The 56,175-nt window shown below is 71.1% G+C and carries 56 protein-coding genes, 2 pseudogenes and 1 riboswitch (2 of these 59 only partly in view); of the genes and pseudogenes, 30 read left to right on the top strand and 28 right to left on the bottom strand.

Translation table 11 applies throughout. The features are described from left to right. Positions 1-2,275 carry the 3' end of a carboxyl transferase domain-containing protein gene (locus ABZ794_RS04040; RefSeq protein ID WP_357514099.1) on the top strand. The gene continues 3,188 nt to the left of window position 1, outside the view, so only the last 2,275 of its 5,463 coding nucleotides appear in the window; its start codon lies off the left edge, out of view; it ends in the stop codon at positions 2,273-2,275. A 150-nt stretch (positions 2,276-2,425) separates the two neighbouring features. Here the strand turns inward: ABZ794_RS04040 and ABZ794_RS04035 are convergent, their stop codons facing one another. From ABZ794_RS04035 to ABZ794_RS03990, 10 genes are all read right to left on the bottom strand, one after another. Further along, complete coding sequence (locus ABZ794_RS04035; protein ID WP_357514097.1) at positions 2,426-3,484, bottom strand: beta-eliminating lyase-related protein; 1,059 nt, start codon at positions 3,482-3,484, stop codon at positions 2,426-2,428. A 17-nt stretch (positions 3,485-3,501) separates the two neighbouring features. Further along, on the bottom strand, positions 3,502-4,080 hold the full coding sequence (locus tag ABZ794_RS04030) for a sigma-70 family RNA polymerase sigma factor (RefSeq protein WP_238689976.1): 579 nt from the start codon (positions 4,078-4,080) through the stop codon (positions 3,502-3,504). A 170-nt stretch (positions 4,081-4,250) separates the two neighbouring features. Further along, positions 4,251-6,077, bottom strand: a complete 1,827-nt coding sequence (locus ABZ794_RS04025) for an ABC transporter ATP-binding protein (protein WP_238689975.1) — start codon at positions 6,075-6,077, stop codon at positions 4,251-4,253. After that, complete coding sequence (locus ABZ794_RS04020) at positions 6,074-7,780, bottom strand: ABC transporter ATP-binding protein (protein ID WP_357514094.1); 1,707 nt, start codon at positions 7,778-7,780, stop codon at positions 6,074-6,076. Before ABZ794_RS04020 ends, ABZ794_RS04025 begins: the two co-directional genes overlap by 4 nt. Before the next feature lie 54 nt (positions 7,781-7,834). Continuing rightward, positions 7,835-8,425 carry a gluconokinase gene (locus ABZ794_RS04015; RefSeq protein WP_210781455.1) on the bottom strand — a complete coding sequence of 197 codons (591 nt, stop codon included), beginning with the start codon at positions 8,423-8,425 and terminating at the stop codon, positions 7,835-7,837. Then, positions 8,415-9,644 carry a D-mannonate dehydratase ManD gene (gene manD, locus ABZ794_RS04010; RefSeq protein ID WP_210781456.1) on the bottom strand — a complete coding sequence of 410 codons (1,230 nt, stop codon included), beginning with the start codon at positions 9,642-9,644 and terminating at the stop codon, positions 8,415-8,417. The genes ABZ794_RS04015 and manD overlap by 11 nt, the downstream gene beginning before the upstream one ends. A 31-nt stretch (positions 9,645-9,675) precedes the next feature. Next, positions 9,676-10,824, bottom strand: a complete 1,149-nt coding sequence (gene dgoD, locus ABZ794_RS04005; RefSeq protein WP_210781457.1) for a galactonate dehydratase — start codon at positions 10,822-10,824, stop codon at positions 9,676-9,678. A 7-nt stretch (positions 10,825-10,831) separates the two neighbouring features. After that, on the bottom strand, positions 10,832-11,647 hold the full coding sequence (locus ABZ794_RS04000) for a carbohydrate ABC transporter permease (protein WP_238683956.1): 816 nt from the start codon (positions 11,645-11,647) through the stop codon (positions 10,832-10,834). Next, positions 11,644-12,597 (bottom strand): sugar ABC transporter permease, encoded by a 954-nt coding sequence (locus tag ABZ794_RS03995; protein ID WP_357514091.1) that lies wholly within the window; start codon positions 12,595-12,597, stop codon positions 11,644-11,646. Before ABZ794_RS03995 ends, ABZ794_RS04000 begins: the two co-directional genes overlap by 4 nt. A 75-nt stretch (positions 12,598-12,672) precedes the next feature. Beyond that, positions 12,673-13,911 carry a sugar ABC transporter substrate-binding protein gene (locus tag ABZ794_RS03990; RefSeq protein ID WP_357514089.1) on the bottom strand — a complete coding sequence of 413 codons (1,239 nt, stop codon included), beginning with the start codon at positions 13,909-13,911 and terminating at the stop codon, positions 12,673-12,675. A gap of 183 nt (positions 13,912-14,094) precedes the next feature. Here ABZ794_RS03990 and ABZ794_RS03985 point away from each other — a divergent pair, with 183 nt between their 5' ends. Further along, on the top strand, positions 14,095-14,883 hold the full coding sequence (locus ABZ794_RS03985; protein WP_357514087.1) for an FCD domain-containing protein: 789 nt from the start codon (positions 14,095-14,097) through the stop codon (positions 14,881-14,883). A 123-nt stretch (positions 14,884-15,006) separates the two neighbouring features. Here ABZ794_RS03985 and ABZ794_RS03980 read toward each other — a convergent pair whose 3' ends face one another. The 5 genes from ABZ794_RS03980 to ABZ794_RS03960 form a co-directional block, all read right to left on the bottom strand. Next, positions 15,007-15,453, bottom strand: a complete 447-nt coding sequence (locus ABZ794_RS03980) for a hypothetical protein (RefSeq protein ID WP_357514085.1) — start codon at positions 15,451-15,453, stop codon at positions 15,007-15,009. Positions 15,454-15,457: 4 nt separating this feature from the next. Then, positions 15,458-16,456 (bottom strand): RNA polymerase subunit sigma-70, encoded by a 999-nt coding sequence (locus ABZ794_RS03975; protein ID WP_210781461.1) that lies wholly within the window; start codon positions 16,454-16,456, stop codon positions 15,458-15,460. Between the two features lie 126 nt (positions 16,457-16,582). Next, positions 16,583-17,491 (bottom strand): hypothetical protein, encoded by a 909-nt coding sequence (locus tag ABZ794_RS03970; protein WP_210781462.1) that lies wholly within the window; start codon positions 17,489-17,491, stop codon positions 16,583-16,585. Between the two features lie 12 nt (positions 17,492-17,503). Further along, a complete protein-coding gene (locus ABZ794_RS03965) occupies positions 17,504-18,265 on the bottom strand; it encodes an SDR family oxidoreductase (RefSeq protein ID WP_307850453.1) in 762 nt (253 codons plus the stop codon). A 26-nt stretch (positions 18,266-18,291) separates the two neighbouring features. Continuing rightward, positions 18,292-19,131, bottom strand: a complete 840-nt coding sequence (locus ABZ794_RS03960; RefSeq protein ID WP_210781464.1) for a fumarylacetoacetate hydrolase family protein — start codon at positions 19,129-19,131, stop codon at positions 18,292-18,294. A 111-nt stretch (positions 19,132-19,242) separates the two neighbouring features. On the opposite strand from ABZ794_RS03960, the gene ABZ794_RS03955 reads away from it, so the two are divergent. The 4 genes from ABZ794_RS03955 to ABZ794_RS03940 are packed head-to-tail and all read left to right on the top strand — an operon-like array spanning position 19,243 to position 22,808. After that, the gene (locus ABZ794_RS03955; protein ID WP_210781465.1) at positions 19,243-19,962 is read left to right on the top strand and encodes a GntR family transcriptional regulator; all 720 of its coding nucleotides are present in this window, start codon (positions 19,243-19,245) and stop codon (positions 19,960-19,962) included. A 28-nt stretch (positions 19,963-19,990) separates the two neighbouring features. Further along, on the top strand, positions 19,991-20,701 hold the full coding sequence (locus ABZ794_RS03950; RefSeq protein WP_357514082.1) for a (Fe-S)-binding protein: 711 nt from the start codon (positions 19,991-19,993) through the stop codon (positions 20,699-20,701). Beyond that, positions 20,698-22,143 (top strand): lactate utilization protein B, encoded by a 1,446-nt coding sequence (locus ABZ794_RS03945; protein WP_357514080.1) that lies wholly within the window; start codon positions 20,698-20,700, stop codon positions 22,141-22,143. The genes ABZ794_RS03950 and ABZ794_RS03945 overlap by 4 nt, the downstream gene beginning before the upstream one ends. Continuing rightward, positions 22,140-22,808 carry an LUD domain-containing protein gene (locus ABZ794_RS03940; protein WP_357514078.1) on the top strand — a complete coding sequence of 223 codons (669 nt, stop codon included), beginning with the start codon at positions 22,140-22,142 and terminating at the stop codon, positions 22,806-22,808. The genes ABZ794_RS03945 and ABZ794_RS03940 overlap by 4 nt, the downstream gene beginning before the upstream one ends. On the opposite strand, the gene ABZ794_RS03935 is transcribed toward ABZ794_RS03940, so the two are convergent. Further along, entirely contained in the window at positions 22,797-23,306 is a 510-nt protein-coding gene (locus ABZ794_RS03935) for a signal peptidase II (RefSeq protein WP_238689965.1), read from the bottom strand. The genes ABZ794_RS03940 and ABZ794_RS03935 overlap by 12 nt on opposite strands. A 187-nt stretch (positions 23,307-23,493) precedes the next feature. On the opposite strand from ABZ794_RS03935, the gene ABZ794_RS03930 reads away from it, so the two are divergent. The 11 genes and pseudogenes from ABZ794_RS03930 to ABZ794_RS03880 all read left to right on the top strand — a co-directional run bounded on the left by ABZ794_RS03930 (position 23,494) and on the right by ABZ794_RS03880 (position 32,077). Further along, a complete protein-coding gene (locus tag ABZ794_RS03930; protein WP_357514207.1) occupies positions 23,494-25,083 on the top strand; it encodes an ABC transporter substrate-binding protein in 1,590 nt (529 codons plus the stop codon). Continuing rightward, entirely contained in the window at positions 25,053-26,072 is a 1,020-nt protein-coding gene (locus tag ABZ794_RS03925; protein WP_238689964.1) for an ABC transporter permease, read from the top strand. Before ABZ794_RS03930 ends, ABZ794_RS03925 begins: the two co-directional genes overlap by 31 nt. After that, complete coding sequence (locus ABZ794_RS03920) at positions 26,065-26,949, top strand: ABC transporter permease (protein ID WP_238689963.1); 885 nt, start codon at positions 26,065-26,067, stop codon at positions 26,947-26,949. The genes ABZ794_RS03925 and ABZ794_RS03920 overlap by 8 nt, the downstream gene beginning before the upstream one ends. Continuing rightward, the gene (locus ABZ794_RS03915) at positions 26,946-27,950 is read left to right on the top strand and encodes an ABC transporter ATP-binding protein (RefSeq protein WP_357514075.1); all 1,005 of its coding nucleotides are present in this window, start codon (positions 26,946-26,948) and stop codon (positions 27,948-27,950) included. Before ABZ794_RS03920 ends, ABZ794_RS03915 begins: the two co-directional genes overlap by 4 nt. After that, positions 27,947-28,627, top strand: coding sequence for an ATP-binding cassette domain-containing protein (locus ABZ794_RS03910; RefSeq protein ID WP_357514073.1), 681 nt, complete (start codon positions 27,947-27,949; stop codon positions 28,625-28,627). Before ABZ794_RS03915 ends, ABZ794_RS03910 begins: the two co-directional genes overlap by 4 nt. Then, positions 28,614-28,763 (top strand): annotated as a pseudogene (locus ABZ794_RS03905) (transcriptional regulator); the annotation flags it as partial. The gene ABZ794_RS03910 and the pseudogene ABZ794_RS03905, both read left to right, overlap by 14 nt. Further along, a complete protein-coding gene (locus tag ABZ794_RS03900; protein ID WP_210781471.1) occupies positions 28,760-29,338 on the top strand; it encodes an HD domain-containing protein in 579 nt (192 codons plus the stop codon). The pseudogene ABZ794_RS03905 and the gene ABZ794_RS03900, both read left to right, overlap by 4 nt. A 287-nt stretch (positions 29,339-29,625) precedes the next feature. After that, positions 29,626-30,156: an AAA family ATPase gene (locus tag ABZ794_RS03895; RefSeq protein WP_210781472.1), complete on the top strand. Its 531-nt coding sequence runs from the start codon at positions 29,626-29,628 to the stop codon at positions 30,154-30,156. A 218-nt stretch (positions 30,157-30,374) separates the two neighbouring features. After that, positions 30,375-30,802 (top strand): annotated as a pseudogene (locus tag ABZ794_RS03890) (aspartyl/asparaginyl beta-hydroxylase domain-containing protein). Positions 30,803-30,958: 156 nt separating this feature from the next. Further along, positions 30,959-31,327 (top strand): cyclic-phosphate processing receiver domain-containing protein, encoded by a 369-nt coding sequence (locus ABZ794_RS03885; protein WP_210781473.1) that lies wholly within the window; start codon positions 30,959-30,961, stop codon positions 31,325-31,327. Between the two features lie 180 nt (positions 31,328-31,507). Beyond that, the gene (locus ABZ794_RS03880; RefSeq protein WP_238689958.1) at positions 31,508-32,077 is read left to right on the top strand and encodes a CbrC family protein; all 570 of its coding nucleotides are present in this window, start codon (positions 31,508-31,510) and stop codon (positions 32,075-32,077) included. 469 nt (positions 32,078-32,546) lie between these two features. On the opposite strand, the gene ABZ794_RS03875 is transcribed toward ABZ794_RS03880, so the two are convergent. Further along, the gene (locus ABZ794_RS03875; RefSeq protein WP_210781475.1) at positions 32,547-32,960 is read right to left on the bottom strand and encodes a hypothetical protein; all 414 of its coding nucleotides are present in this window, start codon (positions 32,958-32,960) and stop codon (positions 32,547-32,549) included. A 255-nt stretch (positions 32,961-33,215) separates the two neighbouring features. On the opposite strand from ABZ794_RS03875, the gene ABZ794_RS03870 reads away from it, so the two are divergent. Together ABZ794_RS03870 and ABZ794_RS03865 are read left to right on the top strand one after the other, a co-directional pair. After that, positions 33,216-33,464 carry a hypothetical protein gene (locus ABZ794_RS03870; RefSeq protein ID WP_247668930.1) on the top strand — a complete coding sequence of 83 codons (249 nt, stop codon included), beginning with the start codon at positions 33,216-33,218 and terminating at the stop codon, positions 33,462-33,464. Positions 33,465-33,590: 126 nt separating this feature from the next. Beyond that, on the top strand, positions 33,591-33,983 hold the full coding sequence (locus ABZ794_RS03865; RefSeq protein ID WP_210781476.1) for a PPOX class F420-dependent oxidoreductase: 393 nt from the start codon (positions 33,591-33,593) through the stop codon (positions 33,981-33,983). A gap of 249 nt (positions 33,984-34,232) precedes the next feature. On the opposite strand, the gene ABZ794_RS03860 is transcribed toward ABZ794_RS03865, so the two are convergent. After that, the gene (locus ABZ794_RS03860; protein ID WP_210781477.1) at positions 34,233-36,572 is read right to left on the bottom strand and encodes a heavy metal translocating P-type ATPase; all 2,340 of its coding nucleotides are present in this window, start codon (positions 36,570-36,572) and stop codon (positions 34,233-34,235) included. A gap of 183 nt (positions 36,573-36,755) precedes the next feature. On the opposite strand from ABZ794_RS03860, the gene ABZ794_RS03855 reads away from it, so the two are divergent. Then, entirely contained in the window at positions 36,756-37,766 is a 1,011-nt protein-coding gene (locus tag ABZ794_RS03855) for a nitroreductase family protein (protein ID WP_210781478.1), read from the top strand. 380 nt (positions 37,767-38,146) lie between these two features. On the opposite strand, the gene ABZ794_RS03850 is transcribed toward ABZ794_RS03855, so the two are convergent. Both ABZ794_RS03850 and ABZ794_RS03845 read right to left on the bottom strand, forming a co-directional pair. Beyond that, the gene (locus ABZ794_RS03850) at positions 38,147-39,139 is read right to left on the bottom strand and encodes a zinc-dependent alcohol dehydrogenase family protein (protein ID WP_210781479.1); all 993 of its coding nucleotides are present in this window, start codon (positions 39,137-39,139) and stop codon (positions 38,147-38,149) included. 108 nt (positions 39,140-39,247) lie between these two features. Further along, positions 39,248-39,724 (bottom strand): acyl-CoA thioesterase, encoded by a 477-nt coding sequence (locus ABZ794_RS03845; protein WP_307850457.1) that lies wholly within the window; start codon positions 39,722-39,724, stop codon positions 39,248-39,250. Positions 39,725-39,803: 79 nt separating this feature from the next. Beyond that, positions 39,804-40,018: riboswitch (cobalamin riboswitch) on the bottom strand. Between the two features lie 130 nt (positions 40,019-40,148). Between ABZ794_RS03845 and ABZ794_RS03840 the strand changes: the two genes are divergently transcribed. The 6 genes from ABZ794_RS03840 to ABZ794_RS03815 all read left to right on the top strand — a co-directional run bounded on the left by ABZ794_RS03840 (position 40,149) and on the right by ABZ794_RS03815 (position 46,488). Continuing rightward, positions 40,149-42,212 carry a copper resistance protein CopC gene (locus ABZ794_RS03840; protein ID WP_357514068.1) on the top strand — a complete coding sequence of 688 codons (2,064 nt, stop codon included), beginning with the start codon at positions 40,149-40,151 and terminating at the stop codon, positions 42,210-42,212. A gap of 65 nt (positions 42,213-42,277) precedes the next feature. After that, positions 42,278-42,880, top strand: coding sequence for a copper chaperone PCu(A)C (locus ABZ794_RS03835; protein ID WP_210781481.1), 603 nt, complete (start codon positions 42,278-42,280; stop codon positions 42,878-42,880). 23 nt (positions 42,881-42,903) lie between these two features. Continuing rightward, a complete protein-coding gene (locus ABZ794_RS03830) occupies positions 42,904-44,118 on the top strand; it encodes a Dyp-type peroxidase (RefSeq protein WP_357514065.1) in 1,215 nt (404 codons plus the stop codon). After that, the gene (locus tag ABZ794_RS03825) at positions 44,115-44,696 is read left to right on the top strand and encodes a copper resistance CopC family protein (protein ID WP_247668931.1); all 582 of its coding nucleotides are present in this window, start codon (positions 44,115-44,117) and stop codon (positions 44,694-44,696) included. The genes ABZ794_RS03830 and ABZ794_RS03825 overlap by 4 nt, the downstream gene beginning before the upstream one ends. A 14-nt stretch (positions 44,697-44,710) precedes the next feature. Continuing rightward, a complete protein-coding gene (locus ABZ794_RS03820; protein ID WP_210781551.1) occupies positions 44,711-44,875 on the top strand; it encodes a hypothetical protein in 165 nt (54 codons plus the stop codon). Positions 44,876-45,012: 137 nt separating this feature from the next. Next, positions 45,013-46,488, top strand: a complete 1,476-nt coding sequence (locus ABZ794_RS03815) for a PepSY domain-containing protein (RefSeq protein WP_210781483.1) — start codon at positions 45,013-45,015, stop codon at positions 46,486-46,488. A 48-nt stretch (positions 46,489-46,536) separates the two neighbouring features. Here the strand turns inward: ABZ794_RS03815 and ABZ794_RS03810 are convergent, their stop codons facing one another. Continuing rightward, the gene (locus tag ABZ794_RS03810; RefSeq protein WP_210781484.1) at positions 46,537-47,670 is read right to left on the bottom strand and encodes an oxalate decarboxylase family bicupin; all 1,134 of its coding nucleotides are present in this window, start codon (positions 47,668-47,670) and stop codon (positions 46,537-46,539) included. A gap of 13 nt (positions 47,671-47,683) precedes the next feature. Next, the gene (locus ABZ794_RS03805) at positions 47,684-47,944 is read right to left on the bottom strand and encodes a hypothetical protein (RefSeq protein ID WP_210781485.1); all 261 of its coding nucleotides are present in this window, start codon (positions 47,942-47,944) and stop codon (positions 47,684-47,686) included. A 198-nt stretch (positions 47,945-48,142) separates the two neighbouring features. Between ABZ794_RS03805 and ABZ794_RS03800 the strand changes: the two genes are divergently transcribed. Continuing rightward, positions 48,143-49,723 (top strand): helix-turn-helix transcriptional regulator, encoded by a 1,581-nt coding sequence (locus tag ABZ794_RS03800; protein WP_210781486.1) that lies wholly within the window; start codon positions 48,143-48,145, stop codon positions 49,721-49,723. A 7-nt stretch (positions 49,724-49,730) separates the two neighbouring features. Then, on the top strand, positions 49,731-50,558 hold the full coding sequence (locus ABZ794_RS03795) for a GNAT family N-acetyltransferase (protein ID WP_210781487.1): 828 nt from the start codon (positions 49,731-49,733) through the stop codon (positions 50,556-50,558). A gap of 15 nt (positions 50,559-50,573) precedes the next feature. Here ABZ794_RS03795 and ABZ794_RS03790 read toward each other — a convergent pair whose 3' ends face one another. After that, positions 50,574-51,584, bottom strand: a complete 1,011-nt coding sequence (locus ABZ794_RS03790; RefSeq protein ID WP_238689947.1) for an aldo/keto reductase — start codon at positions 51,582-51,584, stop codon at positions 50,574-50,576. Between the two features lie 116 nt (positions 51,585-51,700). On the opposite strand from ABZ794_RS03790, the gene ABZ794_RS03785 reads away from it, so the two are divergent. Continuing rightward, entirely contained in the window at positions 51,701-52,309 is a 609-nt protein-coding gene (locus tag ABZ794_RS03785) for a TetR/AcrR family transcriptional regulator (protein ID WP_307850458.1), read from the top strand. A gap of 5 nt (positions 52,310-52,314) precedes the next feature. On the opposite strand, the gene ABZ794_RS03780 is transcribed toward ABZ794_RS03785, so the two are convergent. The 4 genes from ABZ794_RS03780 to ABZ794_RS03765 form a co-directional block, all read right to left on the bottom strand. Further along, entirely contained in the window at positions 52,315-52,944 is a 630-nt protein-coding gene (locus ABZ794_RS03780; RefSeq protein WP_210781488.1) for a VOC family protein, read from the bottom strand. 258 nt (positions 52,945-53,202) lie between these two features. After that, positions 53,203-53,523, bottom strand: a complete 321-nt coding sequence (locus ABZ794_RS03775) for a hypothetical protein (RefSeq protein ID WP_210781489.1) — start codon at positions 53,521-53,523, stop codon at positions 53,203-53,205. 160 nt (positions 53,524-53,683) lie between these two features. Then, positions 53,684-54,217, bottom strand: coding sequence for a hypothetical protein (locus ABZ794_RS03770; protein ID WP_357514060.1), 534 nt, complete (start codon positions 54,215-54,217; stop codon positions 53,684-53,686). A gap of 123 nt (positions 54,218-54,340) precedes the next feature. Further along, the gene (locus ABZ794_RS03765; RefSeq protein WP_357514058.1) at positions 54,341-55,054 is read right to left on the bottom strand and encodes a GAF and ANTAR domain-containing protein; all 714 of its coding nucleotides are present in this window, start codon (positions 55,052-55,054) and stop codon (positions 54,341-54,343) included. Positions 55,055-55,147: 93 nt separating this feature from the next. Here ABZ794_RS03765 and ABZ794_RS03760 point away from each other — a divergent pair, with 93 nt between their 5' ends. After that, on the top strand, positions 55,148-55,858 hold the full coding sequence (locus ABZ794_RS03760) for a DNA alkylation repair protein (protein WP_357514056.1): 711 nt from the start codon (positions 55,148-55,150) through the stop codon (positions 55,856-55,858). Here ABZ794_RS03760 and ABZ794_RS03755 read toward each other — a convergent pair. Further along, positions 55,855-56,175, bottom strand: the 3' portion of a protein-coding gene (locus ABZ794_RS03755) for an LLM class flavin-dependent oxidoreductase (protein ID WP_357514054.1). The gene runs 1,959 nt beyond the window's last position; only the last 321 of its 2,280 coding nucleotides appear in the window; the start codon falls outside the window, past its right edge; its stop codon occupies positions 55,855-55,857. The genes ABZ794_RS03760 and ABZ794_RS03755 overlap by 4 nt on opposite strands.

The raw sequence follows: 56,175 nt of genomic DNA, 5'->3' as shown, positions 1-56,175 counted from the left end.
CCACTTCACCTTCCGCCCGTCGGGCGCCCAGTTGACCGAGGACCGGCTGATCCGTGGGCTGCACCCGTACATCGCGCAGCGCATGCAGCTGGAGCGGCTGCACAAGTTCGACCTGACCCGGCTGCCGTCGTCGGACGAGGAGGTCTACCTCTTCCAGTGCGTGGCCCGGGAGAACCGGGCCGACGAGCGCCTCGTCGCGTTCGCCCAGGTGCGTGACCTGACCGAGCTTCGCGAGCAGGACGGCCGCCTGGTCGCGCTGCCGACGACCGAGGACGCCATCGCCGCCTGCCTCGACTCGATCCGCCGCGCCCAGTCGCGGCGGCCGTCGAAGACGCGCTTCAACACCAACCGCATCGTGGTCTACGTGTGGCCGCCGAGCGAGCTGACCCGCGAGGAGATGGAGATGATCGCCGGGCGGGTCCGCCCGACGACCGCGGGCGCCGGCCTGGAGGAGATCCTGTTCATCGCGCGCCAGCGCGACCGCCGGACCGGCGAGCTGACCAGGATCGCCGTACGGATCTCGTTCGACGCCGCGGGCGGCGCCGAACTGGCCGTCGGGGAGCCGCCGGTCGAGCCGCTCGAGCCGCTCGACGAGTACCGGCTCAAGGTGCTGCGGGCCAGCAGCCGCAACACCGTGTACCCGTACGAGCTGACCGGCCGCCTCGGCGCCTTCGTCGAGCACGACCTCGACGACGACCACGTGTTGGTGCCGGTGGACCGGCCGAAGGGCCGCAACAGCGCCGCCATCGTCGCCGGAGTCGTCACGACGCCGACCGAGCGCTACCCCCAGGGTGTCACCCGGGTGGTGCTGCTCGGCGACCCGACGAAGTCGCTGGGTGCCCTGTCGGAGCCGGAGTGCCGGCGCGTGATCGCCGCACTGGACCTGGCCGAGCGGATGCAGGTGCCGCTGGAGTGGTGGGCGCTGTCCGCCGGGGCCCGGATCTCGATGACCTCCGGTACGGAGAACATGGACTGGGTGGCAGCGGCGCTCAAGCGGATCGTCGAGTTCACCCAGGCCGGCGGTGAGATCAACATCGTGGTCGCGGGCATCAACGTCGGCGCGCAGCCGTACTGGAACGCCGAGGCGACGATGCTCATGCACACCAAGGGCATCCTGGTGATGACGCCCGACTCGGCGATGGTGCTCACCGGCAAGCAGTCGCTCGACTTCTCCGGTGGTGTGTCGGCTGAGGACAACTTCGGCATCGGCGGCTACGACCGGGTGATGGGGCCGAACGGGCAGGCGCAGTACTGGGCGCCGAACCTGACGGCCGCGCGGGACGTGGTGATGGCGCACTACGACCACACGTACGTCGCGCCCGGCGAGGACGCGCCCCGGCGGGCGGTCACCACCGACCCGGTCGACCGCGACATCTCCGGCTTCCCGCACGACGTGGCGGGCAGCTCCTTCGCCACCGTCGGGGAGATCTTCTCCGTCGAGTCCAACCCGGACCGCAAGAAGCCGTTCGACATCCGTACGGTGATGCGGGCCCTCTCCGACCAGGACCACCCGGTGCTGGAGCGCTGGGCCGGCATGGCGGACGCGGACACCGCTGTCGTGCAGGACGTCCACCTCGGTGGCATCCCGGTCTGCCTGCTCGGCATCGAGTCCCGGTCGGTGCCCCGGCACGGCTTCCCGCCCACCGACGGCCCGGACACCTACACGGCGGGCACGCTGTTCCCCCGCTCGTCGAAGAAGGCCGCGCGGGCGATCAACGCGGCCAGCGGCAACCGGCCGCTCGTCGTGCTGGCGAACCTGTCCGGCTTCGACGGCTCACCGGAGTCGATGCGCAAGCTGCAACTGGAGTACGGCGCCGAGATCGGCCGGGCGATCGTGAACTTCCGGGGGCCCATCGTCTTCTGCGTCATCTCGCGCTACCACGGCGGTGCGTTCGTGGTGTTCTCGAAGGCGCTGAACCCGAACATGACGGTGCTGGCGCTGGAGGGCTCGTTCGCCTCGGTGCTCGGTGGCGCACCCGCCGCCGCTGTGGTGTTCTCCGCCGACGTCAACGCTCGTACGGCTGCCGACCCGCGGGTGCGGGACCTGGAGACCCGCACGGCCGCCTCGGCCGGCACCGAACGCGCGGCGCTGACCGCGGAGCTCGACGAGCTGCGCTCGTCGGTGCGCGCGGAGAAACTCAGCGAGGTGGCCGCGGAGTTCGACAGGGTGCACAACATCCACCGCGCCGTCGAGGTCGGCTCGGTTGACGCCGTCATCCGCGCCGCCGAGCTGCGTCCGCGCATCATCGAGACCATCGAGGCCCGCCTGGGGTAGAGCGGTCGATACGCCCGCACCACGTCAGCGCCACCGGTCTGCGGCCGGTGGCGCTGACCGTTCGGGTGGCGCCCTGCTGCGAGGTCCGGCTGAGCGCTGCGTTCAGCGCGACGGCGGTGTCCGAGCCGGGGTGCCGCTGCAGCCCTCGGGTCAGGTGGCGTGTCGAAGCAGTTCGTGAAGGAGCGTGACGACCTCGTCGGGGGCGAGGTCCATGGCGTTCTCACCGACGCTCACCTCGAACGAGCACCGGTCCGGATCCGGCGCGGAGCGTACGCGGCCGAACAGCTCCACCCCGTCGGCGGCGAGCAGGGCGTCGGCGGCCCGCGCCGCGGCGTCCGGACCGATCGGAAGGTGGACGTGGAACAGGGGCGTCTGCGGCGGGTCCGGGAAGGCGCGGGCAGTCCCGTCGGCGTTGATGGCCGCCGCGATCGCCACCGCGTGCTCCCGGTGCGCCGGCAGCCGGGGCAGCAGGGTGTCCAGGCCGTGCATCGCGGTGAGCGCCAACGGCCAGGCGTCGTAGACGTCGCCGCCGAGCCGTCGGCGCCACACCCGGGCCTCGGCCACCAGGGCGGCGTCTCCGGCGAGCGCGGCACCGCCGACGCCTTGCAGTCCCTTGTAGAACGAGACGTACCCGCTGTCGAACAGCGCGACGATCTCGGCGAACGGACGCGCGTAGTACGTCTGCGCCTCCCACAGGCGCGCACCGTCGAGGTGGATGGCCGCGCCGCGCTCACGCATCGCTGCGGTCTGGGCGACGAGGTCGTCCCACTCCGGCAGCAGCCCCCCGATGTCGCGTTGCGGCAGCTCCCAGACCACCGCCGCGAGCGGTTCGGCGACGGCGGCGAGATCGGTCAGGGTCATCAACCGGTGGCGGTCGCCGACGGGCTGGAAGCGCAGCCCGTGCACCACGGCGTACCCCTGTTGCTCCCAGACCTCCAGGTGACACTGCGGATGGGCGGCGAAGGCCCGCCGGCCGCGCCGGTCGGCGTGGATGCGCACTGCCACCTGCTGCGCCATCGTCCCGGTCGGGAAGAACAGGGCTTCGTCAGTGCCGAGCAGGGATGCCACGCGGCGTTCGAGTGCGGCCACCGGCCCGTCCGGTCCGTTCGGCGGCGTGGCCGGGTCGACCTGGGCCAGCATCGACCGCAGCAGGTCGTACGGCCGACGGCGCAGCTCCGAGTGCAGAAAGAGGGAACGCCGCACACTCATGGCGGCAGTATCCACCCTCAGCCGGTTCGTCGCCCGTGGCTCGGGTCGGTGTCGGCCTGCCAGGCGGCGACGAGATCCTCGCGCGCCCGGGCGACCCGGGAACGGATCGTGCCGACGGGGCACTGGCAGACGTCCGCCGCCTCGGCGTAGGACAGGCCGAGCACCTGGGTGGCGACGAACGCCTCGCGGCGCTCCGGGGTCAGTCCGGCGATCAACCGGTGCAGGGTCACACCCTCGTCGGCACCGGCGGTGATCGCACCGGCGGCCTCGGCAGCCGCCTGCCAGTCCGGCACCGACGCCAGCCTCGGCCGGGCCACCGCCGTCCGGACGTGATCCACGGCAACGCGCCGGGCGATGGTGAACACCCAGGTACGGGCCGACGATCGCCCGGCGAAGCCGGGCAGGTTCCGAATCGCCCGCAGGAACGTCTCCTGGGTCAGGTCGTCGGCCTCTCCCGGCCCGGCCAGGTGCGACAGGAACCGCCAGACCTGGTCCTGCAGTGCCCGGATGAACGCCGTGGCGGCCTGCCGGTCACCCTGGCCCGCCTCCCGCGCCCACCGGGTCACCTGGTCGTCGTCAGCGACGCCGTTCCGCACAGACCACCGTCCTGTGTGCCACGGGCGCTCCTTCATGCCGAGAGGTCGTCGTCGGAACGCCGCCGGTCGGCCGCGCACTCTGGTGGTCGCCGGCCGGTCCGGAAAAGTTCCCGAGGTTCCACGTTTCGACTGATCTCGCGGATGTCCGAGGTGACGGGAACCGGTGCCGCTCAGCTCGCGACGGGCTGGTCCGCGCTCTCGCGTTCTCGCGGGACCACGGGGTCGGGCATGCTCCACGAGCGCCACAGCGTGCTGTACCCGCCCCCGGCCCTGAGCAGTTCGGCGTGCGTGCCGTGCTCGGCGACGCGCCCCTGGTCGAGGACGACGATGCGGTCCGCGGTGGCCGCCTGGCTGAGTCGGTGGGCGACGATCAGCGTGGTACGGCCCTCGGTGGCCGCCACTGCGGCGCGGTCGAGGTCGCGCGCGCCCGCGCTGCCCGCCTCGGCGGTGGCCTCGTCGAGGACCGCGACGGCCGGATCGGCGAGGACGAGGCGGGCCAGGGCGAGCTGCTGGGCCTGGGCCGAGGTGAGCTGCCGCCCACCCTCCCCCACCGCCGTGGTGAGGCCGTCCGGCAGGGTCCGCACCCACTCGGTGGCGCCGACGAGGTCGAGGGCGGCGGCGATCTCGGCGTCGGTGGCATCCGGGTCGGCGAGGCGCAGGTCGTCGGCGAGCGGCCCGGCGAAGACGTGCACCTCCTGGCTGATCAGGGCGATCTCGCGACGGAGGCGGTGCTCGCCGAGCTGTGTCAGCGGCACGCCGCGCAGGGTAACCGCGCCGTCGGTGGGCACGATGATGCCCGCGATGATGCCGGCGAGGGTGCTCTTGCCCGCGCCGCTCGCGCCGACCAGGGCGACGCGCTCCCCGGGTGCGAGACGCAGGCCGATGTCCCGCAGCACCACCGGCCCGTCGTCGTAACGGTGCTGCCCGACGGTCACCTCCAGGGCCGCCGGTGCGCCCCGATCATGGCGGGTGGGCTCGGTGCCGGCGGGGGCCGCGGTGTCGGGCAGGGTGGTGACCCCGACGAGTCGGGCCAGGCTGGCCCCGGCCTGCAACACCGAGTCCGACTCGAACAGCAGCAGGCCGATGGGGTTGAAGAGGCGGTGGAAGTAGAGGGCGGCAGTGGTGGCGGCGCCGACGGTGGCCAGGTCACCGCGGACCAGCAGGAAGCCGGCGAGCAGCACGGCGGCGAGCCCCACGAACTCGGAGCGGTTGATGCGCAGCCCGAAGCGGGTGTAGAGACCGAAGATCTCCAGCGACAGGTCGCGGGCGACGCCGGAGCGCTCCGCGATCCGCGCGACGTGGGCGTCCTCCATCCGGTAGGCGCGCACTGTGGCCGCGCCCCGCAGCGCCTCGGCCGTCGCCTGCGCGCGCTCGCCCGTCGCCACCCGCTCGCGGGCGTAGTACGGCACCGAACGCTTCAGGTACCAGCGCAGCGCCACCGCGTACGCCGGGGCCGCGACCAACCCGGCGATGCCGAGCCGCCAGTCGAGGGCGAACAGCCCCGCCGCGGTCAGCACGACAGACAGCAGCGCGCCGAGGAAGGCAGGACCGCTGGTGGCGATCACGTTCGTCACCACTGCCACGTCGTCGCCGGCACGGGCCACCAGGTCCCCGGTCCCGGCCCGTTCCAGGGTGGCCGAGGGCAGGTGCAGCGCCCGGTCGAGGACCCGCTCCCGGAGTCGGGCCAGCACGGTCTCGCCGAGACGCGCGGCGACCGCCGCTCCGACCGCGGTGAGGAGCCCCGCGAGCACGGCGGCGCCGGCGATCACGCCGGCCCAGGCGATCACCCGGGGCGTGTCGGTCCCGGCGATGACGTCGTCGACGAGGCGCCCGAGGACCCAGGGCGCGACCAGCCCGGTCGCGGCGGCGGCGATCAGCAACGTGCCGGCGACGGCGCTGAGCCCCGGCAGGAGCGCCAGCTCGGTACGGAGGGCGGCCCAGGTCTGCCGGCCGGTGGCCGTCGGCAGCAGGTGCCGGGTGATCGGCTCGGACGTCATCGCAGGGTTTCCTCCCGGTAGCGGGCGTCGCTGGCGAGCAACAGCTCGTGCGGACCCTCGGCGACGATCCGTCCCCGGTCGATCACCGCGACCCGGTCGGTGATCCGCAGCAGCGCCGGGCTGGTGGTGATCAGCACCGTGCCGCGGGTGCCCGCCCCGCGCGCCTCGGCCAGCCTGGTGGCGAGCAACCCCTCGGTCACCGCGTCGACAGCGGTGGTGGGGTTGTGCAGCACCAGCACCGGCGGGTCGGCGACCAGTGCCCTCGCCAGCCCGATCCGCTGCCGCTGCCCACCGGAGAGGTTCGCCCCGCGTTCGGTGAGCAGGCGGTCGAACCCGTGCGGGTGCGCGGCGAGCACGTCCTCGGCCGCGGCGGCCCGCACTGCGGCACGCAGCACCTCGTCGTCGACGGAGGCGCCGGCGCTGATGTTGGCGCGCAGCGTCCCCTCGAAGAGCGCCACGTCATGCTGCTCGACCAGGACCACGGCGCGCGCGGCGTCGATGTGCAGCTCGTCGGCGGCCACGCCGTCGACGCGGACGGTGCCCTGGTGGTCCGCGCGGGGCACCAGGCCGGCCAGCAGAGCGACCAGCGCCTCGGCCTCGCTCGGGTCGTAGGCGAGCACACCCAGGATCTCACCGGCGCGGACGTGCAGGCTGACGTCGTCGAGGCCCGCGTACGAGACCCCGTCGAGGACGAGCCGGGACGGGCTCGGGGCGGGCGGCCCGGCGTCACCCGGCTGGACGACCGGCGCGGCGCCGAGGACCCGGGCGACCCGCCCCGCGGAGGCTCGGGCCATGGCGAACAACTGGACGCAGTACCCGAGCGTCTGCACCGGCTCGGCGATGAACTGGGCCAGCCCGACCACGGCGACGAGCTCGCCGATGGTGAGCCGGCCCTGAAGGGCGAGCCAGCCGGCGACTCCGGCGACCGTCGCGAGGAAGAGGCCGTTGACAGTGGTGGTGAGCCCGAGGTGCAGGCCCTTTGTGGTGGCGGCGCGCAGGGTGACGTCGAGCGCGTGCCGGCTGGCTCCCGCGTACCGGCGGGCGGCGTGGTCCTGTGCGCCGATGCCGCGCAGCACGCGCAGGCCGCTGACGAGGTCGACGGCGAGGGCGGTCGTGGCGGCGAGCGCCTCCTGTTGCGACGTGCTGCGCCGGGTGAGCAGCGGCGCCATCCGCTGGAGGGCGACGACCAGCAGGGGTACGCCGATGAGCACCCCGAGGCCGAGAGGGATGTCGACGACGAGCAGCGCGACGGCCGCGACCACGATGGCGGTGAGCGCCGCGGCGGTGAGTCCCGCGACCCGCACGACGAGCGCGGACAGCTCGGCGTCGGAGGCCGTCACGGACAGCAGTTCGCCGTCGCGCATGCCCGACCGCCGTCCGCGCGGGTCGAGGGCGCTGCTGACGATCTCGACCCGGGTGGCGTGCGCCTCGTGTTCGACGGCGGCGAACGCCAGTCGTGCGCCGGCCCGGTAGGCGAAGGCGAGCACTGTGAACAGGGCGGCCAGGCCGGCCAGCGAGAGCAGCAGGGCGCTGACGTCCCCGGTGGCCACCGCACGGTCGATGATCACGCCGATGGCGACCGGGACGAGGGCTTCGGTGGCCTGGTGGGTGCAGAGCAGCGCGATGCCGGCGGCCACCCGGGCGCGCTGTCGACGCAGCGCGCGACGGAGCACCACGCCACCGGTGGTCTCGGCGACTGTCATGCTCGGATCGATGAGGGCACGGCGACAGACTCCACTACATTAGGGCAGGCTAACCTAACATGCCCCCGAAGTGGGATCGGACGCGCGGTCCCGGCGCTCCCCCACCGGCACCGAAGCGGGCAGACCGAGACCCTTGACGGCCGCCGCGACCAGGGCTTCCGGGGGCAGCGAGACATCGAGGACGAGCACCGACTCGTCCGGCTCGGCCGGTTCCAGCGTGGCGAGCTGCGACTCCAGCAGACTGGCCGGCATGTAGTGCCCCTCGCGCCGGGCCAATCGGGCTCGGATGACCTCCGCCGGCCCGTCCAGGTGCACGAAGTCCACCCGGAGCGGGCCCTGACGCAGCACGTCCCGGTACGACCGCTTCAACGCCGAGCAGGCCAGCACCGTCGAGCGGCCCTCCGCGCCGCGATCGGCGATCCACCCTGCGATGTCCCGCAGCCACGGCCACCGGGTGGTGTCGTCCAGCGGTACGCCCGAGCGCATCCGCGCCACGTTCTGCGGGGAGTGGAACTCGTCCGCCTCGGCGAACGTCAGCCCCGTCGCCGCGCCGATCCCACGCGCCACAGTGGTCTTGCCGGCCCCGGAGACGCCCATCACCACGACATGCCGGGTGGGCCGGGCGCCGCGCCGTTCACCAGTCATGAACCGTGCCGTCCTTGAGCCGGTTGAACGGCAGGTACGCCGGCTCGTACGGGAACCGGGCCGCCGCCTCCTCGTCGAGTTCCACCCCGAGCCCCGGTTGGTCGCCCGGGTGCAGGTAGCCGTCAGTGAAGGTGAACGACTGCCGGAACACCTCGTTGGCCAGCGGGGTGTGCTTCATGTACTCCTGGATCCCGAAGTTGTGGATGGCCAGGTCCAGGTGCAGCGCCGCGGCCATGCCCACCGGGGAGATGTCGGTGGGACCGTGAATGCCGGACTTGATCTGGTACTGGGCGGCGAAGTCGAGCAGCTTGCGCATGGCGGTGATGCCGCCGGTGTGGGTGACCGCGGACCGGACGTAGTCGATCAACTGCTCCCGGATCAGGGTCTGGTAGTCCCAGACGGTGTTGAAGACCTCACCGATGGCCAGCGGGGTGATGGTGTGCTGGCGGACCAGCCGCAGCGCCTCCTGGTTCTCGGCCGGGGTGCAGTCCTCCAGCCAGAACAGGTCGTACGGTTCGAGAGCCTTGCCGAGCTTGGCGGCCTGGATCGGGGTCATTCGGTGGTGACCGTCGTGCAGCAGCGGCAACTCCGGGCCGAACTCGCCGCGTACCGCCTCGAAGACCGACGGCAGGTGGCGCAGGTACGCGCGGGTGTCCCAGTCCTCCTCGGCGGGCAGCGGGGTGCGCTGCGCGGGCTCGTAGTCGTAGCGCTGGCCGGTGGCGCTGGGTTGCGCGGCCACACCGTAGACCGCGTTGATCCCCGGCACCGCGGTCTGCACCCGGATCGACCGGAAGCCCTCGTCGAGGTGGCGGCGGATCGAGTCGAACAGCTCGGGGATGTCCCGCCCCGACGCGTGCCCGTACGCCATGATGCCGGTGCGCGACGCGCCGCCCAGCAGTTGGTAGAGCGGCATGCCGGCGGCCTTGGCCAAGATGTCCCAGAGCGCGACGTCCACCGCGGCGATGGCCGCCATGGTGACCGGGCCCCGCCGCCAGTACGCCGAGCGGTACAGGAACTGCCAGGTGTCCTCGATCCGGTGCGGGTCCCGTCCCATCAGCAGCGGGGCGACGTGGTCGCGCAGGTACGAGGCGACGGAGAGCTCGCGGCCGTTGAGCGTGGCGTCGCCCAGACCGGTGATGCCCTCATCAGTGGTGATCTTGAGGGTGACGAAGTTCCGGTCGGGGCTGGTCACGATGATGTCTGCTGCGACGATCTTCACGGGGTGCCTTTCGTTCTCGCCGGTCGGGGTCTCACCACTCCGCGTAGGAGCCGTCGGGGTGCCGCCAGGTCGGGCTGCGCCAGGCGTGCCCACGCTTGTCAGCGGTCCGCACTGCGTGTTCGTCGATCTCGATGCCGAGACCGGGCGCTGTCAACCGCTGCACGTACCCGTCGACAAAGGTCAGCGGGGTCTGGTCGAGGCAGTAGTCGAGCACCTCGGCGCCCTGGTTGTAGTGGATGCCGATGCTCTGCTCCTGGATCAGGAAGTTGGGTGTGGCGAAGCCGACCTGGAGGCAGGCGGCGAGGGCGATCGGCCCGAGCGGGCAGTGCGGGGCGAGCTGCACGTCGTACACCTCGGCCAACGTCGCGATCTTGCGAACCTCGGTGATGCCGCCGGCGTGCGCGAGATCCGGCTGGGCCACGGCGATGCCGGCCTGCAACACGGGCAGGAACTCCTGCCGGCTGTAGAGCCGCTCCCCCGTCGAGACCGGGGTGGTGGTGCAGCGGACGACCTCACCGATCAGGTGAGAGTTCTCCGGCACCACCGGTTCTTCCAGGAAGAACGGCCGGTACGGCTCCAGCAGCGGGGCGACCCTCCGGACGTTGGCGAGGGTGAACCGACCGTGGAAGTCGACAGCGACGTCGCGATCGTCGCCGAGGACCTCACGGGCGACTGCCACCCGCTGCACCACCGCGTCGAGGTCGGCGACCGAGGCGAGCGCGCCCATCGGCCCGGACGCGTTCATCTTCACAGCGGTCAGGCCCGCCTCGATCCGGGCGCTGATCTGGTCGCGGATCTCGGCGGGCTCGTCACCACCGATCCAGCCGTAGACCCGGATCCGGTCCCGGACCGGCCCACCGAGGAGCTGGTGCACGGGGGCGCCGTAGTGCTTGCCGGCGATGTCCCAGAGCGCCTGGTCCAGACCGGACACCGCGCTGGCCAGGATCGGGCCGCCCCGGTAGAAGGAACCCTTGGTCAGCACCTGCCAGTGGTCCTCGATACGCAGCGCGTCCCGGCCGGTGAGCAGCTCGCTGAGTTGGTGGACGGCCGTGCGCACGGTCTCGGACCGGCCCTCGCAGGTCGCCTCGCCCCAGCCGACGATGCCGGACTCCGTCTCGATCCGGACGAACAGCCAGCGCGGTGCGACCAGGAACGTCTCCACCTTCGCGATCGTCGTCATGTGCCGGTCAGCCCTTCGTGGCACCGGCGGTGAGGCCGGAGACGACGTACTTCTGCACGAACAGGGCGATCAGCATGATCGGCAGGGTGACCACTGTCGCCGCGGCCATCAGGCCGCCCCAGTCGATGCTGGCGTAGCCGACGAAGTCGAAGATCGCGACCGGGAGCGTCTTGGTGTCGGATCCGGAGAGCACCAGGGCGAACATGAAGTTGTTCCAGGAGAAGATGAAGGAGAGGATGCCGGCGGTCGCGACGCCGGGCACCGACAGCGGCAGGGTGATCCGCCGGAACGCGCCGATGTGGGTCAGCCCGTCGACCAGCGCGGCCTCCTCCAACTCGGTCGGCAGGCCGTCGAAGTAACCCATCATGATGTAGACGATCAGCGGCAGCGACACGAACATGTGACTCAGGATCAGCACTGTGAAGCCGCCGACCATCTTCAGGTTCGAGAAGACGTAGTACCAGGGCACCAGGAGCGAGACGCCGGGGATGACCCGGGCCATGAGCACGACGAGCGCGGACTTCTTCATGCTGAACCGGCTCATCGAGTACGCGGCGGGCACCCCGAGCAGGAGCGAGAGCGTGGTGGCCGCGAACGCCACCCAGAGGCTGTTGCCGATGAACTCGAGGTAGTTCGCCTGCTGGAGAACGGTCTCGTAGTTCTTCAGGCTGGGCGAGAAGACAAACGCCTTGGCCGTGTCGTAGATGTCCACGTTGGTCTTGAAAGACGCGGCGATCATCCAGAGCAGCGGCGCCATCAGCGCGAACACCACGACGACGAGAGCCGAGTTGCGGAACACCCGGTACGGCTTGCTCGGCTTCATCGGCCCAGCCCCTTCTTGCGATAGGTGAGGGCCCACATCACCCCGATGATGATCAGGAAGAAGATGATGAGGACTGTCGACGAGACGCCGTAGTCGTTGTAGTCGAAGCTGAGCCCGTACGCGTACACGTTGAGGGTCTCGACCTCGTGGAAGGAACCGCCGCCGCGCCCCTTGGTGGCGTAGAGGATGTCGAACGTCTTCAGCGCGTCGATGCCGCGCAGCAGGATGGCGACGATCACCGTGGGCATCAGCAGCGGGAGGGTCACGTGCCGGAACCGCTGCCAGCTGCTGGCGCCGTCGATCCGAGCCGCCTCCTGGGGTTCGTCGGAGAGCGAGGTCAGCCCGGCGAGCAGGATCAGCACGACCATCGGCGTCCACTGCCAGATGTCGATGAACATCGTCGTCGGCAGGGCCGAGTTCTGGCCGGCCAGCCAGGGCTGGGGGCCGATGCCGATCCAGCCGAGCAGCTGGTTCGCCATCCCGATGTTGGGGTCGAAGATGAGGCGCCACATCATGCCGACCGCCACCGGAGTGGCCACCAGCGGCAGGAGGATCGCGACGCGGACCCACTTCTCAGCACGGAAGGGCCGCCACAGCAGCAGGGCGATCGCCATGCCGAGAATGACCTCGAAGAACAGCACGACGCCGGTGAAGAGGACCGTGCGCCAGACCGCCGGCCAGAACCGGTCGGTGTCGGTGAGCACGTCGAGGTAGTTCTGGAAGCCGATGAACTCGGACTCGGCGCGTACCGAACCCTCGGCGTCGGTCAGGCTCAGGTACCCGGTCCACGCCACCGGAAAGATGATGAGCACGGCGACGAACGCCATGGCGGGTGCCGCGAAGAGCCACTTGCGGTGTTCGTTGGCCCAACGCGACCAGGCCGACGTCGTGTCCACTGACGCCGCGGGGACCTCGGGCGAATCGGTACGGGGGGTGAGAACGGCTGACATTGAGATCTCCGGGTTGGAGGGGTCAGGTCCCGGCGAGGCGGCGGAGCCGGTCGGCCCCGCCGCCCGGCGCGTGGGTTACTTCGCCTCGTCGTCGAGGAACTTCTGGAACGCCGCGTTCGCCGCGTCCGCCGAACTGGCGGCGTCCTTGCCGGTGATCGCGTCCACGATCGGCTGGCCGACGATCTCCCGCGCCTGGGCCACCTTGACCACCAGCGGACGGTCGTGCCCGACGCCATTGGCGGTGCTGACCGTGTTGGCCTCGGCCAGGTCCTTCGGCAGGGTCGCGGTGCTCGCGGGGTTCGCCCAGACCGAGGTACGGGCACCGGGTACGCCGGCCGTCTGCTGCGCCAGCGCCTGCTCCTTGCCGGCGGCCCACTGGATGAACTTCCAGGCGTTGTCCTTGTTCTCCGAGCTGTCGTTCACACCCAGCGCCCAGGACGGGATGTTGTACGGCTTCGATCCGGCCGGGCCGGCCGGGAAGGGTGCGAAGCCGACGGAGTCGACGACCTTGGACTTGGTCGGGTCGGTGGCGTTCTTGTAGAGCGAGTTGGCCTCGGTGTAGAAGGCGGCCTTGCCCTGCGTGAAGATCGCCATCGCCTCCGACCAGCTCATGTCGGTGCTGATGTTCTCCGGGCCGTGGTCCCTGAGCAGTCCGCCGTAGTAGGCGTACGCCTGCTTGGCCTGCTCGGTGTTGACGGTGGCCTTCCCGCTGGCGTCCACGAAGTCGCCGCCGAAGCTGAAGAGAAAGCTGGAGAACTGGGTGACGGCGGCGGCCTTGCCGGTACGAGCGACGAAGCCGGCGACGCCCGGGTTGTCGGCCTCGATCTTCGCGGCCTGCGCCTTGAGCTCGTCGAGGGTCTTGGGCGGCGCTGTGAAGCCGGACTTCGTCAGCAGGTCCTTGCGGTAGTAGAGGACCTCCTGCTCGGTGATGATCGGCAGCCCGACGACCTTGTCCTCATAGGTCGTCGCCTGCACGGGCTCGGCCTGGAAGTCAGCGAACTCGAAGGCGCTGTCGGACTTGACCTTCTCGCTCAGGTCGGCGAGGTACTTGTTCTTGCCGAACAGCTTTCCCTCCTGAAGGGGCCGGTACATCATCACGTCGAGGTCGTCGGACCCGGCGTTCAGCTTGACGTTGTACTGGTCGGAGAGCTGGTCCTCACCGAGCTGGGTGACTTCGACAGTGAGGCCGGACTGCTTCTCGAACTCCGGCAGGACCTTCTTGATGTTCTCTGTCCACACGTGGTTGACCAGTGTCACGCGAACGGTCTTCGAGCCCTCGCCGCCGTCGTCGCCGCCGCAGGCGGTCAGGCTCATGGCGGCGACCACAGCCAGAGAAGTGCCGATTATCGATCGACGTCGCACGCTTGTCTCTCCTTCTGTCGTGGCCGCCGCCCCCGAGAGAGCCGCTACCTCGGCGTTACATCCGCTTAACATCCGGATGCTAGGCCGAAAAAGCTGATTACCTCAAGAGGTAGATGCAAATGATATGATCTTTGAGTGGAACCGTCCTCACCAGAGGTTGCAGCCGCTCCGGCCCGCCCCGCCGACTCCGGGCTGCACGCGCGCGTCCTCGAACACCTCGGCACCGCCATCTGTGGCGGCGAGCTGGCACCCGGATCGGTCCTCAACATCGACGAGCTGGTCGACCGGTACGCCGTGTCCCGCTCGGTCGTCCGCGAGGTGCTACGGGTGCTGGCCTCGATCGGATTCATCGAGGCGCGCCGACGGGTAGGGGTGATGATCCGACCCGCGAGCGCGTGGAACGTCTTCGACCCGCAGGTGATCCGTTGGCGTCTCGCCTCGGCCGGCCGGATGGCCCAGCTCCGCTCGATCACCGAGCTGCGCACCGCCGTCGAGCCGCACGCGGCCTACCTGGCCGCCAGCCGGATCGGCCGTGACGAGGCGAGCGACCTCGTCGGGCTGGCGGCGAAGATGTGGGCCGCCGGCGAGGCCGGCGACGAGGAGCGGTTCCTGCACCTCGACATCGAGTTTCACCGGCGCGTCCTGCTCGCCTCCGGCAACGAGATGTTCGTCCGGCTCCAGGAGCTGGTCGCGGAGGTGCTCACCGGCCGGCACAAGCACCACCTCATGCCGCACCACCCGCACGAGCAGGCTCTCCAGATGCACGCCGACGTCGCCCAGGCGATCCAGCGGCGCGACGGGGAGCGGGCCCGGCAGGCGATGGTGCAGCTGATGGAGCAGGCCTTCGACGAGATGAAGTCGCTGTGGGAGCAGACCGCTCTACCTGACTCAAGCACGGATGGCGGTCCGACGACCAGCCGATGAGCGGGCCATGGATCACGTAGCCACAGGAGGGCCGGCTCGTGGTGCCAGCCCTCCTGTAGTTTCTGTGGCATAGCCGCCAGCTCGAATTGTTGGATTACCGGCGAGGCGGCCGGATGTGGTTCGTCAGTCTGTCCTGGCAGGGAGGCTCCGTGCCAGGGCGGCGATCATCACCGCCGCGAGCGTGGCTACCAAGCCGGTACCGGCGAGCCCGCCGAACCGGTGGTTGTGGCTGGGTCGCTCCGATGCCGGGCCGGCGACGATCTCGATGTCCTTCGTGCTGGTCATGTCGTCTCCCTCATCTGGAGCCTGGCGTACGGGATGTGTCGACTGGCGTGTGACGGCACCGGGCGTGAAGACACGCGCTCTCGCCGTACGACGGCCGGGGTTGCGCAGCGCGCGGACGCCGGTGCCGCGCAACCAGAACCCGGCATCGCGTCCGAGGACCGGCCCGGGCTCTCCGTCGCGCAGCTCCAGCTGGACCCGGCCACTGGTGATGACACCGAACGCGTCGTACCACTCCGCCGTGACCACCGCGGCACGCGCGCCACCGCGCAGCGTGAGCGTCCACACCGGACTACTCCGTGCCGTCCGCCGGCAGGCGCTCCGGCAGCCCGAGCCGCGGGAACTGGTCGTCGTGGAAGGTGAATATCTCGGTGATTCTGCCGCCGGTGACGCGCAGGACGTCGATCGTCAGCGGCAGGTACGCGCCCTCCTGCTTCCGCCAGTGGTAGAAGGCGACGGCGGGCTGACGGTTCACCGAGGTGGGAACCCCGCGCAGGCCCGTCATGCCGTCGAAGCCATCCTCGACCCAACTGTTCACCACCGCGTCTCGGCCGACGTGCAGGCCCGGCGTGGGCGGCATCGAGCAGCGGACGTCGTCGCGCAGCATGCCAGCGAGCACGTCGACGTTCGTGGCCACACTGGCGTCGGTGAAGCGGCGCACCAGCTCGCGCGTGCCGGCGTCCTCCTCGCCGCCGGTCCAGTCCTGCCGCTCGGCGGGCAGGTGCTCCCGCATGCCGGCGCGAGCCCGCTGCAAGGCACTGTTGACCGAGTTGACCGAGTCGCCGAGCAGGTCCGCGACGTCCTTCGCCGGCCAGCCGAGCACGTCCCGCAGGATCAGCACGGCCCGCGGACGCGGCGCGAGATGCTGGACCGCGACCAGGTACGCCAGCTCGATCGTCTCCCGCGCCACGGCGACGGTCTCCGGCTCGTCCGCGTCGCCCGCGGGCAGCTCGTCGAGCAGCCGGTCCGGGTAGGGCTGCAACCACAGCACCTCGCCGCCGGTCGCCGGCTGCGGGCGGCGCTTGGCGAGCAGGTCGAGGCAGGCGTTGGTGGCGATCCGGTACAGCCAGGCCCGGAACGTCGACCGCCCCTCGAACGTCTCCCGCCGCCGCCAGGCACGCAGGAACGTCTCCTGCACGGTGTCCTCGGCGTCCTCGAACGATCCGAGCATCCGGTAGCAGTGCACGTGCAGTTCCCGCCGGTGCCGCTGCGCCAGCCCCGAGAACGCCGGCTCGTCGACCTCGCTCAGACCGCTCACGCCCAGCTCCTCCAGCCGCGTGTCCGCACTCATCGCGTCATCCTTCCGCCTCGTCATGTCCTGTCCTAGGTATGACGGGCGCGGACGCGACAACTCATCACTCGGGTCTGATCGAGGTGGTGAGTGGTGCTGGAATCAGGCTCAGCGGAGCGAGGGGTCCTACTGGGCGGTGCCGCCACCCCGTCGGCCCGCGCCGGCGGAGGGCCGGTGCGCGATGCGGGGCGCCCGCACGGCGGAGGCGTTGCCGGCGCCGGGGCGGTAGTCCCGTGCCGCGCTTGCCACCATCTCGTCGGCATCGCGGCTGAGCGCCTGCCGGATGTGCGGCGGAACGAACTCGGACGTCGCCATCGCCAGTCGGACCTGCACCGCGCGGTCGTCGACCAGGCGGGCCAGGTCCGCCTCGTCCAGTTCGACGGCCCGCACCAGCGCGGCACGGACGTCGACCACCGGGTCCGCTGCGAGCGCGCTGCGCTGCTTGGCGGTGGTCCGCGGGTTGCGGGCAACCCCCTTGCGTACGCGTGCGGTGCGATCGGCCAGCAAGGCGGTGATCACGTCGGGGTCGTGGGTGTGCGTGGCGAGTCGTTCCCGTACCTCGGGTGACACGTCGTCGATCAGCTTGGCGGCCAGTTCCGGCTCCAGCTCACGGCTCTCCGCGAGGAGACCGCGAAGCTCCTTGTCCGAGGTTTCCACCATGACCCGGCGGATGGACTCGTCACAGGCCGGATTGCCGGCGACCGCCCAGCGGACCCACCGATCGGCGTCCTTCACCAGGCGCATGAGGTTGGCGATCGAGGTGGAGGGGTTCCGCGCCACGGCCTCCCGGACCTGACGATCATGGTCGCGGGTGAGCGGTCGCAGGGCCTGCGCTGGTGCGTCGGCCCGGGAGGCGACCGCCTTGCGGACCAGCTCCGATGGGTCGGACGCCAGGTCGATAAGGGTCATTTGTGGCGTTGTGGGGTCTTGGGCGAGGGCGAGCCGAGCGTCAGCGCTGCCACCGATCGGACGGTGGGCGGTGGTGCCGGACCCGCTGTGACTGTCGGCCTCGCCGACGTCCTGCTGTTTCCCCATGGCGCAATCATGTCACGCGCCCCGTTCGGCGGTACCGGCCGCGGGCGGGACCGGGGCGGGCAGGCGCAGGCCGGACATACCGCCGTCCACCGGCAGCGTCGAACCCGTCACCGACCCGGTCGCGGGCGAGGCGAGGTAGACGACGGCGGCGGCCACCTCGTCGGCTGTCACCAGGCGGCCGGTCGGCTGCCGGGACGCCAGCTGCCGCTTCTCGGCCGTCGGGTCGGCCGCGCCGGCGAGCAGGCGGGCCACCCAGGGCGTGTCGACGGTGCCGGGGGCGACACAGTTGACCCGCACGCCCTCAGTCACCAGGTCGGCGGCCATGGCGAGGGTGAGGGCGTGCACGGCACCCTTCGACGCCGAGTACAGGGCGCGTCGGGGCAGGCCGACGGTCGCCGCGATCGAGGAGATGTTGACGATCGCCGCTGACGACGACCGGCGCAGGTACGGCAGGGCGACGGCGCTGGTTCGGGCCACGCCGGAGACGTTGACGTCGAGTACCCGGCTCCACTGCTCGTCGTCGTCCTCCTCCACCGTGCCCACTGCCGAGATGCCGGCGTTGTTCACCAGGATGTCGATGCCGCCGAACGCCTCCGCGACCGAGGCGACGGCCGCGCTGAGGGAGGACCGGTCGGCCACGTCCGCCCGGACGCCGAGTACGCCAGGATCCTCCGGCAGCCCGGCCAGGTCCAGGTCCAGGACACCCACCCGGGCGCCGGCGGCGGCGAACGCCCGCACGCAGGCAAGGCCGATCCCCGATCCACCTCCGGTCACCACCGCCACGAGACCGTCACACCGCATCAGGCGTCCCGGAGCGTGTTGCGCTGCCGACCGAGGCCGTCGATCTCGACCTCCATCACATCGCCGACGGACAGGTACGGGAACCGGCCGGAGAGCGCCACCCCCTGCGGGGTGCCCGTGTTGATGACGTCGCCCGGGTCCAAAACGGTGTACTGGGACAGGTGCCAGACCAGGTACGCCACGTCGAAGATCATGTCCTTGGTGCTGGAGTCCTGGCGGGGCTCGCCGTTGACCCAGGAGCGCAGCCGCAGCGCCTGCGGGTCGCCGATCTCGTCGGCGGTGACCAGCCACGGGCCGAGCGGTTGGAACGTCTCGCAGGACTTGCCCTTCGACCACTGGCCGCCGGAGACCGCGAGTTGGAAGTCCCGCTCGGAGACGTCGTTGGAGAGCACGTACCCGGCGATGTGCCCGAGGGCGTCGGCCGGCGAGGCGAGGTAGCGGGCCGTCCGGCCGATCACCACCGCCAACTCCACCTCCCAGTCGGTCTTCGTCGATCCGCGCGGGATCAGGACCTCGTCGTACGGGCCGACGACGGTGTTGGGCGCCTTGTAGAAGATGATCGGGTCGGTCGGCGGCGCGGCACCCGACTCGGCGGCGTGCGCGGCGTAGTTCTGCCCCACGCAGAGCACCACCCCGGGTCGGGCGATCGGTGCGCCGACCCGCTGACCGGTGACGTCGATCTCGGGCAGGTCGGTGGCCTCGCGGACCCGCCGGATGCCGTCACCGGCGAGGAACTCGCCGTCGATGTCGGCGGTGAGCGACGAGAGGTCGAAGTGCCGCCCATCGACGTACAGCACGGGACGTTCCCGCCCCACGGGCCCGACGCGAATGAGTCTCACGAACCAACCTCCAGCGATGGGTCGCCAAACGCCCAATTTCCTATAGGATGTTGCTTCGCTCGTGTGTACTCGCTCACACCGGCACAGTCAAGGGGTCGCTGAGGAGACGAGATGGCCCAGCAGGAACCTCGCGAGGGTCGACTCCGTCCCGCCCGTCGACTCACCCTCACCGAGGACGTCTACGAGTCGATAAAGACGCTGGTCATGGACCACATCCTTCCGCCCGGCGAGCGCGTCAACATCGACGCGCTGGCCCGGGAGCTGGACGTCTCCCCCACCCCGGTCCGCGAGGCCCTCGCCCGGCTGGAGGCCGACGGCCTGGTCCGTAAACGCCCGCTCTCCGGCTACACCACCACGCCGCTGCTGAGCCGCGCCGAGTTCGACGACCTGTTCGACGTCCGCCAACTGCTGGAGGGCGCCACCGCCGGACGGGCCGCCACGCACGCCTCCGCCGAGGCCCGCCAACGAATCAGCGCCGAGGCGGCGGCAAGCATCGACGTGGAGGCCGGCGACGGCTATCGCCGACACGCCGCCTTCACCGCGCTGGACGCGAAGTTCCACGACCTGATCGCCGAGGTCTCCGGCAGCCCTCTGCTGCGGGACACCGTCACCCGGCTGCACTCACACCTGCACCTGCACCGGCTGTACTTCCCGATCGCCGGGGCACCGGACACCAACACCGAACACCAGCGCATCGCCGCCGCCATCGTCGCCGGCGACGCGGCAGCCGCCACCGAGGCGATGCGCGCCCACCTCAGCGCCGCCCGGGAACGTCACCTGCCCGCCTTCGACCAGCTCCCCACCCCCGGAACACCGCGCGACTCGGCGTGACCCACCCCCACACCTCCGAGGAGCCGCCATGCGCATCGCCCTCTTCATCACCTGCGTCAACGACCTCGCGTTCCCGGCCACCGGCATCGCGGTCACCCGCATCCTGCGGCGACTCGGCCACACCGTCGACTTCCCCGCCGACCAGACCTGCTGCGGGCAGATGCACGCCAACACGGGTTACCGGGCCGAAGCCCTGCCGATGGTGCGCAACTACGTCGACGTCTTCGACTCCTACGACGCCATCGTCGCGCCGTCCGGGTCGTGCACCGCGATGATCCGCGACCAGTACCCGCACCTGCACCCACCCGCCACCTCGGTGGCCGCCCGCACGTACGAGCTGTCCGAGTTGCTCGTCGACGTTTTCGGCGTCACCGACGTCGGCGCCGAGTTCCCGGAGACGGTCACCTACCACCCGACCTGCCACGGCCTGCGCATGTTGCGCCTCGGCGACCGGCCGCTGACCCTGCTGCGCCAGGTGCGCGGGATCAAGCTGGTCGAGCTGGGCGACGCCGAGGAGTGCTGCGGTTTCGGCGGCACGTTCGCCCTGAAGAACCCGGACGTCTCCACCGCGATGCTCACCGACAAGTGCGCCCGGGTCCGCGACACCGGCGCACGGGTGCTCGCCGCGGCCGACAACTCCTGCCTGGCACACATCGGCGGCGGCCTCGACCGCCACCGCTCCGGCGTACGGGCCGTGCACTACGCCGAGATTCTCGCCGAGACGGGAGCCACCTCATGAACCCACCGGTCGCACCCGCCACCGGGGGCGGGCGGATCCGCACGCCGCTGCCGTTCCCCACCGCCGCCAAGCCGGCCGTCGCCGACACGCAACTCCGGGCCAACCTGCACCGGGCCACCCGCACCATCCGGGCCAAGCGAGCCCGGGTCGTCGGCGAGGTACCCGACTGGGAGGCCCTGCGCGACGCCGGCTCGGCGATCAAGGCGGATGTCCAACGTCGCCTGCCGGAGCTGCTGGAGCAGTTCGAGGCGTCCGCCACCGCTGCCGGCGCCACAGTGCACTGGGCCCGCGACGCGGCCGAGGCATGCCGGATCGTTGTCGCGTTGACCCGGGCCACCGGGGCCGACGAGGTCGTGAAGGTCAAGTCGATGGCAACCCAGGAGATCCAGCTCAACGAGGCGCTGGAGGCCGCCGGGATCGCCGCGTACGAGACCGACCTGGCGGAACTGATCGTGCAGCTCGGCGACGACACCCCCTCGCACATCCTGGTGCCGGCGATCCACTACAACCGGGCCCAGATCCGGGAGATCTTCCAGCGTCGCATGGCCGACGCGCCGGCCGACCTGAGCGACGAACCCGCCGCGCTGGCCGAGGCGGCCCGCGCCCACCTGCGGCGGCGTTTCCTCTCGGCCCGGGTCGCCGTCTCCGGCGCCAACTTCGCCGTCGCCGACACCGGCACGCTCGTGGTGGTGGAGTCCGAGGGCAACGGCCGCATGTGCCTCACCCTCCCCGAGACGCTGATCAGCGTCGTCGGCGTCGAGAAGCTGCTGCCGACCTTCACCGACCTGGAAGTCTTCCTGCAGCTGCTGCCGCGATCCTCGACCGGCGAGCGGATGAACCCGTACACCTCGATGTGGACCGGGGTCACCCCCGGCGACGGCCCGCAGGACGTGCACGTCGTGCTCGTCGACAATGGCCGGTCCGCGGTGCTCGCCGACCCGGTCGGGCGGCCGGCGTTGTCGTGCATCCGCTGCTCCGCGTGTCTCAACGTCTGCCCGGTGTACGAGCGGGCCGGCGGGCACGCGTACGGCTCGGTGTACCCGGGGCCGATCGGGGCGATCCTGTCGCCGCAGCTGACCGGCGTGGCCGACAACGCCTCGCTGCCGTACGCGTCAACCCTCTGCGGCGCCTGCTACGACGTCTGCCCCGTGAAGATCAACATTCCGGAGATCCTGGTCCACCTCCGCCAGCAGGCACCGCACCCGCCCGTCGAACGGGCCACCATGCGCGTCCTGTCCTGGGTGATGCGCAGCCCTCGACGGTGGGCCGCCGCCCTGCGCCTGGCCCGGGCCGGCGCGGGGCCACTCGGGGCGTACCGTGAGCGGCGCACCGGCGCTCGGACGCTGCGGCGACTGCCCTGGCCCGCCTCGGCGTGGACCCGGTCGCGCGATCTGCCGCTGCCCGCGCCGCAGACCTTCCGGGAATGGTGGGGTAAGCAGTGAGCGCACGTGACGAGATCCTGGCGCGGCTCCGAACGGCCCTGGCCGACAACCCACCGCCGGTGCAGGTGCCCCGCGGGTACCGCCGGGTCGACGACCGCTCCGACGTGATCGAGACCCTGGTCGATCGCCTGGAGGACTACCGGGCGGTCGTCCACCGTGGCATCGACGCCCTACCCCGGCTGCTCAGCGAAGTCGACCGGCTCGCCGTCCCCACCGACATCCCCGCCGCCTGGCTGGCCGGCTACGCCGGGGAGCTGCACCGCGACGCGCCCCCGCTGTCACCGGCCGCGCTCGACGACCTGGACGCGGTCCTGACCGGCTGCGCCGTCGTGGTCGCCGACACGGGCACCATCATCCTCGACGCCGGCCCGGCGCAGGGTCGACGCGCTCTCACCCTGGTGCCCGACCGGCACATCTGCGTCGTCCGCACCGACCAGGTGGTCGGTCTGCTGCCGGAGGCGCTCACCCGACTGGACCCGCGCGCCCCGCTGACCTGGATCTCCGGCCCGTCCGCCACCAGCGACATCGAGCTCAACCGTGTCGAGGGAGTGCACGGCCCGCGCCGGCTGGAGGTCGTCCTGATCGGCCCAGACGACGAAGTCGTCCCAGTCGGCCCAGACGACGAAGTCGTCCCAGTCAGCCCGGCGGGCGGCTCAGGAGCCTGACGACGCCACCTGCTCGTCGCTGCGGGTCTCGCCCGCCGTCGCGCGCAGCGGAACGCCGCGCACGTTGAGCAGCATGACGATGCCCACGCCGACCACCAGGGCGATGTCGGCGACGTTGCCGACGAAGAACCCGGCGTAGTCGATGAAGTCCACCACGTGCCCGCGAGCGAACCCCGGCTCCCGGAAGAGGCGGTCCAGCAGGTGCGTCGTCGCGCCGCCGAGCACCAGGCCCAACGCCACCGCCCAGGCGCGCGAGGTGACCCGCCACGCGACGACCGTCACCGCGACCACCGCCGCCGCCGCGAACACCGCGAAGATCCAGGTGTACGCGGAGCCGATCGAGAAGGCGGCGCCCGGGTTGTACAGGAGTCGCAGTTGCAGCAGGTCACCGACAACGGTGATGGTCTGCCCGCCGGAGAGCGCGGACTCGGCCCAGTACTTGGTGAGCTGATCCGCGGCGAGCACCACAGCAGCGATCAACACGACGGCGCGGAACATCCCGGAACCCTAGCCGGTCACCGGTGACCGTCACCACCGACGGACGACTCCTGATCAACCACATGATGCATAACTCTGGTAATTGCAAATGACTGGCAACTGTGCCACCGTGATGATCAACGGTTGCGGCGCCGCGCCCACCCGACAAACGATCCTCCCCACACCACAGGAGCCTTCTGTGACCCGGATGCGTCCGACCTTCCGACGCCTCGTGGCGTCGACCGCGGCGGCGGGGATGCTCGTCCTCGTCGGATGCTCGGCCCCAGCCGATCCCGACGGCTCATCCGGCGGCGCGACGCTTGTCGTCGCCACCTCCGACGAGCCGGACGCGTTGAACCCGGTGCTCAACTACGGCGTCGACGGCGCCTCGCTGATCTTCGACGGCCTCGTCAGCCGGGACGACGACAACCGCCTCGTCGCCGGTCTGGCCACGGCGTTGCCGGAGCTGTCCCCCGATGGACGCACGGTGACCGCGAAGCTCCGCGACGGCGTGCAGTTCCACGACGGCACCGCGCTGACCGCCCAGGACGTCGTCTTCACGTACCAGGCCGTGCTGGATCCGACTGTCGACTCGACGCTCCGCTCCGACCTGGACATGGTGGAGTCGGTGACCGCACCCGACGCGGCCACTGTGGTGTTCCGGCTGCGCTACCCGTACGCGCCGTTCGTGCAGCGGCTCACCCTCGGCATCGTGCCGGCCAAACTGCTCAGCGGGCAGGACATCAACACCGCCGGGTTCAACCGCAAGCCGATCGGGACCGGGCCGTACCGGATCGACTCCTGGACGCCGGGCGACCGCCTGGTGCTCACCGCCAACGAGCGCTACTTCGGTGGGCGGCCGAAGAACAACCGGGTAGTGGTCGCGTTCGTCGCCGACGACAACGTCCGCGCCCAGCGGATGCGCGCCGGCGAGTTCGACGCCGCCGAGTTGCCGCCGAAGCTGGCCTCCGGTTTCGACGCCGACACCACGTTCCGGGTGCAGCGGGTGCCGACCGCCGACTACCGGGGCGTGATGCTGCCGACGGGCAACCCGGTCCTCGCCGACCCGGCGGTCCGCCGGGCGCTCAACCTGGCCGTCGACCGGGCCGCGATGGTGACCGGGCTCCTCGGTGGCGCCGGCGAACCGGCGTTCGGGCCAATCCCCCCGACCTCCGAGTTCGCCGACCCGTCGATCATCGGCAAGCCGACCGCCGACCCGATAGCGGCCGAAGGGCTGCTCGACGCGGCCGGCTGGACGCAGGGTCCCGGCGGGGTACGCGTCAAGGACGGCCGACCGGCCCGGTTCACGCTGATGTACCCGGCGAGCGACACGCTGCGCAAGGACCTGGCCCTCGCCGTCACCGCCGACGCGAAGAAGGTCGGCATCGAGGTCACTCCGGCGGGGCTGACCTGGGACGCCATCGACCCGCGGATGAAGTCCGACGCCCTGCTGATGGGCTACGGCACCCCGTACGACCCGGACTTCGTCTCGTACAAGCTGTTCGGCTCGCGGTTCGCGGGGCAGGGCTACTTCAACCCCGGCTCGTACCACTCCGAGGTGACCGACCGGGCCCTGCAGGAGGGCCGCGACCAGATCGACCCCGCCCTCCGCAAGGCCGCGTACGCGCAGTTCCAGAAGCAGTTGGCCGCCGACGTACCGTGGCTGTTCCTCACCTACCTGCGGCACACCTACGTGCTGAAGTCCTCGGTTCAGGGCGTGGTGCCACGGGTCGAGGCGCACGAGCACGGGGTGGCGAACAGCCTCTGGTGGAACATCGACACCTGGACGCGGTCGTGACCCGCTCCGGTCGACTGGCCGGGGCCGGTGCGGTGGTCCGGCGGCGGCTCCTCGTCGCCGTGCCGGTGCTCGCCGCTACCAGCGTCGGAATGTTCGCCCTCGGTGCCGCCTCGCCGGTCGACCCCGCGAAGCAGTACGCGGGTGCGGCGGCCTTCACCGCCAGCGAGGAGAACCTGGCCCAACTGCGCGCCAACTGGGGCGTCGACGACCCCCTGCCGGTGCAGTACCTGCGCTGGATCGGCAACCTGGTCCAGGGCGACCTGGGTTGGTCGACCAGCCGCCACGAGCCGGTCGCCTCGGTGCTCGCCGCCCGGGCCGGTTGGACGCTGCTCCTGATCGGTGTGGCCCTCGCCCTGGTCCTGGTCGCGAGCCTCCTGCTGGGCGCGCTGGCGGCGTACCGGCGGGGTGGGTTGTTCGACCGCGCGTTGCGGGCGGCCGCGTACGCGGTGCAGTCGATGCCGGTCTTCTGGCTGGGCCTGGCCGCGATCGCCGTATTCGCGCTGGCCCTGGGCTGGTTGCCGGCGGGCGGGCTCACCGACGTCACAGCGACCAGCACGTCCTGGCCCGATGTGGCGCACCACCTGATCCTGCCGGTCGCGGTGTTGGCCGTGTCGCAGGCGCCGTGGTTCGTGCTGTTCGTCCGGGACGCGGTAGCGGAGAGCATGCGCGACGACCACGTGCTCGCGGCGCGGGCACGCGGGTTGCCCGGTCGGACGGTGCTGTTCGGGCACGCGCTGCGGACCGCGCTGCTGCCGTTCCTCACCCTGGTCGGCACCCACCTGCCCGAGCTGGTCGGCGGGGCGGTGCTGGTCGAGACGGTCTTCTCGCTGCCGGGCCTCGGCGCCGTCACTGTCGCCGCCGCACTGGGCAGCGACTTCCCGCTGCTGGCGGCCATCACGCTGGTCACCACAGCTGTGGTGCTGGCCGCGAACCTCGCGACCGACCTCGCCTACGCCGCCGCCGACCCGAGGGTACGACTCGATGGCTGACCTCGCTGCCCGACCGCCGCTGCTCCAGGTCGCCCGGTCGCGGATGCGGCTGCGGCCCGGTCGGGCCGGTGCCGTCACGGCCGGCCTGGTCCTGCTCGTGGCCATCGCCGGCTCGCTGCTCGCTCCGCTGGTCTGGCCGCTGGACCAGAGCGCTGTCGCGCTGGACCAGACCCGGTTGGCACCGTCCTGGACCCACCTCGCCGGCACCGACGACCTGGGCCGCGACGTGGCGCACCGCGCCGTCTACGGGCTGCGGGTCTCGCTGCTCGTGGGCGCTGTCGCCGCGCTCGTCGCCACCGTCCTCGGCGGCGTGGTCGGTGGGATCGCCGGCACGCTCGGCGGCCGGGTGGACCGGATCCTGATGCGGATCGTGGACACCATCGCCGCGATGCCGCACCTGCTGCTGGGCATCTTCATCGTCGCCATGCTGCGTCCCAGCCTCGGTGCCGTGATCGCCTCCGTCGGGCTCACCCACTGGCTCTCCACCGCCCGCATCGTCCGATCCGAGCTGTTGAGCCTTCGGACCCGACCGTTCATCGACGCCGCCATCAGCGGCGGAGCCGGCCGGCTCCGGGTCCTCACCCGGCACCTGCTGCCGCACGTCCTGCCCCGGCTGGCTCTGGCGACCACCCTGATGATCCCGCACGCGGTGTGGCACGAGACCGCCCTGTCGTTCCTCGGTCTGGGTCTGCCGCCGCACCTCGCCTCGCTGGGCAACATGATCAACGACGGGCAGGGGTCGCTGTTGACCGGCGCCTGGTGGGCCAGCCTGGCACCGGGCGGGGTCATCGTCGTCGTCACCCTCGCCATCGCGGTCCTCGCCGCCCGCTGGCGCGACCGCCTCGATCCCCGGGTCCGAGCGGAGCTGCACCTGTGACCACCACCGAATCCGTTTCCGCTTCGGTGCCTTCCCGCACCGTGGTGACTCAGCCGCTGCTCGCCGTGGACGGCCTCGGCGTCGAGTTCCGGCTCCGCGACGCGCGCGTGCGTGCCGTCAGCGAACTCAGCCTCACCGTCCGGCCCGGCGAACTGCTGGCCGTCGTGGGCGAGTCCGGCTGCGGCAAGTCCGTCCTGGCCCACGCCCTGCTCGGCCTCCTGCCGGGCAACGCCACGACCACCGGTCACGCCGTGCTGCACCACCCCGGCGCCGACCCGGTCGACCTGGTCACCTGCGGCCAACGCCAGCTGGCCCGCAGGGTACGCGGACGCCGCATCGGGTTGGTCCCGCAGAGCCCGGCCACCGCCCTGAACCCGGTCCGCACCGGGCGGCGACTGCTCGCCGAGACGCTGCGGGCGCACGGCCGCGACCGCGCCGACGCCGACCAACTCGCTGTCGATGTCGGGCTCGACCCGGCGGACCTGGACCGCTACCCGCACGAGCTGTCCGGTGGCATGGCACAGCGTCTGGTCACCGCGCTCGCGCTGGCGCCCGACCCGTCGCTGCTCATCGCCGACGAGCCCACCACCGGGCTGGACCGGCCGCTGGTGGACCACACCCTCGACCTGCTGCGCCGTCGCTGCGAGAACGGCGCGGCCGTCGTGCTCATCACGCACGACCTGGCCGCCGCACGCCGGGTCGCCGACACCGTCGCCGTGATGTACGCCAGTCGCATCGTGGAACACCGCGCCAGCGACCAGCTCTTCACCGCGCCGGCCCACCCGTACGCCTCGGCGCTGCTCGACGCCCTGCCGGACCGGGCCTTCCGGCCGGTGCCGGGCGACCCGCCCACGCTCACCGCGCTGCCCCCCGGGTGCGCGTTCGCGCCCCGCTGCCCACGCCGCACCGACACCTGCGCGGACCGACCACTGTCGACCCCGCTCACCGGTGGCGGCACTGTGGCCTGCCACCACCCGATCCCCACCGGAGCCACCACGTGACCAGCGCGCAACACCTGCTCGCCGACGAGGTGAGCGTCGGATACGGCCGCCAGGTCGTCCTCGACGGCGTCACACTGCGGATCGGCCGGGGAGAGACGGTCGGACTGCGCGGGCCGTCCGGCTGCGGAAAATCGACACTGGTCCGGGTCCTGGCCCTGCTGCACCGCCCCGATCAGGGCCGGGTCAGCATCGACGGCACCGCTGTCGACGCCGTCCGGTACGCCGTGCCGGTCGCCCTACGGACCCGCGTCGCCGCCCTCTTCCAGAGCCCGCGCGCCGCCGCCGATCCTCGACTGAGCCTCACCGATCTGATCGCCGAACCGCTACGCGCCACCCGGACGCCCGAGTCGGCGGTCCGGGAACGGGTGGCCGAACTCGCCGACCTCGTCGGCCTCACCGCGGATCTGCGCAGCCGGCGCCCCCACGCGGTGTCCGACGGGCAACTGCAACGCGCCTGCCTGGCCCGGGCCCTCGTACACCGCCCCGACTACCTGCTCTGCGACGAGGCCACCGCGATGCTCGACGCCTCGACCCAGGCGCACGTCGCCGCCGTCATCCGCGACTACCAGCGGACCCAGCGCGCCGGTGTCCTGGTCATCACCCACGACCAGACCCTGCTGGACCGCTGGAGCGACCGGATCGTCGACCTGGCCGCCACAGCGGGGGCACGCGCCTGACCCTCGGGCGCTCCTCGACCGCAGTGTCCCTCTCCTGGACAGTGACCGGATCTCCGCGCAGTCGCGGCAGGAACTAACCTCTATCGTCTACAGCCTGCGGGCGGACGGACTCACCGGCACAGGGACGGGCAGATGACCGACGACCACGACGCCGCCGGAGCGATGAACTTCATCTTCGAAGCCGGCGTCCTCAAACGCGCCGCCCGCACCGGCTGGTGGTTCGCCGGCGTCAAGCAACCCGAATCCATCGCCGAGCACTCCTTCCGAACAGCGCTCATCGGAATGATGCTCGCCGCCATGGAGGGCGCCGACCCAGCCCGAGTGTCAATGCTCTGCGCCCTGCACGACACCCAGGAAACCCGAATCACCGACATCCCACACATCGCCAAGCGCTACCTCACCGCCGTACCCAACACCGCCGTCACCGCCGACCAGGTCGCCGACTGTCCCCCAGCCGTCGCCGACGTCATCACCGCCGCAGTCGCCGAGTACGAAGCTGGCGAGACACTCGAAGCTGTCGTCGCCCGTGACGCCGACAAACTGGAGTGCCTCGTCCAAGCCGTCGAGTACCGCCACCAGGGCATCGACAACGTGCAGCGCTGGATCGACAGCTCACGAGCGGCTCTGAAGACCGCCAGCGCCCACCGCCTTGCCGACGCCGCCCTCAGCGGACAACCCCTGGCCTGGCTCACTCCCCCGCCGCAGGAGTAAGCGTCATCACTTGGCGTTGTATTGATCTCGGCGATGGGCGTAGTCGATCAAACTGGAGGAGACGCCCTGTGACCTGGGCTTGAAGAGGTCATAGACGGTCATCGGTGGTCACTGCTAGTTCACCTCAGACAGCCTGGAGACGGCCTGATCTTGACGCCATCTCCAAGGGCTCCGCTCTCCGCCGAGGGATGCAGAGGCGAGCTGCCGGCTCTTGCCACCTCGATGCCTGACGTGTCGCTCACAAGTCCTGCACGTTATCCGGTTGCTCAAGCGCGTTACCGTGTCCCGTGATCGTATGGCTCAACGGCACCCACGGCGTGGGCAAGACGACGACCAGCGCGCTCGTGCAGCATCTGATACCGGATTCACGGGTGTTCGACGCCGAGAAGGTCGGCGAGACACTCATGGACATCACACCCGGGCTACCCGCCACGGACAACTTCCAGCACTGGCCGCCATGGCGGCAACTCGTCGTCGAGACCGCCCGCCGCGTGCTCGACTACACCGGCGGCACTCTGGTGATGCCCATGACCGTCCTGGTCGAGCAGTACTGGCGCGAAATCAGCACAGGCCTTGCCCAACATGCCATCCCGGTAAGGCACTTCGTTCTCCACGCTGACGAAGACACCCTCCGCGGGCGTATCGAGGGGGAACACCCCGTCCACTCCCCGTTCCGCCTCAAGTACCTCAAGCCCTACGCCGAGGCGGCCCGCACGTGGCTACATGCCGAGGCCGAGGTCGTCGACACTACGAACCTGACTCCCGCCCAGGCCGCCGTGCAGATCGTCCGAGCTACCACGGAAGGCTCAGATGTCTAACCTGAGGAATGCGGTTGAGTCAGGGCGGACGAGCTTAGCGCCTGCTGGCGGTGGAGCGGCAGACGACCGAGTCAAATGGCGGGGCGGGCCACTGCTGGCCGATGTTGACCGCCGCATCGGGCGCGGATCGGGCACGCGCTCGTGAGTCGGAGGCTTGAACCCCTAATGAATGCCTTGCTCTCCCGCCTGAGACCTACCAGCCGTGGGTCCAACGCGAGATGTACGGCCAGGGCTGGAGCGTCTACGGACTCGTTGCCTTCGGGGAGCGGATCGAGGAGGCGCTCGAGGCATGCCCGAACACTGCCTCCGCGCTGACGAAGGTCCCTCACCTGACGACCGCTGGGTTCTCTCGGATGACTCCTGGCACCCAAATCAAGCCCCATCAGGGATGGGTCACCACCGTTTACGCGCGCATCTCGGACTCGTCGTGCCGCAGGACTGCGCGCTGCGAGTGGGCGACGAGACTCGACAGTGGCGCGAGGGCGAAACCCTCGTCTTCGACGACACCGTCACGCATGAGGCGTGGAACTACGGCACCCTTGACCGCGTTGTGCTCCTGGTCGACTTCGTCCGTCCCGGCTGCGAGGACAGGCCGCAGGATGAACTGCCGGCCTCAGTGGCCGGCTTCGTACGACGCGGCGGATGAGCCAGACCACACAAGAGCACTCCAAGGCCCGTCTCATCCTCCCGTCCCGAGAACCCCGCCAACCGCCGGCAGCGCCCCGAGGCATCACGCTCAATGCAGCGCGGTACGTGGCAAGTCCGGATGTCGGATCATGACGGTGCCAGGCATCATCATCGTGTGAACGCCCGCCGAACCGTCGTCTTGGTGGATGACCTACGTTCGTTTGTGGATGGCCGTATCGCCGAGGTGGCCCGCACCAGCGACGCCGGAGTTGAACTCCTCGGTCGGTACCGAGGCCGGCGCTTGGATGAACTGTGGCTGGACCATGACCTCGGCGGGGATGACACGATCTGGCCGGTCGTGGAGGTCCTGGAACGGGCGGCCTTCGACAAACGCCCCTTTGACGTCGGCGTCATCAACATCCACTCCGCCAATCCGGCCGGCGCCGCGAAGGTCGCCCTGGTCCTAAGACGCTGGGGGTATTACGTCCGTGTCGCGTCGTGCTCAACCGAGGTCGGCTATCTCGACGGCCACGCAGTGAACTGACCGGCTCAAAACGCGCCGCCAGCTGGTTGCCGCACTCGGACGGCGGCAGAAGAGGAAGCCGACGGCGCATCGATCCCATCAAAATTGGCCGTCCTCCGACTTTGCCTGACGGCGTGCGCGAGGCGGTAGGGACCAGCAGCCGCCGTCGGGCCGGTGACCAACAGTTGGCATGATGGGCTGGTGACCGAGCCGGTGTTTCGATACCATCCTGATCCCTTGGCCACGGGCTCGGCGGTGCCGATTCAGCACGAATGCAGCGTCTGCGGTCAACTTCGGCAAATTCGCTACCGGGGACCGGTCTACGGCAGACAACCCGAGAGTCTTTGCCTGCACTGTATCTACTCCGGAGCGGCTTCCAGCGCACTCGGCGTCGTCGCCGCCACGGATGGCAGCGACATCCTGGAGATGCCCGCTAACCTTAGCGACGCCGTCGACGTACCTGACGACGTGCCGCATCACGTCATCGAGGAGATCACTCGCCGGACCCCCGGCTTCACCGGTTGGCAGCAACAGTCATGGCTCTACCACTGCGGCGATGGCGCGGCCTTTCTCGGCCCAGTTGGCTACCGCGATCTCGAACCTCATCCGGACGCCCTGAACATGCTTCGCGCGGGCCACCGGCAACGCGGCTGGTCACCCGAGGAGACCGAAGAGTTCCTGCACCGGCTCGACCGTAACGGTGAGCCCACCGCGTATCTGTTCCAATGCCTGCATTGCGGAACTCACCTCTCGTCCTGGGACATCGGTTAACCGCGCCTTCACGCCGAGACGCAGACGCACTCCTCGGCAGATCCGGTCGCCACGCCGTCACGCCAGGATGGCAAGCCTGGCGAGCAGGCCGTCGATGACACCCCCGCTCATCGGCAGGGCCGGGTGTTCGCTGCGCGGACTGCTCGTGACGAACTGTGACGCCCGATCGGCGGCATGAGTGGATGTCTATTGACTTTGGCGGCCACCGGTCAGATGGATGTGACGTAACCAGGGACTGAAGGCGGCGACGTGGCCCGAGGCGCCGTGGTGCGCTTTCGATGGCGTGAACCGGCCTTCGCTGACTGCGGCGTCGTAGGCGCCCCCGATGGCGTACTCGGCCAGGATTCCAGACACTTGGCGCTCGGCAGCCCAAGCGAGTCCAGCGTCCAGGTTGTCGAACACTCCGGAGGCATATCGGGCGGAGTCACCGTGGAAGATCCAGACGGTTGACCTGAGCGGGCTCCGCTGATCAGAAGTATGGCCTGCGCCGCTGGCCCTCCGGCGTAATGGAGAACGAATCGGGAAACTTGCCCGATCGATGGCGTACGGCCAGAAGCGCCGGTTCGGGGTGTACGCCCCGCAGCCCCGTCTCGGCTGCAGAGTTCGCGAAGGCATTCCACCTATGGATGCAGATGAGGTCGCGGTCACGATCGGCCGTGGTGTAGGCAAGCGTCTTGGGGTAAAACGGGTTAGTTCCCCCGATCCAGAGCGACGGTGGCCCGAACGTCTCAATGACTTCGCGCAGCACCCGATCCCGCGACAGCCAGCTGCTAACGTCCGCGTGGAGCTGCTCATACTCTGCCTCGGACAGCGCCCGTTCCAGCTCAAGCCAACCGAGGCGATGCGCGATCTCGGCGTAGACGGACGCCGTGGCATCACGCACGGCCCCTGCCGGCAGAATGTTGCTGTAGGCGCCCCCGACACGGACGTGACCACCAACTGACGACGCGGACTCTGGGGGCGTGACGTCGCCCAGGCGCCTTGGGGCTCCGTATCGGCACGTTTCACCGAGCAGTGCGAGGCCGACGTTTGGCCAACGCGAGCGGGGGCGCCGAGGCGCAGCGCGCACGGTCGGCGGCAGAGGAGGATGACGGAAACGGCTTGCCGATAGGCGGCGCCAATGCCACGCTCCGCCCCGATGACTACACGGAGCGAGCTTCGGGCATTGCACGACCAGCGGGTGCGGGGCACCATCGCCTCGCGTCTGCCGAACAACTGGAAGCCGTCGTGGGATGGCCCTGTCCTGCAGATAGCCACCCGCGCGCGAGGATTTGCCTTCGTGCAGGATCTCGACGGCCTCAGCGTCGACTACCGCCGCGCCGGCCACACATTGGCCGACGCCGCTTCCGGCATCGCCAACCTCCACAACATCATCCTCACCGGCTGACCATCGGCCCGGTCCCGGGCAACACCTTGAACCTGTGTGCTCTGTCTGCGGCATGAGAGTCCGCGGCGTGGATGCGCCGCGGATGATTGCTTGCTGCCCCTAGCCGATCTCGGGAAGACTGACCTCATGACAAGTCAAGTCAATGCTGATGGGCATGATTATTTTGCATTGCGGACGTTCCGTCAGGATGGGTCATCGGTGTCGACGCCGGTCTGGCTGGCGTCAGCCGGAGGGAACCTGTACGCGTACACACCCGGCCGCTCCTGGAAAGTGAGGCGGATCCGGCGGAACTCGAAAGTCGAGGTGGCGCCGTCCAACTTTGCCGGTGAACCTCACGACCAGTGGCGACCGGGCCACGCGCGGGTACTCCCCGCGTCGGAGTTGCGCATCGCCAAGCGCGCGATGACCGCAAAGTACGGAAACAAATTCCGTTGGTTCACGATCGTGACGCTGGTCGGTCGCCTCCGCAAGCACGGCGGGCGGGCTGTCGGACTCGAGATTAGCCTCGACTCGGTGTAGCACCCCCGCCAGGCGACATAGAACGTTGTCGACCGCTGTGGAGAATTGCGGAGCACTCCGGTGTGAAGCAGGACGCCGCACCGACTCTGACCTACGGCAATGTGGAGCCGCAGGCAGGGGTGGGTGCGAGCGGCGTCCCCACCCGAAGGGTGAGGCTGCTGAGCGATCAGGTGGCTCGGCCTGTCGGGGCCGCCGGTCGCGGCTTTCGCCGAGGCCCCATTCGCCGGCCATGTCGTTGTACGTCATTGTTCACTGCTGCGGGGTGTCGGCGGGGTTCAGTGAGAAGTAGTCCTCCTCTTCCTGCAGGAGGTGCAACCGGAGCACGGCGTCCAGCCCGTACAGGACCGCGAGAAGGTCGGGCAGCTCGTCGGGGCGCAGCCGGCCGTCCGGGTGCTGGGCCAGGTGGCCGCCGATGCGGTCCACCAGACGGCTGATTTCTACGTGCCCCCGGCTCATGGTGGAGGTCGCCTCGTCGCTGCCCAGAGGATCGGCCAGCGCGGGGTAGAGCCGCTGCTCCTCGGCCGCCTCGTGTGGCAGCACCTCGTCGACCAGCCGGCGGTGCACCCCACGTAACGCCGGTACGCATTCCGGCGCGTCGGGGCGGGTCGCTACCAGGTCGGCGGTGTCCCGCAGCCGGGCCAGCACGTCCCGCACCCCGGCGTGCTGGCCGGCGTACCGGTCGAGCAGTTCCCGGGTCTCCGGTGAGACCTTGCGGCGGCGCAGGCCGCCGCGGAGGGCTCGCAGCGCGTTGACGATCACCAGCACGTCGATGCCCTCCTGGAGGAACGCGCCGGCGACCGGGGGTAGCCCGCCGGCGGCGGCGGCGACCATCGCAACCACCGCGAGACCCATGCCGACGGTGGCGCTCTGTACCGCGATGCGACGTGCGTACCGGGCGATCTCGACGGCGTCGGCGAGCCGATCCAGCCGGTCGACGGTGAGCACCGCGTCGGCCACGTCGGCGGAGGCGGTGGCCCCGGTTGCGCCCATCGCCACGCCGACGTGCGCCTCTGCCAGGGCCGGGGCGTCGTTGACGCCGTCGCCGACCATCACGGTGATCGCCCGAGCGGACTCCTCCCTAACCCGGTCGATCTTCTCCTGCGGCGAGCACTGGGCGATCACGTCGTCCACGCCGACGCTCTGCGCCACCTGCCGGGCGGTACGCGGCCGGTCGCCGGTGACCATGATCAGCCGGCTGAGGCCGGCCTCCCGAAGCCGCCGCACGGTGCGCCGAGCGTCGGGGCGTACCGGGTCCTCGAGAAGAATCGCGCCGAGCGGGCCGCGGTCATCGCTGACCCAGACGGTGGAGTGGCCGGCCAGTTCGGCGCGCTCACGTACCCGCTGCGCCCATTCGGGCGCCTCACCGGCGAGCTGGCCCACCCGCACCAAGCGCCCGTTCACCCGTCCGGTCACCCCGCGCCCCGGCTCCTCGGTGACATCCGTCGGCTCAACCAGCCGCAGCCCCCGCTCGTTGGCCTGCCGGACGAGGGCGGCGGCCAGCACGTGCGTGGAGAGCTGCTCGACGGAGGCGGCCAGGCGCAGCACGTCGTCCCGGTCGCCGCCCGGCGCGACCACCGTCTCGGTCGCGCGGGGGCGGCCTGCGGTGAGTGTGCCCGTCTTGTCCATCAGTACGGTGCGGGCCCGGCCCAGCAGCTCCAGCGACCCGCCGTCGCGGACCAGTACCCCGCGCCGGGCCACCCGGGACAGTCCAGAGACGATCGCGATCGGGGTGGCCAGCAGCAGCGGGCATGGGGTGGCTACCACCAGCACCGCCACCGCCCGCAGGAACTGGCCGGTGAGCAGCCAGGCGGTTCCGGCCAGCAGCAGGGTGAACGGCACGAACGCGGCAGCGTACCGGTCGGCGAGCCGGACCATCGGCGCCTTGTGCGCGGTGGCCTCTTCGGCCAGCCGGACGATTCCGGCGTATGTGCTCTCCGCCGCGTTCTTCGTCGCCCGCAGCCCGAACCCGGCGTCGGCGTTGACTACGCCGCTGGCGACCTGCTCGCCCGCGGCGCGGGTGACCAGCTGCGACTCGCCGGTCACCACCGACTCGTCCAGCGTCGCAGCCTTTTCGACCGTCCCGTCCACCGGCACCACGTCGCCGGGGCCAACCACCAGCTGGTCCCCCGTCGCAACCTGGTCCAGCGGCACCACCTCGATCGCGCCGTCCGGAGTGCGCCGCCGGGCCTGTCGAGGGGCCCTTTCCAGCAGGGCGCGCAGGTCACGGCTGGCCCGGCGCTGTGCGTAGCCTTCCAGCGCCTGCCCGGTGCCGACCATCACGGCGATCACCGCGCCAGCCAGGTACTCGCGGACCAGCAGCGTGCCGACCAGCGCCAGCACCGCGATGACGTCCACCCCGAACTGCCGGCGCCACAGCTGCCGTAGCGTCGCCCACGTGACCGGCACCAGCGCAACGAGGGTCACCGCCGCCCAGACCAGCTGGGCCGCCGTCCGCAACCCTGCCACCCACAGCCCGCCGCCCAGCAGGGCGGCCAGGGTGATCAGGGTCAGCGGCGCCCACTCCCGCCAGTCCACCCGCCGCCCCCGCACCGGCTGTTCCGGCACGCACTCGTCCGGTTCCGCTCCCACCTGCGGATCGTCTCAGCGCACCGGTCCCTGCAAGCGGGAACCGGCGTGATCCGTTGCGGGCCGGACGACCCCGAGGCGGGGAATCCGTATGCCGGCTGACCGGCATCCCGGAGGACGGAGCGGCAACACCGCCCGGAACAGGTCCGGAGTGGGGCACGATGTGGAAAACGAAAGGTCGTGACGATGAGCCACGAGACGCCGGCCAGGGACCGCCCGCTGACCACCGCACTCACGCAGGCCGCCGCGGCGGCCGGTCTCGCCCCGTCGGTGCACAACAGCCAGCCGTGGCGCTGGACGGTCCTCCCCGACGCGCTGGAGCTGCGGATGGTGCACGAGCCGCAACTCGCCGCAACCGATCCGGAGAATCGGCTGGTGACGTTGAGCTGCGGCCTGGCGCTGCACCACGCGCGCGTGGCGCTGGCCGCCGAGGGTTGGGCCGCAGAGGTGGAGCGGCTACCCGACCCGGGCCAGCCTGAGCTGCTCGCCCGATTCAGCCGGTTCGAGCAGACCGAGGCGGACGCGGACGCGACCCGCCTCGTGCCGTGCATGCGGACTCGGCAGACCGACCGGCGGCCGGTCAGTGACGAGCCGGTGCCCAACGGCACACTCGACGAGATCGTCAAGTCGACCGGCGCGCAGGGCGCCCGACTCCAACTGCTCGACTCCGACCAGGTGATGGAGTTGGCGGCCGCGGCGGCCCACGCTGCGGTGGTGGCGGCGGAGGAGCCGGAGCTGCGGGAGGAGCTCGCGTACTGGACCAGCCGGGCCGCCGCCGGCGCCGGATTGCCCCCCGAGGTGCTGCCCGAGCAGCCCCCGCAGACCACCGTGCCGGTACGGGACTTCGGCAAATCCGGAACCCTGCCGATCAGCCCCGGACACGACCGTGCGGCCGCCTATGCCATCCTCTGGAACATCGACGACGAGCCGGACAGCTGGCTGCGCGCCGGAGAGGGGCTCTCCGCCGCCTGGCTGACCGCCACCCGGCTCGGCGTCTCGATGGTGCCGCTCAGCGGCGTGGTCGAGACCGACGGCACCCGGCAGACACTGCGCCAGATGCTGGCCGGGCTCGGCTTTCCGTATCTGGCGATGCGGCTGGGGATCGCCGACCGGGCGCACGCCGCGCCACCCCACACTCCGCGCCTGCCCACTGAGCAGGTCGTCGACACCTCCGCGGTGGACTCCGGCACCAGGTAGCGTGCCCGTCCCCGGACGCTCACCGGGGGGGGCCAAGCCCAGGAAACGAGCGTCTCGCGGAAGCCACCACGGGATGCGCGTGACAAAACCATGCCGGCCGGGCATGACCCACGACAGCCGATCGACCAACTCCTCAAAGACGTGAGGACAAGCCTCGATGGGCTGTCGTGGGCTGTGCCAAGGTGGCTTGCTGATCGACAACAGCGGCGCTTTGCGGGCCGCGCTCCGCGCTGTGCGGATGAGCTCTGCCTGGGATTGACAGCCACCACCAGACCGATGCCGACCTGTCACTGCGACGACCAGCGACCCGGGACCAGGAGCCACGAGCAACGCTGCAAGCAGCGAGCCCTGACCACTTCGGTGTCCACGAACGGCTCGGCTCAACCGGCGACGTCCACGACGACCTTGCCCTCGGCGGTGCCGTCGGCGACCAGCCGATGGGCGTCCATTACCGTGTCGAGCGTGAACCTGCGCTCGTCCAGTCGGGGGCGCAGCGCGCCGGCATCGGCCAGCGCCGCGATCTCGCGCAGGATGTCGCCGTGGTGTTCCCGGCCCCGCCCGGTGAGCATCGGCAGCAGGGTGAACACGCCGGAGTAGGTCGCACCCCGGAACGACAGCGGGGCGAGCGAGTGTGAGCCCCAGCCCAGTGCGCTGACGACGTGCCCGTGGTAGGTGCGTACCGCCGCGAACGAGGCGTCGAGCGTCGCGCCGCCGACGTTGTCGACGACGATGTCGAATCCCTCGCCGCCGGTGTACCTCTCGACGTACTCCTCGACCTTGCTCGCTGTGTAGTCGATCGGCACGGCACCCAGACTCTCGATCACCCGGAGGCTCGCCGGCCCGCCCGTGGCGTACGCCTCGGCGCCTCGCGCCTGGGCAAGTTGCACACCCACGTACCCGACACCTCCGGCGCCTCCGTGCACCAGGACCTTCTGCCCGGCGCGGACTCCGGCCCGGTCGACCAGCCCCTCCCAGGAGGTGACCGCCGCCAGGGGCAACGCGGCGGCCTCCCGCATCGAGAGGCTCCTCGGCTTGTGGGCCAGCAGTCGAGCGTCCACGGCGGCGTACTCGGCCAGCGAGCCCTGTAGGTCGCCGACGCCCCCGCACAGCCCGTGCACCTCGTCTCCCGGCTCGAAGCCGGCCACGTCCGCGCCGACCGCCGCGACGACGCCGGCAAGGTCCAGGCCGAGCACCGCGGGCAGCTCGACACGCGCGTGCGCGGCCTTACCTGCCTGGATCTTCGTGTCGAGCGGGTTGACCCCGCTGGCGACGATCCGCACCAGCACCTGCCCGCGCTCGGGGGCGGGTTGATCGATCTCCTCGACCGTCAGCGGAGCGTCGAACTCCCGCAACAACGCGGCGCGCATAACCATCCACACTCTCCGTGATCGAGGCTTCACGTGGACGCTATCCGACCGGATCGGCGGCGGGGCGGGTTCCTCGGACCGCGCCGGCGCCGCGACGGGCGGACCGAGTGTGGGTCAGTCGTCTTCGGCACCATCGAGTAGCGCGCGTCGCAACGCCAGTCGGTGCTTCCGGCGGATCTTCGCCTCCCGGTACCGTCGGCGGTCCCCGTCGGTCTCCGGTAGCAGCGGCGGCACGGTACGAGGCTGGCCGTCGTCGTCGATGGCGACCATGACCAGGTGGGCGGTTGCCACGTCGGTGGGAGGCACCGCCCGGTCCCACCGGTCGGCGGTCACCTTGACGGCCACCTCCATCGAGCTGCGGCCGGCCCAGGTGATCCGGGCGTCGACGTGCACGACGTCGCCGACCCGCACCGCGCGGAGGAACGCCGTCTCGTCGATGGCGGCGGTCACCGCCGGCCCGTCGGAGTGTCGGGCGGCGACCACACCGGCGACGGAGTCGATGAGGTTGAGGATCCGGCCGCCGTGCACCGTACCTATCAGGTTGGTGTGGTGCTGGTCGGGAAACCACACCGCCGGGTCGCGGACACACACTGGCGAGGACCTGGCCGTGCACCACACGCACGGCCCGTCACCCGCTCAGCCCACCCGCGAGGCCGACGGCAGCGCACACGGTTGTGTACGCGGCGCCGGCAGGTCTTCGGACTCGCGGGCCTGACCGGTCGCGCCGGTCCCCTACTGGCCGTCGCTTCCCAGGCCGTTGGCCCAGTGCTGATGACGGCGGTCGTTCCCACTCACCGCTGCGGGGCAGCCCCGGATTTCCACCGGGTTCCCTCTTACGACGCCCAGCCGGTCACGACGGGGCGAACCAGCGCCGTCGGCAGCATAGCTGGCCAGGGGATCTGTCCACCGAGGGCGTCCTGCCGCGGCGGCGGACGGCCTCATCGTCAACTTTTGTCGTCCGAGGAAGAAGATCGCCACCTATTGAAAAAAGTCTCGCGAGGGTGAGGATATCCAGATGCGTCGTCTCCCCCAGACTTGCGGGCGGGTGGTCTCGGGCCTCCTCGCGTTCCTCCTCGCCTCGGCTGTCGCCCTCCTCGCGTCCGCCCAGCCCGCCGCGGCGCACGGGACCCTCGCCACGTCCACACCGGCGAGCGGCGCCACCGTGCGCGAGCCGTTGACGGAGGTGCGGCTGTACTTCACCGAGAAGGCCGCCGCCAACGCGTTCTTCACTATCACCGCCCCGGGCGGCGCCCGTGTCGACAACGGCTGGTCGCAGGGGGAGCCGAAGCCGCTGGAGAAGCCGGTGCGGGAGTACTTCCTGGTCAACGGGCAGTTCGAGCCACGGGAGTACACGACGGGGTTCCCCGCGGTGGTGTCCGTCGCCCACCTGCCCGCAAAGGGCCAGTACTCGGTGAGCTACCTGTCGGTCGCCTCGGACGGCGACACCGTGCGGGGCACCCTGACCTTCCGCTACGACGGGCGGGTGACGGCAGCGCCGAAGGGGTGGAGCCCGCCATCGACCCAACCGGACCCGGCGCTGGTGGCCGCCACCGAGCAGCACAACACGTCCGGGCAGGCCTCGGCGGTGCCGACCACCGCGGACGATCCGTCGACCCCGCCGGCTGCGGCGGCCCCGTCGACCGGGTCGACCGAGGAGAGCGGTCCCGGGGCACCGGCCTGGGCCGGCTGGGCGGCGGCGGTCGCGGCGGTCGGGGCGGTGGCCGGGTTCGTCGTCTGGCGTCGCCGATCCGCCGGCACACCCACCGGCCGGGGCCGTACCTCGGCGGCGACCTCCGGTCGACGCGGCGGTGGCGCCCGTGCCACGAACAGGGCCGGCACTGGCAAGACCGTCGGCGGCAAGGCTGCCGGGGACAAGACCGTCGGCGGCAAGGTCGGCGGGGGCAGGGCCGGCGCGGCGACGGGCGTCGTCGCGCGTACCGCGAGCGACAGGCAGCGGCCCGCCACCGTGCCGGCGGCGCGCAAGGGCGACACGGTCGTCACGGCCCGCACGGGCGTCACCGTCGAGCCGACGCCTACCGATCAGGTGACCGAGGCCCTCGCCAACGCGGACGGCGAACCGACGGTCGACCCCGGGCCACGGCCCGACACGGACCTCGCCGCCGCGACGCCTGGGTCCCGGCTGAGCAACACCCACCTGGCGCTGTTCGTCGGCGGGCTGGTGGTGGCCCTGTTGGCCGGGTTCGGGCTGGCCCGTATCGGCACCGCCGACGAGAGTCCGGCGACCGGCAACGCACGACCGTCGGCCGGTGGACCGTCCGACTCGGGGCAGGTGGGCTCCGCGACCGACGGGCACCAACACCCGGCTGGTACGGGGCCGCACACGCATCGGGGTGACGACGCGCCGGGCGCGACGCTGGCGACCGGGACGACGGTCAGCGCCGGTGGGTACACCCTGCAGCCGCTGGAGCGGTCCCAACCCCCTGGTGTACGCGCCGACTACCGGTTCCGCATCGTCGGGACCGACCGGCAGCCGGCAACGACCTTCCCGGTCGTCCACGACAAGCCGTTGCACATGATCGTGGTGGGCCGCGACCTGTCCGGCTACCAGCATTTGCACCCGACGATGGCACCCGACGGCACCTGGAGCGTCCCCCTGACGCTGGCCCGGCCCGGCGGCTACCGCGTCTACGCCGACTTCTCCGTCACCGCGGCCGACGGCAGGCAGCAGCCTCTCGTGCTGGGCGTCGACCACACGGTGCCCGGCGCGCACACCCCGACCGCACTGCCGCCGGCACAGGCGCAGGCGACAGCTGGTCCGTACGCGGTGTCGATGACCGGCACCCCGACGGTGGGGGTGACGGCGCCGATGCACTTCCAGGTCAGCGCCGACCCGACCGTACCGGCGCAGTTGGAGCGGTACCTGGGCGCGTACGGGCACCTGGTAGTGGTTCGTGAGGGCGACCTCGGCTACGTGCACGTCCACCCCGAGCAGGAGTTGGTCGACGGGACCGTCAAGTTCTGGCTGACCGCGCCGAGTTCAGGCCGGTACCGGGCCTTCTTCGACTTCCAGGTCGCCGGCAAGGTGCACACCGGGGAGTTCACGATCAACGTTCCCTGACTCCGGAACTTTCTCCGAGCTGCGGCCGACCAACCTCCCAGCAGCAACCATCGGAGGAAGAACACATGCGCACCACCAGCCCAAACGCTTCACGCCGCCATTCGGCCGCCATCTTCGCCGCCGCGATCCTGACGGTGGGCGTCGCCGGTTGCGGCTCGTCCGACTCTCCGTCGACAGCGCAGGCGGGCCCGCCCGCGTCGACCTCGGCCAACCCGGACGCTGGTGTGCTCGGCATTCGTGACCCGTGGGTGAAGGCGGCCGACAAGGGCATGACGGCGGCCTTCGGGACCCTGGTCAACGACGGCGACACCGATGTCACGGTGACGAGTGCCACGACCTCCCTGTCGCCGATGGAGTTGCACGAGATGGCCATGAAGGACGGCAAGATGGTCATGCGGCAAAAGCAGGGCGGCATCGTGATCAAGGCCAAGAGCACGCACGCCCTGGAGCCCGGGGGCGACCACCTCATGCTGATGAACCTCACCAAGCCCGTTCAGGCCGGCGACGAGTTGACCTTCACCCTGACCTTCGCCGACGGCAAGAACCAGCAGTTCCGCGCCATGGCCAAGCCGTTCACCGGCGCGCAGGAGAGCTACGCCCCCGGGCACGGCGAGCCGATGCCCAGCATGAGCGCCACGCCGGAGATGAGCATGAGCCCGGCATCGTGACGCGGACACCACAGGTCCGGCCGGTGAGCAGGCGCGGCCTGCTCACCGGCGGAGCACTGGCCGCCGGCGGAGCCCTGGCCGGTGGTGCCGCGATCGCCGGCACCCGCGCGGGGAGGACCGGGCCGCCGACGGCGACCGCCGCCGACACGACGCCCGTGGCGACCGTCGGAGGGCTGGTCGAGCCGTTCCACGGCGCCCGGCAGGCCGGGGTGGCCACCGAACCGCAGGCGCACGCGTCGTTCGTGGCACTCACAGTGCGGGCCGGCGTCGACCGGGCCGCGCTGGGCCGGATGTTGCGGTTGCTCACCGACGACGCCGCCCGGCTCACCCAGGGCCGACCCGCGCTGGCCGACACCGAGGCCGAACTCGGGCTGCTGCCGGCACGGTTGACAGTGACCTTCGGCTTCGGGCCGGGCCTGTACCGGGCGGCCGGCGTCGACGACCGCCGGCCGGCATCGGTCACCGACCTGCCGTCGTTCCGCATCGACCGGCTTCAGCCGGCCTGGTCCGGCGGCGACCTGCTGCTGCAGATCTGCGCGGACGACGCGATCTCCGTCGCCCACGCCCAGCGGGTCCTGGTCAAGGACAGCCGACCGTTCGCCACAGTGCGGTGGGCCCAGCAGGGCTTCCGGCGCAGCCCCGGTGTCGAGCCGGGCGGCCACACCCAACGCAACCTCTTCGGTCAGCTCGACGGCACCGCCAACCCCCGACCCGGCGCGCCCATGGACACCGCCCTCTGGGTCCCGGACGGCCCGGCATGGCTGCGCGACAGCACCACAGTGGTACTCCGGCGGATCAGCATGAACATGGAAACGTGGGACCTGCTCGGCCGGACCGACCGCGAACTCGCCGTCGGGCGACGGCTCGACACCGGCACCCCGCTCACCGGCACCGCCGAACACGACGAACCCGACTTCGCCGCCACCGACGCCGACGGCCTCACCGTCATCCCCGACTTCTCGCACCTGACCCGCGCCCACGTCACCGACGACCGGCTGAAGATCCTGCGCCGGCCCTACAACTACGACGGGGTGCCGACGGCGGAGGGCCACGCGGACAGCGGCCTGATCTTCGCCTCGTACCAGGCCGACATCGCCCGACAGTTCCTGCCCATCCAGCGCCGGCTGGCCGATCGGGACCTGCTCAACGAGTGGACCACGCCGATCGGGTCCGCCGTCTTCGCCATCCCGCCCGGATGTCAACCGGGCGGGTGGATCGGCGAGCAGGTGCTCGGATGAGCACGTCAACCGTCATGACCGTACCGTCGTCCCGCCCCACCGCCGTCCGGCTCGGCGCGGCGGTGCTCGCCGCCCTCGTGGCGGTACTCATCCCGGCCAGCCCGGCCTGGGCGCACAACTCGCTCAAGACGGCCACGCCCGCTCGAGACGCGACAGTCCCGAGCGCACCGACCGAGGTCACGCTCGAATTCATGCAGCGACTCGACCCGGCGTTCACCACCATCGTGCTCACCGACGCCGCCAAGCGGAAGCTTCCCACCGGCGAACCGGTGGTCACCGGAGCAAAGAGCACCGTCCAGGTGACCGACACCCTGCCGAACGGGACGTACACGGTCGCCTACCGGGTCGTCTCCGTCGACGGGCACCCGGTGCAGGGTTCCTATCCGTTCACTGTGGCCGATCCGACGTCCAGCGCCGCGCCGGTTGCCGACGTGAGCGCGTCAGCGCCCGCCCCGTCCGCCGCTGCCACCAAGTCCGGCGGCGGTCCGAGCGCCGGCCTACTCGTCGCGGCTGCCGCGCTGGCCCTCCTCGTCCTGCTGACGGCCGGGCTGCTGTGGCGGCGGGCGGCCCGGCGCTGATCCGACCCGCCCGCGTGCGGTCGGCTCGCCCCATCACCTCACCGCACCTCGACCGGGCCGCCGACCGGGCCGACGCCACCGGCGCGGAGGACGACCTCTCCCGCTACAACGCGTTTCTCGCCGCGGCCGGACGGACCGACAGCGATTCGCGCCGCACGGTCCGGCCGGACCAGCCCTGACACCGGGAATCCGATTTTCGGGAACCACCGGCGTCTCTCCCCCGACTACCGGTCAGGGCCGACGCGACACCTCACCGGGCGACCAGACCAGTACGGGAAACACCTTCGTGCTTCCCGACTCTTCCGATCGGATCACCATGTCTCTCACCGAACTGTCCGGCACGCCGACGCCGGAGCCCGCCACTACCACCGAGAAACCGGCCCGACCCGCCCGGCGCGCGTCACCGTTCGGCGCGCTGCTGCTGCGGCTGCACTTCTACGCCGGCATCCTCGTCGCCCCGTTCCTGGTGGTCGCCGCACTGACTGGCCTGGCCTTCACCACCACCCCGCAACTCGACGCCGTCCTCTACGGCGACCAGCTGACCGTCGCCCAGGTGGGTGACCGTCAGCTCCCGCTGGCCGAGCAGATCGGGGCCGCGCGCAACGCGCACCCCGCCGGCAGCATCACCACAGTGCAACCCGGCGACGGCGACCGGACCACAAAGGTGGTGTTCTCCCTGCCCGAACTCGGCGAGAACCAGCACACCGTCTACATCAACCCGTACACCGGCGAGTCCCAGGGGCAGCTCACCACCTGGTTCGGGTCCACGCCGGCCACCACCTGGCTGGACGACCTGCACCGCCACCTGCACCTGGGCACCGTGGGCGAGCACTACTCCGAGCTGGCCGCGAGCTGGCTGTGGGTGATGGCGCTCGGCGGGGTCATCCTCTGGTGGCGTCGACGCGGCGCCGCCCGAGCCGCCGCTCGGCACCTGCTCGTGCCGGACCTGTCCACCGGTAAGGGTGTCCGCCGTACCCGGGGATGGCACGCCACCACCGGCATCTGGCTCACCGTCGGACTGCTCTTCCTCTCGATCACCGGCCTGACCTGGTCCCGCTACGCCGGCGCGAACTTCACCGCCGGCCTCGACGCGCTGAACGCCCGCACCCCGGAGATCTCCACCAGCCTCACCGCCGGTCCCCCCGCCCCTGCCGAGACCGGCGGGGGCCACGAGCACGGCGCCGCCGGGCCGGGCGGCGTCGTCGAGTCGGCGGCCTTCGATCGGGTCCTGACGGTCGCTCGCGGCGCGGGCCTCTCCGGGCCGGTCGAGATCAGCCCCGCGCCGGAGCCGGGCTCCGCCTGGACCGTCACGCAGGTCGACAACACCTGGCCGGTCAAGAAGGACCGCATCGCCGTCGACCCGGCCTCCGACACGGTCACCGCCCGCAGCGACTTCGCCGACTGGCCCCTGCTGGCCAAACTGAGCGGCCTCGGCATCCAGGCCCACATGGGGATCCTCTTCGGCCTGGTCAACCAGATCCTGCTCGCCGCGCTCGCCCTCGGCCTGCTCTGCGTCATCTTCTGGGGCTACCGCATGTGGTGGCAACGCCGGCCCACCCGCGCCGACCGCCGTGCCATCGCCGGCGCCCCGCCAGCCCGCGGCGGCGTACGCGGTCTGCCGCTCTGGGCGCTGCTGATCGGCGTACCGGTGACCGTGGCGATCGGCTGGACGCTGCCCCTGTTCGGGCTCACCCTGCTCGCTTTCCTCGTCATCGACGTGGTGGTGGGTGCGCTGTCTCGACGCCGGCGACCTGCCGTGGCTCCCACCTCCCCGGCCCCTGCGGGGAGCTGATCCAACGGACCGGCCGTCCGTGCTTGAACGGACGGCCGGACGCTTCGCTCAGATCACTACCTGTTTGGTGTTCGGCAGGCTGTCGACGATCGACTTCTGCACGTTGATCGTGTCGGCGATGATCTCGTGGGGCGTGTTGGCCATCCACTGCATCACCGAGATGTCCTCGAACCGGGGATGGCGGAACATCTCCAGGAACACCAGTGGCTCGTCGCCGGTGTTCTCGATGTAGTGGCCGTACGCGAACGGGACGTAACCCACGTCGCCGGCCTGGAAGTCGAACGTCCGGGCCGCGGCCTGGGATGCGAAGACGCCCATCCGCCCGGTGCCGGAGATGTAGTACTGCCACTCGTCGGTGGTGGGATGCCAGTGCAATTCGCGCATCCCTCCCGGCTCGACCTCGACCAGGGCCGCGGCGGTGGTGACGGAGGCGGCGAAGTTGGTCGAGTCGGTGATCCGGACCGTCCCGCCGCGGAATCGCTGCGGGGTCTGCGCGAGCATCCGGTGCTTGAAGCTTCGGGGGATGTCACCGGTCGGGCTGACCACCCGATCCTGCTGCAGGGGCGGTGGGACGTCGCCCTGGAAGATGTACTTCTCCCGCTCGGGCAGATTCTCCATCTGTTCCAGCGTCCAGCCGAAGTTCTTGGCCAGCACGTGTCGAGGGGTGTGGGCGAAGAAGTCGCTGAGCAGGAAGGTGTTGTTCTCCGAGAACGCCCCGTCGTCGAAGACCAGCAGGAACTGTGCGCCGTCTTCCAACGCCTGGATGTTGTGCGGCACGCCCTGCGGAAAGAACCACAGATCGCCGGCCTTCACGTCCTCGATGAAATTGCGGCCCTCGTGGTCGACGGCGCTGATCCGGCAGCTACCGCTGAGCATGTACGCCCACTCCGACTGCTGGTGCCAGTGGATCTCCCGGTACGCGCCCGGCTCGAGACCGAACTGGACGCCGGACAACTGACTGGCGATCGGGAGGTCCCGGTTGGTTACCTCGCGGGTCCAGCCGCCCTTCTCCACCCGGGTGTGCGCCTGCGAGAACGAGAACTTGAGGTTGGGCACCAGCCGGCTGTCGGTCGTCGGTGGAACCAGGAGGTCCGGGTTCTGCCGCTCGAGCTCGACGTTGCGGCCCGCGAAGGGCGGGGCGCCCTGGCCGCCGCGCCGAGGCTCGGGATCGCTGTTCGCCATGATCGCTGTCTCCTCACTCGGGTTGGATCGGACGGGGCGCGGGAACCGACCCGCCCCGCAGCCGTAGCCGGGACGAGATCCCCAGCAGGGCGCGCAGTCCGGGCCAGCCGTACTGGACCGTGATCGCGACCGGGATCGCCGCGGCGGTCGCCATCAGCACCAGGCGGGTCCACGCCGGAGCGTGACCACCCGCCCCGGTGCCGGCGTAGAGGACGAACATCAGCAGTACGACCCGGAGCCGATGCAGACCGGGAAGTTCGGTGAGCTGGGCCATGATTCGATGATCGGCGCCGAACGTCGCCCGTCGCATCACGTGATCGCGCCATTACCGCAGGTCAAATCCCGGACGGCGGGGGCCATTCGGCGCAATCCCACCGGTTCGTCGATCCGCTCGCCCGTACCTGGCGGCATGGCTAGGCTCGGTCGCAGGACGGCCTTTCGACGCGCCTGGTAACAACCGGGGAGAACGCCATTGTCCGAATCACCCTTCAACGCCGGAACGCTCCCGGCCGACGACATCGCCACCGATGCCGAGCAACGACGGCACCGGCTGTTCGCCACGGCGGACCAGCTCCGGCTGGCCGGACGCGGGATGGAGGCGCTGCACGTCCTGGCCGCGGAGATCGCCACGAGTCGCAGCGGCGAGCGCCACCGCGCCCACCTGCTCGGGCGAGTGGCGCAGATCGTGGCACTGGAGCAGCCGACCATCGCCCTCGCCGGTCTGCGGGAGGCGTTGAACCTCCGACTGGACGCCCGCAGCCGCGGCACCCTGCTCGCCCTGACCGCCACGATCGCGGCCCGCACGGGGCATCCGGACACCGATGCCCTACTGCGCGACGCGGGCACCGCGCACGCCGCGTCGGGTGACCAGGCGTCCGCTCGCCAGCTCGCGCTCGGCCGGGCCGCCCGCTCGCTCGCGCACGGTGATCTGCCCGGCGCCCAGGCCGTGCTGGCGGCCCTCGACCCGGACTCCTGGACGGCACGCGCCGACGCCCCGTCCATCCGGGCGGAACGGATCCTCGTGCAGCTCGGTCTGGGCCGCCACCAGGACGCGCGGGCCGCGACCCGCCAGGCGCCCGAGGCGACCGACGCCTCACTCACCGGGCTGACCGCGTTGGACTGCCTGCGCATGGTGGCAGTGGGAGAGCTGCCCGAGGCCGCCGCGCTGGCCGTCACGACGCTCAGCTCCGACTCTGCGGACCTCAGCAGGGAGGTGCGTGCCCTGTTGGTAGCGGTGATCGGCGAGGTCCGCTACCGACGGGGCGAACACGACGACGCCCGTGCCATCCTGCGCGCCTGCCTCGCCGAGGACCGCTGGCCCGACCGTACGATGTGGACGTTCGCGTTCTGTGTGGCGGTGCGCGACCCCGCCCTCAGCGCGCCGGCCGGCCTGCTCACCACTGTCGTCGCCGACCTGCACCGGTCGGTCCGGTCACTTCTGCCCGTGCCGCACTTCGGCCCCCGACTGGTACGCGCGGCGGTGGCGGCCGACGACACCCGGGCCGCCCGGCGGGTCACCGAACTGGTCGAGCTGGTCTCCACTCGTACCCCGGTGCCGCTGTGGCACGCGCTGGCCGACCAGAGCCGAGGGTTGCGCGACGGCGACCCGGACGCCCTCCGGTCGGCGGTGGACCGGCTGCGCACCACCGCCGCGCGGCCGGCGCTGGCCGACGCGTTGCTCGACCTCGCGAACAGCCCTCGGGCGCGATCCGGGGAGGCGCGCGATGCCGCGCACGAGGCTGCTGCCCTCTACGCCCGGATCGGCGCTCCTGGGGACCAGGCGATCGCGGACCGGCGCTGCGCCGATCTCGCCGCCACCCCGCGCCACCGGCCGCCGGTCGACGAGTCGCCAAGCCGGGGCATCGGCGCGCTCACCCCCGCCGAGGAGCGGGTGGCCGAGATGCTCGCCGCCGGCGTCACGAAGAAGGAGGCGGCCAGGAGCCTCTTCGTCTCCTTCCACACCGTGGACACCCAACTCCGCTCCATATACCACAAGCTGGGCATTCACAATCGGATGCAGTTGGTGCGGGCCTGGGAACGGACCAGACGATAATCAGCCGATGACAGCGCCAGCCGACCTGACCCCGCTCGCCGAGGCCGTGGAGTGCGAATTCATGCACTCCTACGAGTCGCAGGCGCCCGGGCCCACGTACACCGATCTCGGGATCGCGACCACCCGCATCGACGGCGGTGTCGCCCTCGCCATGCGCAACGATCCCTCCGGCGGGTACTGGAACAAGGCCCTCGGCTTCGGCACCACCGAGCCGTTCACAGTGCAGACCCTGGATCGCGTGCTCGACTTCTACCGGGAGCACGGCGTCGACCAGGCAGTCCTCCAGCTCGTTCCGTCGGTGCTGCCGGCGGGCTTCGACGAGGTCGCTGCCGCGCGCGGGCTCGAGCCGGGAAGCACCTGGGTCAAGCTCGCCGCCCGACCCGGCGACGTCGCCGCGGCGCAGACCCGTCTGCACGTCGCGCCGGTGCCGGCCGCCGAGGCGCGACGCTGGGCCGACGTGCTGCTCACCGGGTTCGGCATGCCGACCGGTGGGCTCACCGACATGCTGGCCGCGACGGTCGGCCAGCCGGCGTGGCGACCGTACGCCGCCTGGGACGACGGCGAACTGGTCGCGGGCGGCAACCTGTTCCTGCACGGCGAGGCCGCGTCGCTCAACGCCGCCGCGACGGCCACAGGGCACCGCGGGCTCGGGGCGCAGTCGGCGCTGATCGCCGCCCGCGCCCGAGCCGCGGCCGAGGCGGGATGTCGGTGGCTGTTCGCCGAGACCGGCAAGCCCGCGCCCGGTCAGCAGAACCCGTCGCTGAACAACATGCGCCGGGCCGGGCTGGTGCCGCTCTACGAACGCCGCAACTGGGTCTGGCGAGCAGCTTCCTGACCCCGCCCGCCGCTGTCACTTCTCGCTGTCGAGCAGCGCCATCATGGCGGTCGCGTACCGCTGGCCGGAGGCGGCGCCGGCCGGCACGGCACGCTCGATCTCGTCCAGCGCGTCCTGGTCGAGCACCAGGTCGACAGCGGCCAGCGACTCGGTCAGCCGGTCGCGTCGCCGCGCCCCTACCAACGGCACGATCTGTTCGCCCTGTGCCGCCACCCAGGCGATCGCCACCTGGCTGGTGGTCGCCCCCAGCCGCTGCGCGACCCGGCCGAGCGCGTCCACCAGGCGCAGGTTGGCGGCCAGGTGCTCGCCCTGGAACCGTGGGCTGTTGGCCCGGAAGTCCGTGCCGGTCAGCGCACGGTCCGCCGACCAGTGGCCGCTGAGCAGACCTCGGGACAGCACCCCGTAGGCGGTCAACCCGATGCCCAGCTCCCGCAGCGCCGGCAGGATGGTGGCCTCCGGGCCCCGGGAGAGCAGCGAGTACTCGATCTGCACGTCACTGATCGGCGCCACCGCCGCGGCCCTGCGGATGCTGTCCGCGCCCACCTCGGAGAGCCCGATGTGCCGGATGTAGCCGGCCTGCTGCATCTCCAGCAGCGCGCCCACTGTCTCCTCGACCGGCACCTGCGGGTTCAGCCGTGACGGCCGGTAGATGTCGAGGTAGTCGGTGCCCAACCGTCGCAGCGAGTACGCGAGCCGGTCCTTCACCGCCGCCGCCGACACGTCGTACGGTGCCGCCTGGAAGCCGCCGTCGGGTGTCCGGCGTGCGCCGAACTTCACGCTGAGCACCACCTCGTCCCGGCGGCGCTCCCGCAGCACGCGGCCGATCAGCATCTCGTTGTGACCTGACCCGTAGAAGTCCGCGGTGTCGATCAGGTTCACACCGGCGTCGATAGCCGCGTGCAGCGTCGCGACGCTCTCCGCCTCGTCGGCCGGCCCGTACAGGTCGGACATGCCCATCGCGCCGAGCCCGATGATCGACACCTCCGGCCCGGAGGCACCCAACCGTCGCCGTCGTAGACCCGCCATGTCCCTCGTCTCCTCCGGTCGTCGTCGCGGTGCGTCGCGGTGTGCGGGCACCGCTGTGTACGCTGTGTCCATATAACCAGCAAGTAGACAGCGTGTCCATATAACCGGGAGGACCAGTGGCCGAACTCACGCCGGATGCCCAGACGCCAGCACGCCGTGGTCGCGGCCGCCGCCCCACCGATCAGGTACGCGCGGAGATCCTCACGGCCGCCGGTGAACTCCTGCTCGCCGAGGGCATGGCCGGCTTCACCATCGAGAAGGTCGCGGCCCACGCCGGAGCCAGCCGGATGACCATCTACAAGTGGTGGCCCTCCAAGGGAGCGCTCGCCCTGGACGGCTACTTCACAGTCGTCGCGCCCACCCTGGCCTTCGCCGACACCGCCGACATCGTCGCCGACCTGACCAACCAACTCGTCGCCTTCGTCCACCTGGTGCGGGACACCACCGCCGGGCGGGTCATCAGCCAACTCATCGGGCAGGCGCAGACCGACCCGGAACTGGCCGCCGCCTACCGCGAGCGCTACTCCGCACCCCGTCGGGCCCTCGCCGTCGAAACCCTCACCCGGGCCATGGCCCGGGGGCAGCTACGCGCCGACATCGACCCCGAATCCGTCGTCGACCAACTCTGGGGCGCCTGCTACCACCGGCTTCTCATCGCCGACCTGCCGCTCACCGAGGACTTCGCCCGCACCCTGGTCGACAACCTCATCCGCGGACTGCGCTGACCGGCTCACTCGGGCGGCTTGGCCCCCGACTGCTCGCTGACCATGTACGCCGCGTACCAGTCGGGCCAGTTGTCGTCATGCTCGCCCGTACGTTTCTCGTGCTCGCCGTGCGCGGCGGCCGCGCGCCGAAGCGCGCTCGCCAGGTCGCTCGTGGAGCCGAACGACGTGAGGCCGCCCTCGATGCGTCCGGGAAGCCTGGTCGTGATCTCCTGCATCAGCCAGGTGTTGCCGTCCGGGTCGCGCAGCGTGGCGCGCGAGAAGTAGCTGCGTCGCTGCGGGTCCGGCCCGTCGACCGGGCCGTCCGGGCTGACGTGGAAGACGTCGCCGACCTCGACACCGGCGGCGGCGAGGGTGTCGTGGGCCGCCTCGATGTCGGACACGATCAGGTACGCCGTGGCCGAGCCGGGTGCCGCCGACGTGAGCCCGGGGCCGAACTGCACGGAACACGCGGAGCCGTGCGGCGTCAACTGGACGATGCCGGGCGGGGTCTGGTCGAGCCGCCACCCGAGCCGTTCGTAGAACGCCTTCGCCCGGTCGACGTCCGAGACCGGGATGACGACCACCTCAAGTTTGACGTCCAGGCTCTCGATGCGCGACGTCGCACTCGCGTCGCCCTGGGCAACCTTCGGGCTCATCGCCGCCCCCTTCCTGATCATCACGCTACTGCTTGCGCCCCTGTTCGGCGGCGGCTTTCCGGCATCAGCCCGGAGCCATCCTGGTGGCCCTGCGCACCCCAACAGGGCGATCATCGGCCGGCAGCCGCGGACCTTCGCCGAGTTCGTTCGCGATCACCGGGAGCACTTCGCCGGCGTCTGATCCGTCGACAACTCGGCGCGGTGCCCTCCGGCGCGACTCCGCCGGAGGGCCCCGCCGTGCGTGCCCGGCCGGCGCCCCTACAGCTCGGGGTGGCCGAAGAGTCCCGGCAGACCGCCGCTGTGCAGAAAGACGACCCGGTCGCCGTGCGGGAAGCTGCCAGCCAGCAGCGCCGCCATCGCCCGACCGGTGTACGTCGGGTCCAGGAAGACCCCCTCCGTACGCGCGGTCACCTCCAGCGCCGCCCGGACGGCGCCGGTCAGCGTGCGGTACCCCGCACCCACCTGAGTGCCGTCGATCCGCAGCGCGTCCGGTTCGACCTCGCCGCCGAGCAGCCGCGCAGGTGTGCCGGAGCTTGCGGATCTTGTTGCCGCCACCGCCGAGGCCGGTGAGATCGTCACGCTTGAACCAGAGCTCGGCCAGCCCCAGCCGGGCGGCGAGCCGGGGCGCGGCCTCCAACGGCGTCGGCCAGGTACCGAGGGGAACGGGTGTGATCATCCGTGCAGCTAAACACTCCCCGGCCGCGCACGCAGCTTCCTGGCCGTGGGCGCTCTTCCGCCGCTATGCCCGGCGTGCTGCTGCCCGGGGCAGCGGACCGACGTCCGAGTGGCGACCGGGACGCAGCGCGGCGTGCCGCTGCCCGGGACCCGCTCCGTCGCGGGCGGCGAGCGCGTCGGCCACCGCCCCGGTGGCGAACGCGTAGATGGACTTGTGCAACACGTCGATGGCGAGTTCGGGGCGGGGCCAGGTCGGTGGGGGCGCCCCCACGCCGGTGGCGTTCTCCAGGATCTGGTCGTTGGTCAGGCGCACCGCCGTGAACATCGTCGAAGCCCAGGCGCCGCGCAGCCCGGCCTGCGCCATGACGCTGCGCAGCACGCCGACCAGCGCGCCCTGGCCGTAGTGCATCGCCAGGTTCTGCCACCGGGGCTGCTGCCCGGAGGATTCCGGCAGGCCGGTGAGCCTGGCCAGAACCCGGGCCGGCACGTAGGAGTCGGGCCGACCGGTCACCCGCTGTTCGATCTTCTCGGCGGCCGTCATCACCGCCGCCCCGGCCAGGCCCGCCACCAGCCCCTGCCACACCGCTCGCTTCAGCATGGTTCAGCCCTACCCACCGCTCAGGCACCCACACCCGCGACTCGTCACCGGACTTCGCGCCGGACGACTGCCCGGTTGCCACCACCCGGGGTGGGTGCGGCGCCGGTCAGGTCCGGGCGAGACTCACCCCTGAGACTTTCCCACCGCCTGGGCGACCAGGGCCTCCGCGACCTCGCGCACCTTCCGGTTGGTGTCCTGGGAGATCTTCGACAGCAGCGCGAACGCCTCCTCCGACGAACACCGCCGGCCCCCCATGATGATCCCTTTGGCCTGCTCGATCACCGCCCGACTCCGCATCGCCTCCTGCATCTGCGCGGCCACCGTGGCGGCGTTCTCATACAGGTGCGCGTTGGCCAGTGCCACCGCCGCGTACGCGGCGAAGCCCTCCGCGCTGGCGATCGAGGACGGATCGAACGCGTCCGCCGCATCGCTGTAGACGTTGAGCGCACCGACAACCGAGCCTTGGATGGGAAGCCCGATGGAGAGGGAACTCTGCACGCCGGCGGCGCGCGCCCTCTCCGCCCATGCCGGCCAGCGCTCCTCGGTCTCCATGTCCGGCACGGAGATGGTGTCACCGCTGGCGGAGGCATCCAGGCAGGGGCCCCGGTGCTGCTCATACTGCCACTCGTCCAACTGACGGGCCAGCTCGCCGGTGAATGCCCCGGTCCAACCGACCCGACCCCGCACCAGGGTGACAGTCACTTCCCTCGTCCCGGGAATGCTCCCCTTGGCGAGTTCAGCGACCCGGAGCAGCATGTCGTCAAGGCTGACCTCGTCGAGTCTGACCCGGCCCAGCTCGGCCAACGCGTCGGCGGGATCCATCCTCGGCTGCGTCATCGCAGGGTCGTACCCCTTGAATCACCCACTCACACCATGCCGAAGGTCGGACGCCTCCGCCACGCCGACTGACCCCCGGTAGCGTCGACGGTCATGGCCACCAACGTCGACGTGCGTCGGGCACTCGCCAGCCTCGCCGATCCACGTCGAGCCGAGGCGTCGAGCCGGTTCCTCCGGATGGTCCCCGGTGGGTACGGCGAGGGCGACCGGGCCCTCGGTGTCTCAGTGCCCGACCAGCGCACTGTGGCCGCCCGGTTCTGGCTCGACCTCTCGCTGGCCGAGACGACGCAGTTGCTCACCGGCGGCGCCCACGAGGAACGGTTGACCGCGCTGCTCATCCTGGTGCGGAAGTTCGTCAAGGGGGACGAGCCGGAACGGGGTCGGATCTTCGACATCGTCCTGGCCAACACCGACCGCATCAACAACTGGGACCTGGTGGACTCGTCCGCGCCGTACATCGTCGGCCCCTGGCTGCTCGACAGGGACCGGAGCGTCCTGGACCGGTTGGCCGCGTCGAGCCTCGTGTGGGAGCGGCGCATCGCCATCATGGCGACCTTCGCCTTCATCAAGGCCGGTGACTTCGAGTGGACCTTCCGACTCGGCGACCGGCTCCTGCACGACCCGCACGACCTCGTCCGCAAGGCGGTGGGCTGGATGTTGCGCGAGGTGGGCAACCGGGACAGAGCGGCGGAGGAGGAGTTCCTCGCCCGCCGCTACCGGGTCATGCCACGGGTCATGCTGCGGTACGCGATCGAGAAGTTCGAGCCGCAGCGTCGCCGCGACTACCTGTCCGGTGCCCTCTAGCCGACCGGCCCGGCCGGTGGGATGGGGAAGTTCCGGTTGAAGACGTTGTCCGGGTCGTAGCTGGCCTTGACGGCGCGCAGCCGGCCGAGGGTGGGCTCGGGCCAGGCATCCAGCAGTCGAGCCGGATCGGTGTCGCTCTCGAAGCTGAGATACAGGCCGTCGAGGTGCGGGTACAGCTCGGCCCACAGTTTGTCGAGTTGGGGCCGGCGGTCCGGGACAGTGGCGGCGAGCACCGAGAAGTTCTGCTCCCGGTGCGGGTACGCGGTCGCGTCGCGGGCGACGTCGTTGACCGCCCCGCCGACGGACCGGAGCTGCAT

Origin of the sequence: Micromonospora sp. NPDC047187 (genome assembly GCF_040643355.1) — a bacterium.
GTDB classification, from domain to species: Bacteria; Actinomycetota; Actinomycetes; order Mycobacteriales; family Micromonosporaceae; genus Micromonospora; species Micromonospora salmantinae.
Note: the sequence above shows the minus strand (reverse complement) of the source record. Positions and strands in the feature narration are given on the sequence as shown.

Bases quoted from the DNA above. Each gene is read 5' to 3' on its own strand.
- ABZ794_RS04035 (WP_357514097.1), bottom strand. From the start codon at position 3,484: ATGAGTGTGCGGCGTTCCCTCTTTCTGCACTCGGAGCTGCGCCGTCGG.
- ABZ794_RS04025 (WP_238689975.1), bottom strand. From the start codon at position 6,077: ATGACGTCCGAGCCGATCACCCGGCACCTGCTGCCGACGGCCACCGGC.
- ABZ794_RS04020 (WP_357514094.1), bottom strand. From the start codon at position 7,780: ATGACAGTCGCCGAGACCACCGGTGGCGTGGTGCTCCGTCGCGCGCTG.
- ABZ794_RS04015 (WP_210781455.1), bottom strand. From the start codon at position 8,425: ATGACTGGTGAACGGCGCGGCGCCCGGCCCACCCGGCATGTCGTGGTG.
- dgoD (WP_210781457.1), bottom strand. From the start codon at position 10,824: ATGACGACGATCGCGAAGGTGGAGACGTTCCTGGTCGCACCGCGCTGG.
- ABZ794_RS04000 (WP_238683956.1), bottom strand. From the start codon at position 11,647: ATGAAGCCGAGCAAGCCGTACCGGGTGTTCCGCAACTCGGCTCTCGTC.
- ABZ794_RS03995 (WP_357514091.1), bottom strand. From the start codon at position 12,597: ATGTCAGCCGTTCTCACCCCCCGTACCGATTCGCCCGAGGTCCCCGCG.
- ABZ794_RS03990 (WP_357514089.1), bottom strand. From the start codon at position 13,911: ATGAGCCTGACCGCCTGCGGCGGCGACGACGGCGGCGAGGGCTCGAAG.
- ABZ794_RS03975 (WP_210781461.1), bottom strand. From the start codon at position 16,456: ATGAGTGCGGACACGCGGCTGGAGGAGCTGGGCGTGAGCGGTCTGAGC.
- ABZ794_RS03970 (WP_210781462.1), bottom strand. From the start codon at position 17,491: ATGGGGAAACAGCAGGACGTCGGCGAGGCCGACAGTCACAGCGGGTCC.
- ABZ794_RS03955 (WP_210781465.1), top strand. From the start codon at position 19,243: ATGGCCCAGCAGGAACCTCGCGAGGGTCGACTCCGTCCCGCCCGTCGA.
- ABZ794_RS03950 (WP_357514082.1), top strand. From the start codon at position 19,991: ATGCGCATCGCCCTCTTCATCACCTGCGTCAACGACCTCGCGTTCCCG.
- ABZ794_RS03945 (WP_357514080.1), top strand. From the start codon at position 20,698: ATGAACCCACCGGTCGCACCCGCCACCGGGGGCGGGCGGATCCGCACG.
- ABZ794_RS03935 (WP_238689965.1), bottom strand. From the start codon at position 23,306: ATGTTCCGCGCCGTCGTGTTGATCGCTGCTGTGGTGCTCGCCGCGGAT.
- ABZ794_RS03930 (WP_357514207.1), top strand. From the start codon at position 23,494: ATGCGTCCGACCTTCCGACGCCTCGTGGCGTCGACCGCGGCGGCGGGG.
- ABZ794_RS03920 (WP_238689963.1), top strand. From the start codon at position 26,065: ATGGCTGACCTCGCTGCCCGACCGCCGCTGCTCCAGGTCGCCCGGTCG.
- ABZ794_RS03900 (WP_210781471.1), top strand. From the start codon at position 28,760: ATGACCGACGACCACGACGCCGCCGGAGCGATGAACTTCATCTTCGAA.
- ABZ794_RS03870 (WP_247668930.1), top strand. From the start codon at position 33,216: ATGACTACACGGAGCGAGCTTCGGGCATTGCACGACCAGCGGGTGCGG.
- ABZ794_RS03865 (WP_210781476.1), top strand. From the start codon at position 33,591: ATGACAAGTCAAGTCAATGCTGATGGGCATGATTATTTTGCATTGCGG.
- ABZ794_RS03855 (WP_210781478.1), top strand. From the start codon at position 36,756: ATGAGCCACGAGACGCCGGCCAGGGACCGCCCGCTGACCACCGCACTC.
- ABZ794_RS03850 (WP_210781479.1), bottom strand. From the start codon at position 39,139: ATGGTTATGCGCGCCGCGTTGTTGCGGGAGTTCGACGCTCCGCTGACG.
- ABZ794_RS03840 (WP_357514068.1), top strand. From the start codon at position 40,149: ATGCGTCGTCTCCCCCAGACTTGCGGGCGGGTGGTCTCGGGCCTCCTC.
- ABZ794_RS03835 (WP_210781481.1), top strand. From the start codon at position 42,278: ATGCGCACCACCAGCCCAAACGCTTCACGCCGCCATTCGGCCGCCATC.
- ABZ794_RS03825 (WP_247668931.1), top strand. From the start codon at position 44,115: ATGAGCACGTCAACCGTCATGACCGTACCGTCGTCCCGCCCCACCGCC.
- ABZ794_RS03815 (WP_210781483.1), top strand. From the start codon at position 45,013: ATGTCTCTCACCGAACTGTCCGGCACGCCGACGCCGGAGCCCGCCACT.
- ABZ794_RS03810 (WP_210781484.1), bottom strand. From the start codon at position 47,670: ATGGCGAACAGCGATCCCGAGCCTCGGCGCGGCGGCCAGGGCGCCCCG.
- ABZ794_RS03805 (WP_210781485.1), bottom strand. From the start codon at position 47,944: ATGGCCCAGCTCACCGAACTTCCCGGTCTGCATCGGCTCCGGGTCGTA.
- ABZ794_RS03795 (WP_210781487.1), top strand. From the start codon at position 49,731: ATGACAGCGCCAGCCGACCTGACCCCGCTCGCCGAGGCCGTGGAGTGC.
- ABZ794_RS03790 (WP_238689947.1), bottom strand. From the start codon at position 51,584: ATGGCGGGTCTACGACGGCGACGGTTGGGTGCCTCCGGGCCGGAGGTG.
- ABZ794_RS03780 (WP_210781488.1), bottom strand. From the start codon at position 52,944: ATGAGCCCGAAGGTTGCCCAGGGCGACGCGAGTGCGACGTCGCGCATC.
- ABZ794_RS03770 (WP_357514060.1), bottom strand. From the start codon at position 54,217: ATGCTGAAGCGAGCGGTGTGGCAGGGGCTGGTGGCGGGCCTGGCCGGG.
- ABZ794_RS03765 (WP_357514058.1), bottom strand. From the start codon at position 55,054: ATGACGCAGCCGAGGATGGATCCCGCCGACGCGTTGGCCGAGCTGGGC.
- ABZ794_RS03760 (WP_357514056.1), top strand. From the start codon at position 55,148: ATGGCCACCAACGTCGACGTGCGTCGGGCACTCGCCAGCCTCGCCGAT.